Annotated in this window: 56 protein-coding genes (2 of these 56 only partly in view); 26 read left to right on the top strand and 30 right to left on the bottom strand. The window is 73.0% G+C overall.

Going from position 1 to position 55394, the window contains the following annotated elements; all coding sequences use genetic code 11:
* From ABZ806_RS05730 to ABZ806_RS05765, 8 genes are all read right to left on the bottom strand, one after another.
* Positions 1 to 1329: the 5' portion of an MFS transporter gene (locus ABZ806_RS05730; RefSeq protein WP_500215665.1), read on the bottom strand. 27 nt of this gene lie to the left of the window's left edge; the window shows 1329 of its 1356 coding nt (coding positions 1-1329); the start codon lies at positions 1327 to 1329; its stop codon lies off the left edge, out of view.
* Complete coding sequence (locus tag ABZ806_RS05735; protein WP_500215666.1) at positions 1316 to 1678, bottom strand: Rieske (2Fe-2S) protein; 363 nt, start codon at positions 1676 to 1678, stop codon at positions 1316 to 1318. Before ABZ806_RS05735 ends, ABZ806_RS05730 begins: the two co-directional genes overlap by 14 nt.
* A 3-nt stretch (positions 1679 to 1681) precedes the next feature.
* Positions 1682 to 2905 carry an NAD(P)/FAD-dependent oxidoreductase gene (locus ABZ806_RS05740; protein ID WP_500215735.1) on the bottom strand — a complete coding sequence of 408 codons (1224 nt, stop codon included), beginning with the start codon at positions 2903 to 2905 and terminating at the stop codon, positions 1682 to 1684.
* A 70-nt stretch (positions 2906 to 2975) separates the two neighbouring features.
* A complete protein-coding gene (locus ABZ806_RS05745; RefSeq protein WP_500215667.1) occupies positions 2976 to 3320 on the bottom strand; it encodes a Rieske (2Fe-2S) protein in 345 nt (114 codons plus the stop codon).
* 68 nt (positions 3321 to 3388) lie between these two features.
* Positions 3389 to 4102 (bottom strand): iron-containing redox enzyme family protein, encoded by a 714-nt coding sequence (locus ABZ806_RS05750; RefSeq protein ID WP_500215668.1) that lies wholly within the window; start codon positions 4100 to 4102, stop codon positions 3389 to 3391.
* Between the two features lie 35 nt (positions 4103 to 4137).
* Entirely contained in the window at positions 4138 to 5580 is a 1443-nt protein-coding gene (locus ABZ806_RS05755; RefSeq protein ID WP_500215669.1) for an aldehyde dehydrogenase family protein, read from the bottom strand.
* Complete coding sequence (locus tag ABZ806_RS05760; protein WP_500215670.1) at positions 5577 to 6056, bottom strand: RidA family protein; 480 nt, start codon at positions 6054 to 6056, stop codon at positions 5577 to 5579. The genes ABZ806_RS05755 and ABZ806_RS05760 overlap by 4 nt, the downstream gene beginning before the upstream one ends.
* Entirely contained in the window at positions 6049 to 7683 is a 1635-nt protein-coding gene (locus tag ABZ806_RS05765) for a gamma-glutamyltransferase (RefSeq protein WP_500215671.1), read from the bottom strand. The genes ABZ806_RS05760 and ABZ806_RS05765 overlap by 8 nt, the downstream gene beginning before the upstream one ends.
* Positions 7684 to 7992: 309 nt before the next feature.
* On the opposite strand from ABZ806_RS05765, the gene ABZ806_RS05770 reads away from it, so the two are divergent.
* Both ABZ806_RS05770 and ABZ806_RS05775 read left to right on the top strand, forming a co-directional pair.
* Positions 7993 to 9564 (top strand): hypothetical protein, encoded by a 1572-nt coding sequence (locus ABZ806_RS05770; protein WP_500215672.1) that lies wholly within the window; start codon positions 7993 to 7995, stop codon positions 9562 to 9564.
* 8 nt (positions 9565 to 9572) lie between these two features.
* Complete coding sequence (locus ABZ806_RS05775; protein ID WP_500215673.1) at positions 9573 to 10304, top strand: YoaK family protein; 732 nt, start codon at positions 9573 to 9575, stop codon at positions 10302 to 10304.
* Between the two features lie 161 nt (positions 10305 to 10465).
* On the opposite strand, the gene ABZ806_RS05780 is transcribed toward ABZ806_RS05775, so the two are convergent.
* From ABZ806_RS05780 to ABZ806_RS05805, 6 genes are all read right to left on the bottom strand, one after another.
* Positions 10466 to 10774 (bottom strand): MGMT family protein, encoded by a 309-nt coding sequence (locus tag ABZ806_RS05780; RefSeq protein WP_500215674.1) that lies wholly within the window; start codon positions 10772 to 10774, stop codon positions 10466 to 10468.
* A complete protein-coding gene (locus tag ABZ806_RS05785; protein WP_500215675.1) occupies positions 10758 to 11966 on the bottom strand; it encodes a S8 family serine peptidase in 1209 nt (402 codons plus the stop codon). The genes ABZ806_RS05780 and ABZ806_RS05785 overlap by 17 nt, the downstream gene beginning before the upstream one ends.
* The gene (locus tag ABZ806_RS05790) at positions 11960 to 12727 is read right to left on the bottom strand and encodes a hypothetical protein (RefSeq protein WP_500215676.1); all 768 of its coding nucleotides are present in this window, start codon (positions 12725 to 12727) and stop codon (positions 11960 to 11962) included. Before ABZ806_RS05790 ends, ABZ806_RS05785 begins: the two co-directional genes overlap by 7 nt.
* Before the next feature lie 25 nt (positions 12728 to 12752).
* Complete coding sequence (locus ABZ806_RS05795; RefSeq protein WP_500215677.1) at positions 12753 to 14123, bottom strand: S8 family peptidase; 1371 nt, start codon at positions 14121 to 14123, stop codon at positions 12753 to 12755.
* Positions 14111 to 14890, bottom strand: coding sequence for a hypothetical protein (locus ABZ806_RS05800; RefSeq protein WP_500215678.1), 780 nt, complete (start codon positions 14888 to 14890; stop codon positions 14111 to 14113). The genes ABZ806_RS05795 and ABZ806_RS05800 overlap by 13 nt, the downstream gene beginning before the upstream one ends.
* A 205-nt stretch (positions 14891 to 15095) precedes the next feature.
* Complete coding sequence (locus tag ABZ806_RS05805) at positions 15096 to 15296, bottom strand: CsbD family protein (protein WP_500215679.1); 201 nt, start codon at positions 15294 to 15296, stop codon at positions 15096 to 15098.
* A gap of 210 nt (positions 15297 to 15506) precedes the next feature.
* On the opposite strand from ABZ806_RS05805, the gene moeZ reads away from it, so the two are divergent.
* Positions 15507 to 16688: an adenylyltransferase/sulfurtransferase MoeZ gene (moeZ, locus tag ABZ806_RS05810; RefSeq protein WP_500215680.1), complete on the top strand. Its 1182-nt coding sequence runs from the start codon at positions 15507 to 15509 to the stop codon at positions 16686 to 16688.
* Positions 16689 to 16740: 52 nt separating this feature from the next.
* Here the strand turns inward: moeZ and ABZ806_RS05815 are convergent, their stop codons facing one another.
* The gene (locus ABZ806_RS05815; RefSeq protein WP_500215681.1) at positions 16741 to 17028 is read right to left on the bottom strand and encodes a hypothetical protein; all 288 of its coding nucleotides are present in this window, start codon (positions 17026 to 17028) and stop codon (positions 16741 to 16743) included.
* A gap of 207 nt (positions 17029 to 17235) precedes the next feature.
* Between ABZ806_RS05815 and ABZ806_RS05820 the strand changes: the two genes are divergently transcribed.
* Together ABZ806_RS05820 and ABZ806_RS05825 are read left to right on the top strand one after the other, a co-directional pair.
* Positions 17236 to 18093 carry a helix-turn-helix domain-containing protein gene (locus ABZ806_RS05820; RefSeq protein ID WP_500215682.1) on the top strand — a complete coding sequence of 286 codons (858 nt, stop codon included), beginning with the start codon at positions 17236 to 17238 and terminating at the stop codon, positions 18091 to 18093.
* Positions 18090 to 18341, top strand: a complete 252-nt coding sequence (locus tag ABZ806_RS05825) for a DUF397 domain-containing protein (protein ID WP_500215683.1) — start codon at positions 18090 to 18092, stop codon at positions 18339 to 18341. The genes ABZ806_RS05820 and ABZ806_RS05825 overlap by 4 nt, the downstream gene beginning before the upstream one ends.
* A 22-nt stretch (positions 18342 to 18363) precedes the next feature.
* Here the strand turns inward: ABZ806_RS05825 and ABZ806_RS05830 are convergent, their stop codons facing one another.
* A complete protein-coding gene (locus ABZ806_RS05830) occupies positions 18364 to 19776 on the bottom strand; it encodes an MFS transporter (protein WP_500215684.1) in 1413 nt (470 codons plus the stop codon).
* A gap of 142 nt (positions 19777 to 19918) precedes the next feature.
* On the opposite strand from ABZ806_RS05830, the gene ABZ806_RS05835 reads away from it, so the two are divergent.
* Positions 19919 to 20122: a hypothetical protein gene (locus ABZ806_RS05835; protein ID WP_500215685.1), complete on the top strand. Its 204-nt coding sequence runs from the start codon at positions 19919 to 19921 to the stop codon at positions 20120 to 20122.
* A gap of 592 nt (positions 20123 to 20714) precedes the next feature.
* Here the strand turns inward: ABZ806_RS05835 and ABZ806_RS05840 are convergent.
* Together ABZ806_RS05840 and ABZ806_RS05845 are read right to left on the bottom strand one after the other, a co-directional pair.
* Positions 20715 to 21917 (bottom strand): HNH endonuclease signature motif containing protein, encoded by a 1203-nt coding sequence (locus ABZ806_RS05840; protein WP_500215686.1) that lies wholly within the window; start codon positions 21915 to 21917, stop codon positions 20715 to 20717.
* Positions 21918 to 22173: 256 nt separating this feature from the next.
* Positions 22174 to 22896 carry a TetR/AcrR family transcriptional regulator gene (locus ABZ806_RS05845; protein WP_500215687.1) on the bottom strand — a complete coding sequence of 241 codons (723 nt, stop codon included), beginning with the start codon at positions 22894 to 22896 and terminating at the stop codon, positions 22174 to 22176.
* Positions 22897 to 23047: 151 nt separating this feature from the next.
* On the opposite strand from ABZ806_RS05845, the gene ABZ806_RS05850 reads away from it, so the two are divergent.
* The 3 genes from ABZ806_RS05850 to ABZ806_RS05860 all read left to right on the top strand — a co-directional run bounded on the left by ABZ806_RS05850 (position 23048) and on the right by ABZ806_RS05860 (position 27951).
* Positions 23048 to 25195: an MMPL family transporter gene (locus tag ABZ806_RS05850; RefSeq protein ID WP_500215688.1), complete on the top strand. Its 2148-nt coding sequence runs from the start codon at positions 23048 to 23050 to the stop codon at positions 25193 to 25195.
* A gap of 186 nt (positions 25196 to 25381) precedes the next feature.
* Positions 25382 to 27652: an MMPL family transporter gene (locus ABZ806_RS05855; RefSeq protein WP_500215689.1), complete on the top strand. Its 2271-nt coding sequence runs from the start codon at positions 25382 to 25384 to the stop codon at positions 27650 to 27652.
* The gene (locus ABZ806_RS05860; RefSeq protein ID WP_500215690.1) at positions 27649 to 27951 is read left to right on the top strand and encodes a hypothetical protein; all 303 of its coding nucleotides are present in this window, start codon (positions 27649 to 27651) and stop codon (positions 27949 to 27951) included. The genes ABZ806_RS05855 and ABZ806_RS05860 overlap by 4 nt, the downstream gene beginning before the upstream one ends.
* A gap of 24 nt (positions 27952 to 27975) precedes the next feature.
* Here ABZ806_RS05860 and ku read toward each other — a convergent pair whose 3' ends face one another.
* Entirely contained in the window at positions 27976 to 28869 is an 894-nt protein-coding gene (gene ku, locus ABZ806_RS05865) for a non-homologous end joining protein Ku (RefSeq protein WP_500215691.1), read from the bottom strand.
* A gap of 113 nt (positions 28870 to 28982) precedes the next feature.
* On the opposite strand from ku, the gene ligD (ABZ806_RS05870) reads away from it, so the two are divergent.
* The 7 genes from ligD (ABZ806_RS05870) (at position 28983) to ABZ806_RS05900 (ending at position 34374) form a co-directional block, all read left to right on the top strand.
* Positions 28983 to 29957 carry a non-homologous end-joining DNA ligase gene (ligD, locus tag ABZ806_RS05870; RefSeq protein ID WP_500215692.1) on the top strand — a complete coding sequence of 325 codons (975 nt, stop codon included), beginning with the start codon at positions 28983 to 28985 and terminating at the stop codon, positions 29955 to 29957.
* A 30-nt stretch (positions 29958 to 29987) separates the two neighbouring features.
* The gene (ligD, locus tag ABZ806_RS05875) at positions 29988 to 30896 is read left to right on the top strand and encodes a non-homologous end-joining DNA ligase (RefSeq protein WP_500215693.1); all 909 of its coding nucleotides are present in this window, start codon (positions 29988 to 29990) and stop codon (positions 30894 to 30896) included.
* Between the two features lie 107 nt (positions 30897 to 31003).
* Complete coding sequence (locus tag ABZ806_RS05880) at positions 31004 to 32356, top strand: dihydrolipoyl dehydrogenase family protein (protein WP_500215694.1); 1353 nt, start codon at positions 31004 to 31006, stop codon at positions 32354 to 32356.
* On the top strand, positions 32353 to 32628 hold the full coding sequence (locus ABZ806_RS05885) for a hypothetical protein (protein ID WP_500215695.1): 276 nt from the start codon (positions 32353 to 32355) through the stop codon (positions 32626 to 32628). The genes ABZ806_RS05880 and ABZ806_RS05885 overlap by 4 nt, the downstream gene beginning before the upstream one ends.
* A 245-nt stretch (positions 32629 to 32873) precedes the next feature.
* Positions 32874 to 33503, top strand: a complete 630-nt coding sequence (locus tag ABZ806_RS05890; RefSeq protein ID WP_500215696.1) for a TetR/AcrR family transcriptional regulator — start codon at positions 32874 to 32876, stop codon at positions 33501 to 33503.
* 188 nt (positions 33504 to 33691) lie between these two features.
* Positions 33692 to 33925, top strand: a complete 234-nt coding sequence (locus ABZ806_RS05895; protein ID WP_500215697.1) for a DUF3107 domain-containing protein — start codon at positions 33692 to 33694, stop codon at positions 33923 to 33925.
* Positions 33926 to 34074: 149 nt separating this feature from the next.
* The gene (locus ABZ806_RS05900) at positions 34075 to 34374 is read left to right on the top strand and encodes a GlsB/YeaQ/YmgE family stress response membrane protein (RefSeq protein WP_500215698.1); all 300 of its coding nucleotides are present in this window, start codon (positions 34075 to 34077) and stop codon (positions 34372 to 34374) included.
* A gap of 181 nt (positions 34375 to 34555) precedes the next feature.
* Here the strand turns inward: ABZ806_RS05900 and ABZ806_RS05905 are convergent, their stop codons facing one another.
* Positions 34556 to 36421: a serine/threonine-protein kinase gene (locus ABZ806_RS05905; protein WP_500215699.1), complete on the bottom strand. Its 1866-nt coding sequence runs from the start codon at positions 36419 to 36421 to the stop codon at positions 34556 to 34558.
* A 488-nt stretch (positions 36422 to 36909) separates the two neighbouring features.
* Here ABZ806_RS05905 and ABZ806_RS05910 point away from each other — a divergent pair, with 488 nt between their 5' ends.
* On the top strand, positions 36910 to 38412 hold the full coding sequence (locus ABZ806_RS05910) for a DEAD/DEAH box helicase (protein ID WP_500215700.1): 1503 nt from the start codon (positions 36910 to 36912) through the stop codon (positions 38410 to 38412).
* 204 nt (positions 38413 to 38616) lie between these two features.
* On the opposite strand, the gene ABZ806_RS05915 is transcribed toward ABZ806_RS05910, so the two are convergent.
* Entirely contained in the window at positions 38617 to 39339 is a 723-nt protein-coding gene (locus tag ABZ806_RS05915; RefSeq protein ID WP_500215701.1) for a glycerophosphodiester phosphodiesterase, read from the bottom strand.
* A 59-nt stretch (positions 39340 to 39398) separates the two neighbouring features.
* Between ABZ806_RS05915 and ABZ806_RS05920 the strand changes: the two genes are divergently transcribed.
* Entirely contained in the window at positions 39399 to 40274 is an 876-nt protein-coding gene (locus ABZ806_RS05920) for an alpha/beta fold hydrolase (protein WP_500215702.1), read from the top strand.
* 106 nt (positions 40275 to 40380) lie between these two features.
* Here the strand turns inward: ABZ806_RS05920 and ABZ806_RS05925 are convergent, their stop codons facing one another.
* Positions 40381 to 41307: an SDR family oxidoreductase gene (locus tag ABZ806_RS05925; RefSeq protein ID WP_500215703.1), complete on the bottom strand. Its 927-nt coding sequence runs from the start codon at positions 41305 to 41307 to the stop codon at positions 40381 to 40383.
* A gap of 85 nt (positions 41308 to 41392) precedes the next feature.
* On the opposite strand from ABZ806_RS05925, the gene ABZ806_RS05930 reads away from it, so the two are divergent.
* A complete protein-coding gene (locus ABZ806_RS05930; RefSeq protein ID WP_500215704.1) occupies positions 41393 to 41959 on the top strand; it encodes a TetR/AcrR family transcriptional regulator in 567 nt (188 codons plus the stop codon).
* Positions 41960 to 42007: 48 nt separating this feature from the next.
* Here ABZ806_RS05930 and ABZ806_RS05935 read toward each other — a convergent pair whose 3' ends face one another.
* Positions 42008 to 42574, bottom strand: a complete 567-nt coding sequence (locus tag ABZ806_RS05935; RefSeq protein WP_500215705.1) for a TetR/AcrR family transcriptional regulator — start codon at positions 42572 to 42574, stop codon at positions 42008 to 42010.
* 133 nt (positions 42575 to 42707) lie between these two features.
* Here ABZ806_RS05935 and ABZ806_RS05940 point away from each other — a divergent pair, with 133 nt between their 5' ends.
* The gene (locus ABZ806_RS05940; protein ID WP_500215706.1) at positions 42708 to 43937 is read left to right on the top strand and encodes a trypsin-like serine peptidase; all 1230 of its coding nucleotides are present in this window, start codon (positions 42708 to 42710) and stop codon (positions 43935 to 43937) included.
* Between the two features lie 184 nt (positions 43938 to 44121).
* Here ABZ806_RS05940 and ABZ806_RS05945 read toward each other — a convergent pair whose 3' ends face one another.
* Complete coding sequence (locus ABZ806_RS05945) at positions 44122 to 44736, bottom strand: TetR/AcrR family transcriptional regulator (protein ID WP_500215707.1); 615 nt, start codon at positions 44734 to 44736, stop codon at positions 44122 to 44124.
* 92 nt (positions 44737 to 44828) lie between these two features.
* Between ABZ806_RS05945 and ABZ806_RS05950 the strand changes: the two genes are divergently transcribed.
* Positions 44829 to 46052, top strand: a complete 1224-nt coding sequence (locus ABZ806_RS05950; protein WP_500215708.1) for an alpha/beta hydrolase family protein — start codon at positions 44829 to 44831, stop codon at positions 46050 to 46052.
* Positions 46053 to 46067: 15 nt separating this feature from the next.
* On the opposite strand, the gene ABZ806_RS05955 is transcribed toward ABZ806_RS05950, so the two are convergent.
* Positions 46068 to 47396, bottom strand: a complete 1329-nt coding sequence (locus tag ABZ806_RS05955; RefSeq protein WP_500215709.1) for a metal-dependent hydrolase family protein — start codon at positions 47394 to 47396, stop codon at positions 46068 to 46070.
* Between the two features lie 188 nt (positions 47397 to 47584).
* Between ABZ806_RS05955 and ABZ806_RS05960 the strand changes: the two genes are divergently transcribed.
* The gene (locus tag ABZ806_RS05960) at positions 47585 to 48100 is read left to right on the top strand and encodes a GNAT family N-acetyltransferase (protein WP_500215710.1); all 516 of its coding nucleotides are present in this window, start codon (positions 47585 to 47587) and stop codon (positions 48098 to 48100) included.
* On the opposite strand, the gene ABZ806_RS05965 is transcribed toward ABZ806_RS05960, so the two are convergent.
* Positions 48091 to 48477 carry a hypothetical protein gene (locus tag ABZ806_RS05965; RefSeq protein ID WP_500215711.1) on the bottom strand — a complete coding sequence of 129 codons (387 nt, stop codon included), beginning with the start codon at positions 48475 to 48477 and terminating at the stop codon, positions 48091 to 48093. The two genes, ABZ806_RS05960 and ABZ806_RS05965, sit on opposite strands and share 10 nt — an antisense overlap.
* A gap of 2 nt (positions 48478 to 48479) precedes the next feature.
* On the bottom strand, positions 48480 to 50054 hold the full coding sequence (locus ABZ806_RS05970; RefSeq protein ID WP_500215712.1) for an FAD-binding oxidoreductase: 1575 nt from the start codon (positions 50052 to 50054) through the stop codon (positions 48480 to 48482).
* A gap of 71 nt (positions 50055 to 50125) precedes the next feature.
* Between ABZ806_RS05970 and ABZ806_RS05975 the strand changes: the two genes are divergently transcribed.
* The 4 genes from ABZ806_RS05975 (at position 50126) to ABZ806_RS05990 (ending at position 53202) form a co-directional block, all read left to right on the top strand.
* Entirely contained in the window at positions 50126 to 51001 is an 876-nt protein-coding gene (locus tag ABZ806_RS05975; RefSeq protein WP_500215713.1) for an oxidoreductase, read from the top strand.
* Between the two features lie 124 nt (positions 51002 to 51125).
* Positions 51126 to 51317: a DUF1059 domain-containing protein gene (locus ABZ806_RS05980; RefSeq protein ID WP_500215714.1), complete on the top strand. Its 192-nt coding sequence runs from the start codon at positions 51126 to 51128 to the stop codon at positions 51315 to 51317.
* A gap of 64 nt (positions 51318 to 51381) precedes the next feature.
* A complete protein-coding gene (locus ABZ806_RS05985) occupies positions 51382 to 52215 on the top strand; it encodes an alpha/beta fold hydrolase (RefSeq protein WP_500215715.1) in 834 nt (277 codons plus the stop codon).
* 78 nt (positions 52216 to 52293) lie between these two features.
* Positions 52294 to 53202, top strand: a complete 909-nt coding sequence (locus ABZ806_RS05990) for an oxygenase MpaB family protein (RefSeq protein WP_500215716.1) — start codon at positions 52294 to 52296, stop codon at positions 53200 to 53202.
* A gap of 44 nt (positions 53203 to 53246) precedes the next feature.
* Here ABZ806_RS05990 and ABZ806_RS05995 read toward each other — a convergent pair whose 3' ends face one another.
* The 3 genes in view from ABZ806_RS05995 to ABZ806_RS06005 are tightly spaced (at most 10 nt apart) and all read right to left on the bottom strand, a layout consistent with a single transcriptional unit that may run on beyond the window.
* A complete protein-coding gene (locus ABZ806_RS05995) occupies positions 53247 to 54083 on the bottom strand; it encodes a RecB family exonuclease (RefSeq protein ID WP_500215717.1) in 837 nt (278 codons plus the stop codon).
* A 2-nt stretch (positions 54084 to 54085) separates the two neighbouring features.
* Positions 54086 to 54790: an MBL fold metallo-hydrolase gene (locus ABZ806_RS06000; RefSeq protein WP_500215718.1), complete on the bottom strand. Its 705-nt coding sequence runs from the start codon at positions 54788 to 54790 to the stop codon at positions 54086 to 54088.
* A gap of 10 nt (positions 54791 to 54800) precedes the next feature.
* On the bottom strand, positions 54801 to 55394 hold the 3' portion of the coding sequence (locus ABZ806_RS06005; protein ID WP_500215719.1) for a PHP domain-containing protein. It continues 273 nt past the right edge of the window; the window shows 594 of its 867 coding nt (coding positions 274-867); its start codon lies beyond the right edge, outside the window; its stop codon occupies positions 54801 to 54803.

The raw sequence follows: 55394 nt of genomic DNA on the forward strand, positions 1-55394 counted from the left end.
GGACAGGAGGCCGAGGGCGGCCGTCGCGGCGCAGACGGCGAACACGACGCCGAAGGCGGGGGCCTGGTCGAGGACGGCGCCGACCCAGGCGGCGCCGAGCGCGGAGCCGCCGAAGCGGAGCAGGTTGAACAGGCCGAGGCCGGCGCCGCGGCGTCCGGCGCCGGAGCGGGTGGCGCCGGTCGCGGCGGGCGTCTGCACGAACGCCACGCCGGCGCCGGTCAGGGCGAGCGCGGCGAGCAGCCACGGCACCGTCCCGGACGCGGCGAGGACGGCGGCGACGAGCACCTGCCCGGCGATGAGGAGGACGAGGCCGCCGCGCAGCACGGCGCGCGGGGACAGCCGTTCCATGAGGACGCCGGTGACCGGCCCCAGCACCGCCATCATGACGGGCAGGCTCAGCAGGACCATCCCCGCGTACAGGGCGCCGGTGTGCCGTTCGGTGGTGAGGTAGACGGGGACGGCGAGCAGCGTGGCGCCCAGGCAGAACATCTGCGCGAAGGCGCTGAGGCAGGAGCGCAGGTAGCGGGCCTCCAGCAGGAGCCGCGGCGGGAGGAACGCGTCCGGGCGCCCGCGCGCGGACGCGACATAGGCCGCGGCGGCGAGGAGTCCCGCGAGGGAGCCGGCCCAGACGACCGGTGACGTCGCGCCGAGGGTCGCGGCGGCGGACGTGGCGCCGAGACCGAGCCCGGCGGCGATCGTGAGCAGGGCGGCGCCGCGCCAGTCGAGCGGGACGTGCCGCGGGCGCCCGGCCGGGACCAGCCGGACGGCCAGCGCGGCGGCGGCGACGCCCAGCGGCACGACCGGCCAGAACACCGCGTGCCAGCCGAACCAGGTGGCCAGGCCGCCGCCGAGCGTGGGCCCGGCGGCCTGGCCGACGCCGTTGGCCGCCGCCCACAGCCCGAGCGCCCGGCCGCGCCGCCCGCCGCCGAACAGCCGCGCGATCAGCGCCATGACGGCGGGCAGCATCGCGGCGGTCGCGACGCCCTGCACCGCGCGCATCGCGACGAGGGTGGCGAGGTCGCCGGCGAGTCCGGCGCCCGCCGAGGCGAGCGCGAGCAGCAGCATCGCCGCGACGAACACCCGGCGCGGGCCGCAGCGGTCGCCGAGCCACCCCGACACCGGCAGCAGGACGGCGAACGGGAGCGCGAACCCGATGACGATCAGGGTCCCGGCGGAGATCGAGGCGTCCAGGTCCCGCAGGATCAGGGTCAGCGGGACGTTGACGATCGTGTTGGCGACGGTCCCGGTGAACGTGCCGAGCAGCAGCGGGACGAGCGCCGCCCACGGGCCCCGCCCGGCCCCGCGCGGCGGCGGGTCAGGCTCGCCCAACGGGCCTCCGCCGCCGGGGCCCGGCGTCCGCGGCGTCCTCCGGGGGGAGGCGCACGTAGATCTGCCCGTCCTCCTCCTTCGCCGGATACACCTTGATCGGCTTGGTGGCGGGCGGGGTGATCGGTTCGCCGGTCGCGAAGTCGAACACGCTGCCGTGGCAGGAGCACAGCAGCCCGTCCTCGGTGGCCCGGCCGGACGACAGCAGGCAGTCGAGGTGCGTGCAGTAGTTGGACATGGCGTGCACCTCGCCGTCCCAGCGGGCGACGGCCACCTCGGCCTCGCCCACGAAGAAGCGGCGGACGACGCCCTCGGGCACCTGGCCCGAGCGGGCCACGCGCTGGTACTCCATCGGTCACTCCCCGGTGAGGCGGTCGAACAGGTCGGTGAGGTCGGCGTCCTCGTCGCGCAGGACGTCGGGGTCCAGGACGGCGTCGCAGGCGATGAGCTGCCGCGCGACCGCCAGGTCGGCGCCGCGGTCGATGGTGAACGCGCCGCGCAGCACGCCGCCCGCGAGGTAGAAGGCGATGAAGTCGAAGTCCTCGACGCGGCCCCGGACGACGAGGCGGTCGGCGCCGTCGCCGAAGCCCGCGTGCTGGACGGCATGGCCGAACTGGTCCGACCAGAACCACGGCGGCGCGGTGTGCGGGGACCTGCCGCCGAGCATGTTCTTCGCCGCCGCCATGCCCTGCGTGCTGGCGTTGTCGAAGTGCTCGGCGCGGACGTGCCGGCCCAGCGCCGGGCGCCACTGGCAGGCCACGTCGCCGGCCGCGTAGACGCCGTCCAGGCCCGTCCGGCAGTACTCGTCGACGGGGACGCCGCCGGCGGTCTCGATGCCGGCTCCGGTGACGGGCTCGACGTTCGGGACCATTCCGGCGCCGACGACGACCACGTCCGCCTCCAGGGACGTCCCGCCGCTGGTGGTGACGATGCCCGCCGACGGGGTCTCCTCGTAGCGCTCGACCTTCTCGCCGGTGCGCAGGTCGGCGCCGCTCGTGCGGAGCATCGCCGCCATCACGTCGCCCATCAGGTCACCGAGGACGTGCCCGAACGGCCGCGCCGCCTGCTCGACGATCGTGACGTGCGCGCCGAGGTCGAGCGCCGTCGAGGCGACCTCGCAGCCGATGAACCCGGCGCCGATCACCACGAGCCGGGTGCCCGGCCGCAGCTCGGCGCGGAGCCGGTCGGCGTCGGCGACCGTCCGCAGGTACCGGACGCGGTCGCCGTCCACACCGGGCAGCCGGCGGGGGCGCCCGCCGGTCGCGATGAGCACCGCGTCGCCGCGCAGCGCCGACCCGTCCGCCAGTTCGAGCGACCGCTCGGCCGGGCGGATCGCCGTGACCTCGGTGCCGAGCCGGAGCTCCACGTCGTTCGCCGCGCACCAGTCCGGGGTGAGCACGCACAGCTCGTCGCGGTCCTGCTCCCCCGCCAGGTACTCCTTCGACAGCGGCGGACGCTGGTAGGGCGCGTCGTGCTCGGCGCCGACCAGCGTGACCCGGCCGCCGAAGCCGCGGCGGCGCAGCGTCCGGGCCGCGACGGCGGCGGTCTGCCCCGCCCCCGCCACCACAACCGATTCCATCACGGCCTCTCCTCGCTCACGGCTGCCTGCCTGCTCACGGCTGCTCCCCTGCTCACGGCTGCCTGCCTGCTCATGGCTGCTCCCCGGACAGGACGCGGGGCCTCGGGTCGACGTAGACGACGTCCCCGTCGACGCGCACCGCGTGGCTCGGCTGGCACTCGTCGCGGTCCTCGACCCGGCCGGTCGCCGGGTCGAACACCCACTGGTGCCCGGGGCAGATCACCCGCCCGTTGAGCACGACCCCCTTCGACAGCGACCGCTGCTTGTGGATGCACACGTCGGCCAGCGCGTACACGTCGTCCCCGACGAGGAACAGCGCGATCTGCCGTCCCTCCACGGTCACGGCGAGACGTTTGCGCCGGCGCACCTCCGCGAGCGTCGCCGCCGCCACCCACTCGCCCGTCTGCTGGTCCACGGGCGTCCCTCCTCACATGCGGTCCGGCGGCGGGACGGGGCGCGCCCGCCCCGCCGGCCGGAATCGGATCAGGCGCCGACCAGGTCGGGCTTCACGTAGGAGTCGTAGAGGCCCTGCGTGTAGGAGAACCGCATCTCCGCGCCCCACCGGCACATCCGCAGGCAGCGCTGCTGCAGCTCCGGGGTGTCGGCGTGGTCGAGGACGATCTGGTAGCCGCGCTCGCCGTGCACCACGTCCGAGGTGATGTGCAGGTCGAAGAACTCGATCTCGTCCTCGGTGAATCCGTAGCTCTCGCGCAGCGGCACGATCTGCTTCTTGTAGATGCTCGGGACCTGCGACTCCAGGCCGACGACGAGCGCCGCCGTCGCGACGACGAAGTGCTCGCGCATCGAGACCGCGTAGCACCAGGCCTGGAGGCCGCGGGTGATGGCGTTCATGTTGGACGGGTCCTCGACCCGCTCCCGGGTGGTGCCGCACGCCTCGGCGAACCGGATGAGCAGGTCCGTGTGCCGGATGTCGGCGAGTTCCTCCTCGTACATGTTCTGGAGCGTGAAGTCCTTCGCGCCGGTGAACTCGTCCGGCGTGTTGGCGTAGACGTAGGCGAGGTAGTCGGCGAACGGGCCCACGTAGTGGTAGTGGTTCTCCGCCCAGCGGGCGAAGTGCTCCCGCTTCAACTGGCCGTCGGCCCACGCCTGGCTGAACGAGGCGTCCTTCGCCTCACGCCCCTTCATGGCGTTCTGCAGCTCGGCACGGAACGCGTCCTTGGACAGCAGCTCTGCCATTTCCCTTACTCCTTCCGGGCCCTTTCTCGGGTCCATTACCGGGGTGAGATGTAGACGCTCTTCTCCTGCGTGTAGAAGAGCATCATCGAAGGTCCGGCCTGCTCCTTGAACGTCTGCGTGCTCGATTGCCCGAGCCCGCCGAACGGTACGGTCATCGCCATTCCGGACGTCGGCTGGTTGACCTTGACGAGCCCGCTCTCGGACCGGCGCGCGAACTCCAGCGCCCGGTCCAGGTCGCGGGTGACGATCCCGGCGGACAGCCCGTACTCGGTCGCGTTCGCCAGTTCGATCGCCTCGCCGAGCCCGGACGCGCGCTGGAACGCGAGCACCGGCCCGAAGATCTCCTCCCGCGCGATCCGCATCCGCGGGGTGACGCCGTCGAAGACCGCCGGCCGCACGAAGTAGCCGCCGCCCTCCAGGCGCCGCCCGCCGGTGACGAGCTCGGCGCCCTCCTCCTCGCCGATCCGCACGTAGTCGAGGAACTTCTCCAGCTGGAAGCCGGCGGCGAGCGGCCCCATGTCGACGCCTGCCTCCAGCCCGTTCCCGACCGTCCTCGCGTCCGCCGCGCGGGCCACGCGTTCGAGCAGCTCGTCGTGGACGGCGTCGTGCGCGATGACGCGGCTCGTCCCCGTGCACGCCTGCCCGGACAGCCCGAACGCGCCCTTGGCGATGATCTGCGCGGCGCGTTCCAGGTCGGCGTCCTCCAGGACCACCACCGGGTTCTTGCCGCCCATCTCCAGCTGGCAGCGCCGCGACGGCCCCATCGCCGCGTGGACGGCGCGGCCGGCCGCGGTGGAGCCGGTGAACGTCACGGCCCCGACCCGCTCGTCGGCGGCGAGCGCCGCACCGGCCCCGGCGCCGCCGTGTACCAGCGCGATGGCCTGCGGCGGGAGCCCGCCCGCCAGCAGCGCCTCGACGAGCCGCTGCGCCAGCAGGGGCGTCACCGGGCTCGGCTTGAACACCACCGCGTTGCCCGCCGCCAGCGCGGGCCCGATCTTCCTGGACGGGATGTTCAGCGGGAAGTTCCACGGCGTGATGGCCCCGACGACACCGACCGGCTCGCGCCGCGTGTAGACGATGCCGCCGTCGGCGGCGGGGTAGCTCCGCCCTTCGATCCGGTGCGCCTCGGCCGCGTAGAACCGCAGGTTCCGGGGCGTCCGGGAGATCTCCATCGCCGCCTCGGCGCGCGTCTTCCCCTCCTCGCGCACCAATTCGACGACCAGATCGTCCGCCCGCTCCTCAAGCCACCGCGCCGCCGCCTCCAGCACGTCGGCCCGCTTCTCGGCGGGCGCGGCGCCCCACAGGGCGGCCCCTTCGACGGCCCCGGAAACGGCCGCTGCCACATCGCCGGCCGACGACTCGGGGAACTCTCCGACGAGGTCGCCGGGATCGGCGGGGTTGTGCCGCCGGAACGTCGCCCCCGACGAACCCGGCGTCCATTCCCCGCCGGCGAAGTTCAGGCCCTTGTGCACGGTCACTCGTCCTCCACGTTCATGTCGCGGGCGATGGCGTTCGTGTCGCGGGCGATGGCGGTGAGCTCGACCTCGACCGGGGCGCCGCCGGGCAGGGCGCGGACGCCGACGGCGCTGCGGGCGGGACGCCCGAGGCGCGGCGTCAGCCCGTCCAGGACGGCCGAGGCCGCGTCCGCCACCGCGGACAACTCGGTGAACCCGTCGGCGCACGCGATGTAGACGGTCATCCGCATCCAGCGCCGCACGCAGCCCAGGTCCCCGACCGTGATGGCGGCGACCGCGTTGCGGGCGGCGAGGGCGGCGGCCTCGCCCGCCTGCCGGACGTCCAGGTCGCGGCCCACCAGCCCCGTCGCGGTCAGCCGGCCGTCCACGCGCGGGGTCATGCCGGCGCTGGTGACCAGCAGGTCGCCCGCGCGGAGCGGCTCGGCGGCCGCCGGGACGTAGGCGCCCCGGGGGCGCGGGGCCGGGGGCAGGTCAGACACCGAGGCTCACCCCGTCCTGGCGGGGGTCGGAGGCGCCGAGGAGGGCGTCGCCGGTGACGGAGACGAGCTGGGCGCCGCCGCCCCCGCCCCAGGCGTCCTGCACGGTCACGTCGTGGCCGCACGCGCGGAGCGCCTCGATCCGCGCGGCGCCGAGGCGGGACTCGACGCTCAGTCCGGGCGGGCCGCCCAGCACGTCGGCGTCGCTGCCGGGGTGGACGGTGAAGCGGGGCGCGGCGACGGCGGTCGCGGGGTCGTGGCCGTGGTCGAGGAGGTGCGAGATGAGCTGGGTGTTCCACTGGACCTGGCCGTCCCCGCCCGGGGTGTTGCCGACGTGGAGAAGGCGCCCGCCGGTGCCGGTCACGAGCCACGCGTTCAGCGTGTGCAGCGGACGGCGCCGGGGCCGCACCTCGTTCGGGTGGCCGTCGATCAGGTAGGCGCCGCGGCCGAGGCGGTTGTTCAGGACGATGCCGGTCCCGGGAACCGTGATCCGGGCGCCGAAGGTGAAGGCGAGGGAGTGGATGAGGTTCACTGCGCGTCCCTCGGCGTCCACCGCGACCATCGAGGTGGTGTCACCGGCGACGGGGACGGGCGAGGCGACGGTGCCCTGGAGTTCGCCGGCGTCCAGGCGGGCGCGGGCGTCCGCCAGCGCGTCCGGGGCGAGCAGCGTGCGCCAGTGGTCGCTGTCGGCGCCGCAGCCGGCGAGGCGGTCGGCGAACGCCACGCGGGCGGCGGACGCCATCCGGTGCACGGCCTCGGCCGACAGCCACGGCAGCTCCGCCAGGACGCCGTCGCAGAGGCCGGCCTGCTGCGCGACCATCCAGCCGGGCGTGGGCGGCGGCGTCAGATGGACGGTCGCCCCGCGGTAGGTGCAGGTCAGGGCGGGTTCCGGGGCCGAGCGGCCGCTCGCCATCCAGTCGTAGCCCGAGAACGGCGCGCCCGCGTCCACCAGCGCGTCCACGGACCGTTCGGCGAGGGCGCCCGCGTAGAGGTCGCCGGGGTCGGCGGCCAGCCGGCGCAGCGTGGCGCCGAGGGCGCGCTGGACGATCGGCTCGCCGGTGCGCGGGACGCGGCCGCCGGGCAGGAAGACCTCGGCCGTGCCCGGGTCGCGGGCGAGCGCGCCGCGGCGTTCGACGATGTCGCCGCGCGTCTTGGCGGTACAGGGCAGGCCGTCCTCGGCGGCGGTGATCGCGGGCGCCCACAGTTCGGGCAGGCCCCGCGACGCGGAGTCGGCGTGCAGCGCGGCGAGGGCGGCGACCGCGCCCGGCGCGGCGACGGCGAGGGCGCCCTCCAGCGGGAGGGCGCGCAGGCCGCGGTCCCGGTAGAAGGCGGGCTCGCCGCCGTCCGGGCCGAAGCCGCTGCCGCCGAACGCGGCGACGGAGCCGTCCGGGCGGCGCAGCAGCACGAACGCGTCGCCGCCGACCCCGCACTGGCCGGGCAGCGCGAGCCACGACAGGGCGGCCATGGCGAGGGCGGCGTCCACGGCGTTCCCGCCGTCCGCGAGCACGCGGGCGCCGGCGAGGCTCACCGCCGGATGGCTCGACGCGACCATGCCGCCGGACCCGGTGGCGGACCCGGTGGCGGACGCGACGGCGGGGCCGCGCCCGGGCAGTCCGAACTCTGCTGACATGCCGCCAGTGTCGGCGCGGCCAGATCAGCGCCGATACGGACCGAGTGCCGAGAATCCGGCGGATTCCTTGGGCACCGTGCACACACCCGGTGCCCGCCGCGCCTTCAGCGGCCCGGGGCCCGGCATCGTGCACAAAATGACTAAGCCCGCCGTGTGCACGTTCCTCATTGTTCACCTCTCGCCAATCGAGCAGATTCTCTGCAACCGTTGCGCCCATCGCTCCAGCCAGAGGCGCGTACAGGGAGGGGGGTTCCTTTGGGAGCCGCTCACTGGATCTATCTGTCCGGAATCGTCCTCATCATCGCCGTCATGATCGCTCGCAAGAACGTCGTCATCCCCGCGGTCGCGGCGACGTTCCTCACCGCCTGGGTCTTCACCGGGAACTTCGTCACCGGGCTGGAGTCGATCTTCAACGCCAGCCTGACCGCGGCGACCGAGCTGTTCAGCATCTTCCTGATCATCGCGCTGGTGACCGCGCTGCTCGGGTCGCTGCGCGCGCTCGGCGCCGACCGCCGCATGGTGGAGCCGTTCCGCGTCGTCATGCGGTCCGGCCACTCCGCCTTCTGGGTGCTCGCGCTCGTCACCTACGTGATCAGCCTGTTCTTCTGGCCGACGCCGGCGGTGCCGCTGATGGGCGCGATCCTGCTGCCCGCCGCGATCGCCGCCGGGCTGCCGCCGATCAGCGCGGGCATCGCGATCGCCATCGCCGGGCAGGGCATGGCGCTGTCCAGCGACTACGTCATCCAGGTCGCGCCCGGCCTGTCGGCGAAGGCGGCGGGGGTGGACACCGGCGCGGTCGCCGACCGCGCCATGGTGCTGTCGCTGATCACCGGCGGGGTCGCGCTCGCCCTCGGCTACCTGATGACCCGCGCGGAGTTCCGCAAGCCGGACGCCGCGCTGCTGGAGCGCTGGGAGGCCGGCGAGTCGGAGGCCGACGCGGCGGCGCCGCGGCGGTCGCTCATCCGGGTGCTGCCGCGGCGCCGCGCCGTGCGGACCGGGGCCGCCGCCGGTGCGGGCTCCGTGGCCGTACTCGACTCGGGGCCCGGATCGGGCGGCGGGTCCGGTGCGTCCGGCGGGGCGGGTGCGTCCGGCGGCGGGGCGGACGCCGGCGACGTCATGGCCCGCGAGGCGCTGTCGTCCCTGAACGGCGGCGACGTACCGGGCGCCGACTGCCCGCGCCGGTCCAAGGCGTTCGCCACGATCGTCCCGCTGGCCCTCATCGGGCTCGTCTGCTACATGATGCTGGGCAAGTTCACCGGCCTCGTCCCCGAGGTCGTCGGCGGGGACGCGGCCGCGCTCGTCGGCGGCGTCGCCACCGCGCTGCTGCTGTCCGCCACGATCTCCAAGGACGGCCGCGGCAGCCTGGAGCGGTGCGCCGACCACATCGTGGACGGCCTCGTCTTCGCGATGAAGGCGATGGGCATCGTCATCCCCATCGCCGGGTTCTTCTTCATCGGCAACGCCGACTTCGCCGGGAAGATCATGGGCCTGGGCGAGGGGGCGAAGGCGCCGGCGTTCCTGTTCGACATCGTCGTCCGGATCCAGGACGCCATCCCCGACAGCCAGTACGTCGTCGGCTTCGGCGTCCTGATCATCGGCATGCTCACCGGGCTGGACGGCTCCGGCTTCTCCGGGCTGCCGCTCACCGGGTCGCTGGCCGGGTCGCTCGGCCCCGCGTCCGGCGTCGACCCGGCGCTGCTCGCCGCGATCGGGCAGATGGGCTGCATCTGGGCCGGCGGCGGCGTGCTGGTCGCCTGGTCCTCGCTGATCGCCGTGGCGGGGTTCGCGCGGGTGCCCGTCCTCGACCTCGTGCGCCGCGCGTTCCTGCCCGTCGTCGCCGGCCTGGTCGTGGCCACCGTCGTCGGGCTGATCATCTACTAGGGAGCGTTGTGACCGCCTCGTCCGACCTGTCCCCCGCCGCCGCGGCCACCGCGGCGGCGGGGGCCCGTCCCGGCGGCCCGCTCCGGCTGCGCGCCGCGCTGCTGGTGCTGCTCACCTTCGGGTCCGGGACGACCGACATCGTCGGGTTCCTCGGCATGGAGAAGGTCTTCACGGCCAACATGACCGGCAACATCGTGCTGTTCGGCCTCGCCGCCGGGGAGGCGAACGGCGCCGACCTGGCCCGCTGCGGCGCCGCGACGCTCGCGTTCGCGGTCGGCCTGCTCGCCGGTTTCCGCATCGCCGGGCGCCACGACCCCGGCCGCGTCTGGCCGCCGCGCATCACCGCCGTCCTCGCCGCCGTCCTCGCGCTGCAGACCGCCTTCCTCGCGGGCTGGACGCTCACGGACGCCGAACCGCGCGGCGGCGAACTGCTCGTCCTCATCGCGCTGTCGTCCACCGCGATGGGCGCGCAGACGGCGGCGGCCCGCAGCCTGGCCGCCGACGGCATCACCACCACGTTCGTCACCGGGACGCTCACGTCCATGATGGGCGGCCTGGCGGTCGGTCAGGGCGGCGCCGCCGGCCTGCGCACCGCCGTGATCCTCAGCCTCGCCGCGGGCGCCGCCGTCGCCGGCGCGCTGATGACGAGCGCCCCCGTCCTCGCCGCCGCACTCAGCCCCCTGGTCCTGGCCACCGTGATCGCCGGCGCCTTCCGCCTCCACCCCGCAACAACCCCCTGACCGCCGGCACCACCCGGCGGCGGCGCCCCCAGACCCTTCAGGAGGCCCTGACCACCGCACACGCGTCATGCCGACGCGGCGGCGGTGCCCTGGACGCCTCAAGATGGGCTCGACCAGCGCGCACGCGTCATGCCGACGCGGCGGCCGTGTCGCTGTACGCCTCAGGTGGGGCCTGACCAGCGGGCGCGGGGCATGTCGACGCGGCGGCCGTCGGGGCGTAGGGGGGTGCCCTCGGCGCGGTAGTGCTCGTGGGCGCGGCCCTCGTGGCACTGCGGCGGGCTCCCGTCGGCGCGGATCACCCGCCACCACGGGACGGCGCCGCCGTACAGCGACATGACCCGGCCGACCTGCCGCGGGCCGCCGCGTCCGACCAGTTCGGCGACGTCGCCGTAGGACAGGACCCGGCCCGGCGGGATGCGCTCCACCGCGTCCAGCACCGACTCGGCGTACTCGTCAGGTTCGGACCACATCCGTCGATTCTCCCGGATCGCGCGGGGCGCCGCGCACGGCCACGGCAGCGCCCGCCAGGCCGAACAGTGCCAGCGCGCACACCAGCAGGTAGGTGACGACCAGCCCGCCCGAGCGGTGCACGACCTGCGCGGGCCGGGCGGGGCCGTCCGCGAACCGGCGGTCCGCGGAGAGGCCGGCGCCGCTCATGCGGGCGCCCGCCAGGGCGTCGGACGCGATCAGCGCGGCGGCGGCGTCGACCCGCCCGAACCCGACCGCGCGGTCGTAGCCGCGGTCCGGGCGGTTCCGGGTGCCCGCCACGATCGCCTGCGTGACCAGCGCGGGCGCGAGGCCCGGGTGCCGCGACCTGATGAGCGCGGCGATGCCGGAGACGAACGCGGTCGCGGGGCTCGTGCCGTCCCCGATCCAGTAGCCGCCGTCCGGCCCGGCGCCGATGATCTGCACGCCGGGCGCGGACACGACGACGCCCGAGTTGCGGTTGGAGAACCCGGCGTGCCGGCCGGCGGCGTCCACGGCGGCGACGGAGATGACGCCGGGGAACGACGCCGGGTAGGAGTACTTGGTGTGCCCGCCGCGCTTCGCCGTCCGGTCGGCGCCGCCGTTGCCGGCGGCCGCCACCACGACCACGTTGCGGCGGATCGCGTAGGCGACGGCCTCGCGTTCGCGCGGCGTCGGGTACGAGCGGCCGAGCGACAGGTTGATCACGTCGGCGCCGTGGTCGACCGCGTAGCGGATGCCCTCCGCGATCGTCCCGGCGAAGCGCTCCGCGCCGGTGAACGCCGCGAAGCCCGGTTCGTCCCGTTCCAGGATGACCCGCAGCGACAGCAGCCGCGCCTCGGGCGCGACGCCGATCATCCCCAGCGCGCCGCCGGGGCCGTGCCCGTGCCCGGCGATGATGGACGCCATGTTGGTGCCGTGCAGCCGTTTCGGCCGGACGCCCGCAGGCCCTGCGCCGCGCGTGAGGTCGGGGCCCACGGTGACCGACCCCGCCAGGTCGGCCTGATCGGGGTCCACGCCCGAGTCGAGGACGGCGACGGTCACGCCGGCGCCCTTCGCCATCGTCCACGCGCGGGGCACGCTCAACGATTCGAGGACGGGCATCGCGGCGTCCCGCACCTGGTCCGCGCGGGCCGGGGCGGCGGGCATCGCGACGAGCGCCACGGCGGCCAGCGCGGCGGCGAGGCGTCTCAGCACCGCCACTCCCGGTCGCCGCAGCGGACCTTCGCCGGCGCCGCCAGCGGCCGGAGCACGCCCCGCACCAGCTGCGGCACGAGTTCGGCCAGGTCGGCGAGCGTCCCGCGCAGCGTGGGGCGCCCGTCGGCGTACCCGGCGGTCGCCGCGACCACGTAGGGCCCGCGCTGCGCGGCGGCGGACGTCTGCCGGGCCGCGTCGCCGAACCGCGCGGCGACCGAGCCGGGGAACGGCAGCGCCCGCAGCCCGGGGGCGGGCCCGTCGTCGGGGAACCAGGCGACCGCCTCGCGCGCGGACCGCTCATCCGGGAACACCACCACGCCGACCGTCACCGCGACGCCCTGCGCCTGGTCGAGGTAGGTGGCGCGGAGCACGGCGCGGCACCCCCGGGACGTCAGGGACCGGACGAGCGCGTCATCGGCGGCGGTCTCGCAGCGGGTGTCGGTGCCGATGCCGACCCGGCGGGCCTTCTCCGGGGCCGCCTGGCCGAGCGTGTACGGGATCTCGGCGGGGAAGATCCGCCCGGCCGGCCAGCTGCGGTAGCGGCCGGCCAGTTCCGCCGCGGTCGCCGCGGCGCGCTCGCCGGCCGTCGGGCCGCGGGTCAGCTCCGCCGACAGCCGGACCCCGGCGACGACGAGCACCGTCGCGCACGCGGACGCGGCCACCAGCGCGGCCGTCCGGCGCGACACCCGCCGACCGCCGTACGGCCCGCCCGATCGCGGTTCCGGCTCGGTGCCCGGGGCGGTGATCTCGGCGCGCGCCACGCAGCGGAGCGTAGCCGAAGCGGGGTCAGGACGGGGGCACCATCGTGGGCCCGCCGGGCGCGCTGCGCGGCGGGGGCGGCGCCGGGTGGCGCGGCGCGATGTAGGGCGGGCGCGGCGGCGGCGGGCCGTACGGGCCGCGGCCCTGCGGCCGGCCGGGCGGCGGGCCGCCGGCCGGCCCGTCCGCGGACCTCGGGTGGCGGCGCCAGAACGCGAGCCCGATCGCGCCGCCCCCGGCCGCCCCGCCGACGCCGAGCACCAGGACCGCGATGATCATCCACGTCACCCAGGCGGGATGGTCGATGACCTGCACCGGTCCCGGCTCGGCCGCGCCGAACCGCTCCCGGGCGGGCTTGCTCCCGTCCCCGCCCGAGGGCGTCGACGCGATGGTCGCCGCCGCCGCCAGCGCGCGGGCCGCGTGCACCTCGCCGAACCCGACCTCCGGGTCGTAGCCGTCCTTCGGCCGGTGCCGGGTGCTCTGCACCAGCGCCTGCGACACCAGCGCCGGCGCCATCTTCGGATACTTCGCGCGGATCAGCGCGGCGATCCCGGAGACGAACGCGCTGGCCTGGCTCGTCCCGCCGCCGATGAGGTAGTCGGTGCCGGGACCCGCCGAGACCACGGCGTCGCCCGGCGCGGACACGAGCACCGAGTAGTTGCGGTTGGAGAACGGCGCGCGGTCGTGGTCGGGTTCGGCGGCCGCGACCGCGATGACGCCGGGGAAGGACGCCGGGTAGGAGTAGGGGGCGAAGCCGTCCTCGTCCAGCAGGCGCTTCTTGTCGCCGTTGTTGCCGGCCGCCGCGACCACCACGATGCCCTTGCCGATGGCGTAGGCCACGGACTCCCGCTCGTCCAGCGACTCCCCTTCATTGCCGAGCGAGAGGTTGATGACGTCGGCGCCGTGGTCGGCGGCGTAGCGGATGCCGCGCGCGACCGAGCTCTTGGCCTCCCGCGACCCGCGGTAGCGGCGGTAGCTCTCGTCCTCCTCCTCGCTGATGGCCCGGACGGCGAGGATGCTCGCCCGCGGGGCCACCCCGATGATCCCGGAGCGGCCGCCCGGTCCGTGGCCGTGCCCGGCGATCAGCGACGCCATCGCCGTGCCGTGCAGCCGCTTGGGCGTGGTGCCGCGGTCGACCTCGGCGATCATGTTGGGCCCGGTGGTGACCTTGCCGCGCAGGTCCGCCTGGTTCGGGTCGACGCCGGAGTCGACGACCCCGACCGTCACCCCCTGCCCCTTGGTGATCTTCCAGGCGGCGTCCATGCCGAGGGTCCGCAGGACGGGCGCCTGCCGGTCGCGGATCTCGTCCGCGTGCGCGGGGACGGGCGCCAGCCAGCTCCCGGCCAGCGCCCCCGCCAGCAGCCCGGCGGCGGCCCGCCCCCGCCGGGTCAGCACTGCCACTCCGGGTCGTCGCAGTCGGGCAGCGCCTTGGCGGCGAGCGACCGCGCGACCGCGTGGCCGAGCTGCGGCGCCACCGCGAACGGCTCGCCCGGCCGCGCCTTCCTGATCTCGGACGCGGGACGGCCGTCCGCCTGCCCCGACGTCGTCAGCACCACGTACGGGCCGCCGCGGTCGCTCGTCCGGTCCTGCCGTGCCTCGTCGGTGAACTTCGCGGACGCGGTGCCCGGGAACGCGGCGGCGTGCAGCGCGGGCGCGGCCGACCCCTTCCCGGCGTCCGGGCCCTGCGAACGGGGCAGCTCCCTGAACGCGCGGTCGGCCTTCCACGGGTCGGCGAACACGACGACGCCGACGGTGACGACGATGCCCTGCAGCTGGTCGGCGTACGTGGCGCGCAGCACGGCGAGGCAGCCGTGCTTGGCGAGCGTGGGTGCGATCTCCTCGTTGACGGCCTGGGCGCAGCCGGTCGCGGCGACGATGCCCGTCCGGGTCGCGTACTCGGTGTGGTCGCCGACCGGACGGTACGGGATCCGCCGCGGGAAGATGCGGGTCGCGGGCCACGCCTGCCAGCGCCGCGCGACCTCCTTGTTCGCCGCCACCTGCAGCTCGGCGCTGGTCGGCTCGCGGTGGAAGGTCGTCCACGCGCCGGTCATCGCGACGGCGGTGGTGAGCAGGTAGCAGCAGCCGACGGCGAGGGCCACGACCATCCACTGCCGTCCGGTCAGCCCCAGCACGGTCAGCGGGTCGCGCACCTCGGGCGGCGGGCCCATCGGCCGCGGCGGACCCGCGTACGGAGGCCCCGGCGGCGACGGAGGCCGCGGCCGGGGCGGTTGCTGAGACGGGGGCGGGAATGCCACAACAGCCAAGATTAACTGTGCTTCGCGACATTCCGCCCTGCCCTTGCGGGGAGGGCGCCGTCCCCCGGCCCGGAACAGCGGGAAGCCCCTCCGCGGAGGGGCTTCCCGGCGGTGGGGGCTAGGACCCGGTGCCGAAGGTCCTGCGCGCCTCCTGCGCGGCGTCCTTGGCCTTCTCGCCGACCTGCTTGGCGCCGCCGGACGCCTGGTCCTTGCGGCCCTCGGCCTCCAGGGAGGAGTCGCCGGACCGCCGCCCGGCCTCCTCCTTGCCCTGGCCCATGGCCTGCTGCGCCTTGTTCTTCAGCTTGTCGAGGATGCTCACTGCTCCTCCTTCGGGTACGGAAAGTCGTACGCCCTCCACCCGTGCCCGCTGAGTTCCGGCCTATGCAGCGCCCCGTCCCGCACCCTCGGCACCGCACGGCGGGCACGCCCGGCTACGGGGAATGCCGCGGCACGTGGCAAGGTTGTGCGGGAAGAGGACAGTGACGTCCGCCCTCACTCACAGCCGAGCGTCAGCACAGGAGCACCCACCGTGTCGTTGCCACCTCTGGTCGAGCCAGCAGCGGAGCTCACCCGCGACGAGGTCAACCGCTACTCGCGGCACCTGATCATCCCCGACGTGGGCATGTCCGGGCAGAAGCGCCTCAAGAACTCCAAGGTTCTGATCGTGGGCGCCGGCGGGCTCGGCTCCCCCGCCCTCCTCTACCTCGCCGCCGCCGGCGTGGGCACCCTCGGCGTCGTGGACTTCGACGTCGTGGACGAGTCCAACCTGCAGCGGCAGGTCATCCACCGCCAGTCGTCCCTCGGCAAGCCGAAGGTCGAGTCGGCGGCCGAGACGGTCCGTGAGATCAACCCGCTGATCGACGTCGTCGTGCACAACATGGCGCTCGACCGCGACAACATCATGGACATCTTCTCCCAGTACGACCTCATCCTGGACGGCACCGACAACTTCGCCACCCGCTACATGGTGAACGACGCGGCCGTCCTGCTCGGCAAGCCGTACGTGTGGGGCTCGATCTACCGCTTCGACGGGCAGGCGTCGGTCTTCTGGGCCGAGTACGGCCCGTGCTACCGCTGCCTCTACCCCGAGCCGCCGCCACCCGGCATGGTCCCGTCCTGCGCCGAGGGCGGCGTCCTCGGCGTGCTGTGCTCCTCCATCGGGTCCATCCAGGTGAACGAGGGGATCAAGCTCCTCACCGGCATCGGCGAGCCCCTCGTCGGCCGGCTGATGATCTACGACGCCCTGGAGATGACCTACCGCTCGGTCAAGGTCCGCAAGGACCCGGAGTGCCCGCTCTGCGGCAAGAACCCGACGCAGACCGAGCTCCTGGAGGACTACGAGGCGTTCTGCGGCGCGGTCTCCGAGGAGGCCACCGAGGCCGCCAAGGACTCCACGATCAGCGTCCGCGACCTCAAGGCCATGCAGGACAACGGGGACGACATCTTCCTCGTGGACGTCCGCGAGCCCAACGAGTACGAGATCGTCTCGATCCCGGGCGCGACGCTGATCCCGAAGGGCGAGTTCCTGAACGGCTCCGCCCTCGAGCGGCTGCCGCAGGACAAGAAGATCGTCCTGCACTGCAAGTCGGGCGTCCGCTCCGCCGAGGCCCTGGCCGTCGTCAAGAACGCCGGCTTCGGCGACGCCGTCCACGTCGGCGGCGGCGTCCTGGCCTGGGTCAACCAGATCGACCCCAGCCAGCCCAGCTACTGACGCTCACATCGGAAGGCCCCCGGAGACCATCCGGGGGCCTTCTGCCATTGCGCTACGCGGGCGACAGCCAGACCAGCTCCGACCGCGTCCGCCGCGACGCGCTCTCCGCCGTGAGCCACCGCCCGAGCCCACGCCCGCTGATCGGAACAGTCGCAGCGGACCCGTCCGGCATGACGATCCCGTACGCGACGATCTCGTCCACCACCGCGTCACCCTCGCCGGGGTCCTCCCGGACGAGCACGAACAGCCTGGGCGCCACACCCCCGCCCAGCTGAACCGCCCACTCCGCCACGTCGGCGTGGTAGACAGGCAGCTGTTCGGACTCGTGGACGTCATCCATCCGGATACTCCCTTCCGAGCACCCGGGCCGGGACAGACGCAGCCGCCAAGCATCGCTCCGTCCCGGCCCGTCGGCTTCAAGAGATCTTTGCGACTCTCCGCACCAGACCTTGCACTCTGCGTATACTGACATCACGTCCGGGGCCAGGCAAGTTGCCTAAAGCATTTTGCTCATGATCTTTTGAGCGAAAGGGAGAGGACACGCGAGATGGCGGCTGCACCACGAGCGGGGACCCTGCGATCCCAATGGTTGGGGCAACAACTTCGGGAGTTGCGCGACGCCAAGGGGGTCCTGCTCAAGGACGCCGCCGAATATCTCCAGCGCGACACCGGGACCGTCAGCCGGTACGAGACGGGGTTCTATCCCATCCGCCGTCCCGACCTCCTCGCACTGCTCGACCTCTACGGTGTCTCCGACCCCGCACTTCGTGAGCAACTACTCAACCTCAGCAAGGACGTATGGCAGAAGGGTTGGTGGGACGGCTACGCGGGTGACGTGGTCGGATCTCTGATCGACTACATATGGCTGGAGTCGCGTGCGGTCCACATCCGGTCCTACGCATCGGTGGTCATACCGGGCCTGTTGCAGACTCCCGAGTATGCCGAGCGAGCGATCCGCTTGGACGAGCCCAACGCCACTCTCGAACAGGTTGAGCGCTGGCACGAGGTTCGAATGATCCGTCAGGAAATTCTCAACAAGGACGAACCGCCCTGCCTATCCGCCATCCTCGACGAATCGGTGCTGCGCCGCAGAATCGGAGCACGAACCGTCATGCAGGAGCAACTCCGTCACCTCGCAGACTTGGCCGCCTTGCCCACCGTGGACATCCGAGTACTTCCGCTGAAGGCCGGGGCGCTGGCAAGCGTCTTCGGAGCCTTCGAGATCTTCCGCATGCCAGACCCCTTTCCCGAGGTGGCGTACACCGAGACGCTGGCAGGCGCCATCTACACCGAGGCGCCCGACATAAGCCAATTCATCCACGCTTACAATGGCCACCAAGCACTGGCTCTCGGGCCGGCCGAATCCATCGAGATGATCTCGGCGATCGCGGAGGACGAGTCTTGAACACGCCCGAACCCCCCAGCACCCTCGGACACGAAGAGCGGTCCCGCATCACCTGGCACATCAGCAGCTTCAGCCCAAACGGCGGCGGCAACTGCGTGGAGGCGGGCCCTCTCGCGGACGGGACGGACCGGGTGGCCGTCCGCCACAGCCGCCGTCCCGACGCCGAAGCCATCATCTACACCCGCGCCGAATGGGAGGCCTTCCTCGCCGGCGTCCGCAACAACGAATTCGACTTCTTCGCCGAGTAGGACGGATCCCCTCTGCCGGGTTTCATTTCGCCGGGTCGTGCGGGTCCGGACCTTCTGCGCCGCCGGTGGGGGCGCGGGCGGTGAGGGCGCGGGCGGCGTCGGCGTCGTAGTGGCGCCGGCCGCCGAAGGTGACCAGGGTTCCGGCCAGCAGCGGGAGCAGCAGCACCGTGAAGGCGCCGCGCAGTGACCCGGTCAGGTCGGACGCCGCGCCCACCAGCAGCGGCCCGGCCGCCCCGCCGAGCGTGATCAGGAATTGCAGCACCGCGAATCCCAGCCCGCGGCGGTCCGCGCTGACGATGTCCGCGTTGGCCGCCGTGAGGGTGGGGATGGCGATCGAGAACCCGATGTTGGCGAGGCAGTAGAACGCGATCTGCGCGGGCAGCGCCGGGATCAGGACCGCGCCCGCCAGCCCCGTCGTCCCGACCGCTAGGCCGATCGCGCCGAAGTGGACGCGCCAGCCGGGAGAGCGTCCGTGCCGCCGGTCCCCGTACCGGCTTCCGATGAGGGTGCCGATGACCATCCCGGCCAGCCCCACGCCCCCGGCGATGGCCGCCGCCGGGCCTTCGGCGAGGTCGTAGGTGCGCTGGTAGTAGCTGGGCATCCAGAAGAAGAGGCCGCCGAGGCCGAAGAAGAGGATCGTCAGCCCCAGGACCACCGAGCGCAGCGTCCGGATCGCCAGCAGGGAGCGCAACTGGACGGCCAGGGGCTCCCGGGGTGCCGCGGCCGCGGGGGCGTCGCTCGCCGCGTCGGCGCCGGGCCCGCCGGAGCGCATGGCCTCGATGCGGTCGCCCAGGCCCCGTACGGGCTCGCGGACGGTGAGGCAGAGCAGCGCGATGACCACGCCCGGGACGGCGACCAGGAAGAACATCGTCCGCCAGCCGAACGCCTGGGCCAGCGCGCCGCCCGCCATGATCCCCAGCGGGAGCCCGGAGTAGTAGGCGAAGCGCTCCAGCCCGAACGCGCAGGCGCGTCCGGAGCCGGGGTAGTAGTCGGCGATCAGGCTGGAGCCGGACGGGTTGTAGAGCAGCCCCGCGCCGCCGAGGAAGACGCGGACGGCGAGCAGTGTCGCGTACGACTGCGCCAGGCCGCTGCCGACCGTCAGCACGGACCAGACCGCGACCACGGCGGCGATCGTCCAGGTCCGCCGGGTGCGGTCGGCGAGCCGTCCGGCCGGGATCAGCAGCACCACCCCGGCCAGGGCCGCGGCGGTGGCGATGGCGCCGCCGGCGGTGTCGGAGAAGCCGAACTCCTCCTGGATCCGGGGCAGCGCCCCGGCCATCAGGTTGGCCTCGACCCGGTCGATCAGCGCCACCAGGGCGATGCAGATCGCGGGCCACCAGCCGAACGGGGCGGCGCGCGCGGGGTCGAAGGGAACCGGCGGACGCCCGGGGAACGCGACGATCCGGGTGGACGGGGTCGGTGGAGCTGCGCTCATCGTGGTCCGTTCTCTCGTGCCGCAGCGCGGACACAGGCCTGCCGTTTCTCTGAGAGAAACAGTGTTTCCAGAGCGGATCCCTAATTAAGCACGTCCACGGGCATGGTGGCAATGGGCATACCGGCCCAGATGGACGAGCACGGTGACGTCGAACGGGACGCGGTGCGCGACATTGGCGCATCTCGCGCTGCGGCGCGGCGCGGCGCACTGTCCGCATCTACCGGCCGACCTGGTGCGAGTTCCCGCACCGGTCGACGACTTCCTGGTGCGGCTGTTCCTGACCGAGAATCATCCGGATCGGCCTGGCGAACTGCTGCTCCGGACGGTCCTGGAGTTCGAGGGGTGAGGCCAAGATGCTGAGGCACCCGAACTTCCCGCGCGAGGGTCTGCGCCGCTTCGCCGACTCGTCCGTCGCACGCGAGCGCGCATTGGTGACCATGGACCCCAGCACCACGGCACCACGGCACCACGGCACCACGGCCGAGATGGTCGAGAAAATCAGCCACGACCCCGATCCGGGCGTGCCGGGGTACGGCCGCGGCCGACGCCCGGCTCCCCACTCCGCGCCTCCTCGCGCTGCTGGCCGGCGATGAGACCGCCGAGGCCGCCGCGACCAATCCGCCCCTACCAGTCGAGGTCATGGGCCAGATCCTCAGCGATGACGTTCGGCGCCGCTCCCCCGATCACGGCGGGTCAGCGAGCGCGGTCCTGGTTAGAGACCTACAGGTCCCCCAGCGGATCTCCGGGCCGACGCGATGGTGCCGGCACATCCGGCCGAACGCGCAGGTGGCCAGGGAAGTGGGTCACTCGCGCGACACTGTGGGCCTGCGGCCAAGGCGGAGAAATCCGGGCGACCGGGCTCGGGCACGCCGAACCGGCCCGGCCACGGCACTAGTAACCGAGCTCGGGGTTGCGGACACGTCAGACGCGGGCGATGGTCACGCGGCTTGCAACCAGGGTGGCGGACGACCGGATCCGGAGGCCGCTCTGCCTCCCGGCGGATGGAGGCGGTAGGTGTAGCGGCCGTCGGGCCCCCGGGTGATGTGGATCTTTGTGGGATTGGCGGCCTTCCAGCGGTTGTGCCATCCGCAGCACAGGGCGAGTCTGTCGATGTTGGTGGGTGAACCGAGTGCCCAGCCGTCCACATGGTCGACTTCGGCGAGAGTGCCGGGGACTTCGCAGCCCTGGACGGCGCAGGTGGGGTAGAGGGTTTCTAGGGCGCGGCGTTGGCCGGGGCTGGCGAACCGTTCGGTGCGGCCCAGGTAGAGGGGGATGTTGCCGCGTCCGAGCAGGAGGGGGGAGACTCCGGCCGCCAGGGCGATGCGGCGGGCCTGTTCGGCGGGGATGGGTGTGCCGTCGGGTAGCCGGGCGGGGGTGGTGCCGCCGGTGAGGGTGTCCAGGTCGCAGATGACCGTCACTTTGGTGGCCTTGTGCCCGCCCGACAGCACCGAGGTGAGCGCGGCCGCCGTCCGTTCCGACAGGTCGCGGCGGTCGTCGGTCCCGGTGGGTTTGGCCAGCGGGCCGAGTGTCCCGTCCCAGATCGCGGCGTCTTCGGCGTTGAGCCAGCCCTTGATGTAGCGGCCGCCGTCCAGTGACCGCGTCGAGTCGATCCAGGACCGCTCGTACTCGTGCCGAGCGTCCTGGGGAACCGGTTCGGTGCCGTTCCGTTCGGCGATGACATCGCGGATGCGGCGGCCGAACGAGGCGACCTTCCCCGTCGAGAATCCGTCCTGGACCATGCCCAGCAGGATCTCTTCGGCGGCGGCGCAGTCGGCGTCGTCCAGCCGGGTGACCGCACCGGCGATGGTGGCGGCGTACCCGGCGGACAGGTCACCGGCGGCCCAGCGGCTCGACACCTCCGCAAGGCGGCGCCGCTGCCGCGCCAGCGTCAGCCGTTCTTTGGCACGGGCCTCGCGCATCCCGAGCCGGGAGCGCAGCCAGGAGCGAGTAGAGGGAAAGCCCCACCGCTGCACTTCCCTGCCGTTATCGACCACGCCGACGAATCCGGCGAGCGCGGCCTCCTGCATGTCACCGGCCGCAGCGAGTGTTTCCGCGAGCTCCATGCACGCCGCCGCCGATTCGGGCGCGGCGCGGCGGGCGAGTTCGGCAGCGATCGCGGACGCGGCATTCACCAATTCCATGGTGGACGCCCCATCAAGATCGACCGTAACTAAACCCATATTCCAATATTACCCAACCAACACCATCTTTACGCTTCCGAGCCCAAAATACTAGCGCGAATCCCATTCCCCACGCGACCCTTTTTCCTATTACTGAACAATGTCCGACTTGGACATCCCTGGAAGCGGCTGACAACGCCTTTAGGCAGCGGATCGGTAACGGGAGCGTGTGGCCGGCGAACATGCGGAATGAACGCTCTTGGACCGATGGCGGTGGTCAGGTGTTGTGGGGCGGCGGGGTGTAGGTGAGGTCGAGGTCGGTGGAGATTTCCGCCAGCATCAGCTCGAACATGGGGGCGGCGTCGTCCAGGGCGAAGGCCAGGTGGCCGAAGACCTCCAGGCTGACGCTGCCCTGCAGCCGGATCCAGCACTTCAGGAACTGCTGGATGACGCCGAGCGGCAGCTCGATGCCGAGGACGCCGTCGCGGTAGCGGCGCAGCTGGTCGCGCAGGACGGGGTCGATCTCGTCGTCGGACGGGATCCGGAACGGCCCCCTCCTCCACAGTTCGAGGAAGAGCGCCATGAACGTCCAGCCGAACTCGCGGGCGCAGTCCTCGGCGAAGTCGATCTGCTCCTGCTCGGCGGCGCCGCGGACGGGGGCGCCGAACAGCAGGGCGTACTCGCGGGGGTGCGCGAGGGACCAGGCGCGGAACTGCCGGGAGACGGTCAGGAACTTGCCGCTCATGTCGTCCTGCGGCACCTGCTTCAGGGCCGTGTGCAGCTCGCCGGTCAGCTCGGTGAACAGGTCGCCGACCAGGTGCCGCAGCAGCTCGCCGTGGCTGCCGAAGTAGCGGTAGAGGGCCGGGGCGGTCATGCCCATCTCGCGGGCGATCGCGCGGAGCGTCGCCGCTTCGGGGCCCTGCTCGACGAGGATCCGCCGGGCGGTCTCGGAGATCTCCCGGACCGTCGCCGCGCGCACCCGGTCACGCCGTGTTTCCACTCCGCCGCCCTCTTCTCCCCGCCCTTCGGCCGTCCCCGCATGATTCCCCAGAAACACCCTTGACGGAAGCTAACACCGTATGCGAAGTTAACGCTGTTCGCAGTTTACAGCATTCACTTCCATGATGGGCGTTCGCAGAGGGGAACGGGTCATGTTCGAGCGATGGGGACGGTGGGTCCACCGGCGCAGGCGGTGGGTCCTCGCGGTGGCCGGGGCGGCGCTGGTCTTCGCCGGCGTCTGGGGGACGGGCGTCTTCGGCGCGCTGACCTCCGCCGGCGGGTTCGACACGCCGGGCAGCGAGAGCGCGCAGGCGGCGCAGATCGCCGAGCGGGACCTCGGCCGGGACGAGGCGGACGTCGTGGTCCTGTATCAGGGGCGGACCACGGTGGACGACCCGTCCTACCGGGCCTCGGTCGAGCGGGCACTCGCCGCGCTGCCGCAGGACAGGATCGCCTCGACCGCCACGTACTGGACGACCGGCGCACCGCAGTTCGTCAGCCAGGACCGCAGGTCCACGTACGCGGTGCTGCGGCTCCAGGGCGCCGACGAGGGCACGCGGAGCGACAACTACACGGCGATGCGGGACGAGTTGACCGAGGTCGGCGGCGGGCTCACCGCGGCGGTCGGCGGGTCGGTCGGCACCGAGACCGCGATCAACGAGCAGGTCTCGTCCGACATCGGGCGGGCCGAGGGCATGGCCATGCCGATCCTGCTGGTGCTGCTCGTGCTGATCTTCGGGGGCCTGGTGTCGGCGAGCCTGCCGATGCTCATCGGCGGCATCGCGATCCTCGGCTCGTTCACCGCGCTGCACGCGCTGTCCTATGTCACCGATGTGTCGATCTTCGCGGTGAACATCACCACGTTCCTCGGCCTCGGCCTCGCGATCGACTACGGGCTGTTCATGGTCAGCCGGTTCCGCGAGCAGATCGGCGAAGGGTCGTCCGTCGAGGACGCCCTGGCCGCGACGATGGCGACGGCCGGACGCACGGTCGCCGTCTCCGGGGTCACGGTCGCGGTGTCGCTGTCCGGACTGCTGCTGTTCGACCAGAACTTCCTGGTCTCGATGGGCTACGGCGGCATCGCGACCGTGTTCGTGTGCATGGTCGCCGCGCTGACCGTGCTGCCGGCGCTGCTCGCCGTCCTCGGGCCGAAGGTCAACGCATTGTCGATCCGGCGCCGGGCCAGGACGTCCCGCGGCTGGTGGGGGCGGCTCGCGCACAGCGTCATGCGCCGCCCGGTGGTCTACGTGGTGGCGACGGTGGCGCTGCTCCTCGCGCTCGGCGCGCCTTTCCTGCACATCAACTGGGGCGGCGTCGACGCCAGGGCCATGCCGGAGGGCGCCGAGGCGCGGGTCGTCGCGGAGGCGCTGGAGACCCGGTTCCCGCGCAACGCCACCAGCCCGATCGAGGCCGTGGTGACCGGGACGTCCGACCGGGCCGCGATCCAGGCGTACGGGGACCGCCTCGCGGCCGTGCCGGGCGTGACGGGCGCGGCGGTGACCGGCGCCGAGGGCACGACGACGCGGATCGCGGTGACCTACCCGGCCGAGCCGAACTCCGGTGCGGCGCGCGACCTCGTCCAGAAGGTCCGGGACGTCCCGGCACCGCCGGACGCGCACGTCCACGTCGGGGGCATGACGGCCGAGGTCGTCGACCAGCTCGACAGCATCGGCGCGACGCTGCCCTGGCTGGCGCTGCTGGTGGGCGGGGCGACGTTCGTCCTGCTGTTCCTGGCGTTCGGGTCGGTGGTGCTGCCGCTGAAGGCGATCGTGGTGAACATGCTGTCGCTGTCGGCCACCTTCGGCGCGGTCGTGCTGATCTTCCAGGACGGGCACCTGTCCGGCCTGCTGAACTTCACCGCGACCGGCGCGATCGACCCGGCGATGCCGATCCTGATGCTGGCGATGCTGTTCGGCATCTCGATGGACTACGAGGTGTTTCTGCTGTCGCGGGTCCGCGAGCAGTACGACCTGACCGGCTCCAACACGGCGGCCGTCGCCGCCGGGATGCAGCGCACGGGCTCGATCATCACGAGCGCCGCGCTGCTGTTCATCGTCGTGATCGGCGCGTTCGCGACGTCCGGGATCACGTTCATCAAGATGACGGGCGTCGGGATGGCGATCGCGATCCTGATGGACGCGACGATCGTCCGGGCGCTGCTCGTCCCGGCGGCGATGCGGCTGATGGGACGCGCCAACTGGTGGGCGCCGGGCCCGCTGGCCCGGATCTACGGCAGGTACGGGATCCACGAGGGCGACTCCCCCGCCCCGTCGGAGTCCCGCCTGGAGCCCGTCGGCTGAGCCGGTTCCCCGAGAAGGACGTCCGGTGGCCGGCGCCCCCTACCGCCGGCCACCACCACCGTCACCACCGCCGTCACCCCCCCTCGTCCCACCGCCGTCACCTGCGGAATTAGGTCAAACCAGTACAAAGCTCCGCTTACCCTGCTCGATGACACCGGAGGTCGCGGGGCGGGCGGGGGACGACGGATGTTCGATCGATGGGGCCGCTGGGTCCACCGGCGGCGCCGGTGGGTCCTCGCCGCCGCCGGCGTGCTGCTCGTCTTCGCCGGCGTCTGGGGGACGGGCGTCTTCGGCGCGCTGAGCTCGTCCGGCGGCTTCGAGACGCCCGGCAGCGAGAGCACGAAGGCCAGGCAGATCACCGAGCAGGCCCTCGGCCGGGACGCCTCCGACGTCGTGATCCTGTACGAGGGCGGGACCACGGTCGACGACCCGTCCTACCGGGCCTCCGTCGAGCGGGCACTCGCCGCGCTGCCCCAGGACAAGGTCGTCGAGACCGCCACGTACTGGACGACCGGCGCGCCGCAGTTCGTCAGCACGGACCGCACGTCCACCTACGCCGCCCTCGAACTCGCCGGCGCCGACGAGACCGCCCGGGACGCCTCCTACCAGGCGATCAAGGCCGGACTGGACGACGTGGGCGGCGGCCTCACCGCCACGGTCGGCGGGTCGGTCGCCACCTCCGCCGCCATCAACGACCGCGTCGCCTCGGACCTCCCCCGCGCCGAGGCCGTCGCCATGCCGATCCTGCTCGTCCTGCTCGTGCTGATCTTCGGCGGGCTGGTCGCGGCGAGCCTGCCGCTGCTGGTCGGCGGCATCGCGGTCCTCGGCTCGTTCACCGCCCTGCACATCGTCGCCCAGCTCACCGACGTGTCGATCTTCGCGGTGAACATCAGCACGTTCCTCGGCCTCGGCCTCGCGATCGACTACGGCCTGTTCATGGTCAGCCGCTTCCGCGAGGAACTCCGGCGGGACGGCACGTCCGTCGAGGACGCCCTGGCCACGACCATGAACACGGCCGGACGCACGGTCGCCGTCTCCGGCGTCACGGTCGCGGTGGCCCTGTCCGGGCTGCTGCTGTTCGACCAGAACTTCCTGGTCTCGATGGGCTACGGCGGCATCGCCACGGTGTTCGTGTGCATGCTCGGGGCGCTGACCGTGCTGCCCGCGCTGCTCTCCGTCCTCGGCCCGAAGGTCGACGCGCTGCCGATCCGGCGGCGGAACCGGCGCAGGGCGCCCCGCGGCTGGTGGGGACGGGTCGCGCGCAGCGTCATGCGCCGCCCGGTCGTCTACGTGGTCGCGACGGTGGCGCTGCTCCTCACGCTCGGCGGCCCGTTCCTCCGCATCAACTGGGGCGGCATCGACGCCAACGCGCTGCCGGAGGGCAACGGCGCGCGGGCCGTCGCCGAGGCGCTGGAGACGCGGTTCCAGCACAACTCCACCAGCCCGATCACTGCGGTCGTGACGGGGACGTCCGACCGGGCCGCGATCGACGCGTTCAGCGAGCGCCTGGCCGCGCTCCCCGGCGCCGCCGACGCGGCCGTCACCGGCTCCAGCGGCACGACCACGCAGATCTCGGTGGGCTACGACGCCGACCCGTACGCCGACACCACGCGCGATCTCGTCCAGGAGGTCCGGGACGCCCCCGCGCCGGCCGGGGCGCAGGTGCACGTCGGCGGTTCGACGGCCGATGTCGTGGACGAGCTGGCCGGCCTCGGCGGCACGCTGCCGTGGCTGGCGCTGCTCGTCGGGGGCGCGACGTTCGTGCTGCTGTTCCTGGCGTTCGGCTCGGTGGTGCTGCCGCTGAAGGCGATCCTGATGAACATGCTGTCGCTGTCGGCGACGTTCGGCCTGGTCGTGCTGATCTTCCAGGAAGGCCACCTGTCCGGCCTGCTGAACTTCACGGCCATCGGCGCGATCGCGCCCGCGATGCCGATCCTGATGCTGGTCCTGCTGTTCGGCATCTCGATGGACTACGAGGTGTTCCTGCTGTCGCGGATCCGCGAGGAGTACGACCGGACCGGCTCCAACACCACGGCCGTCGCGGCGGGGGTCGAGCGCACCGGCTCGATCATCACCAGCGCGGCGCTGCTGTTCATCGTCGTGATCGGCGCGTTCGCGACGTCCGGGATCACGTTCATCAAGATGGTCGGCGTCGGGATGGCCGTGGCGATCCTGATGGACGCGACGATCATCCGCGGGCTGCTCGTGCCCGCGATGATGCGGCTGATGGGCCGGGCGAACTGGTGGGCGCCCGGACCCCTCGCCCGCCTCTACCGCAGGTACGGAATTCGTGAAACCCCGGCCACCAATACACGGAAACCGCTTGTGATCTCCCTCACCCGGCGCGAGACTGAACGTCATTCCACCGGCACCACCTCGCGTGACGCGTACCGCGACGGACCGCGTCCGGTGGACATCCACACCACATCGCGGGACGTTCCTTTGGAGGCACCATGACCACGCAGGTGATCATCGACGACGAGACGGCGCTCACGCACCTGGAGCGGCTCACCGACACGCTGCGGGCCGCCGGCTGGGCGGTCGAGGTGGCCGCGCCCGGCGACCGCCGCCCGTCCGCGCTCGTCGCCGACCCGCACATGCGGCGGATCAACGAGAGCGTCATCGCGGCCCCGGAGGGCTCCGGCGGCGCCTGGTCCTACTGCTACGGCTGGGGCGAGCGGATCGCGCCGTGCACCGACCCGTCCGGCGCCGCCACCGCGCTCGGCCGCGTCCTCACCGCCCGCCGCGACAACTGACCCATCCCCTCGGCGGCGAGGGGCTCAGGCCGACTTGCGGCCGCGGCTCTTCGCGGGTTCCTTCTTCGCGGTGGACTTCGCGGGCGACTTGCGCGCCGGCTTCTTCCCCGCCGAGGACGACGACGCGGCCTTGCCGTCGCGCTCGCCGCGGCTCTTCTTGGCGGCCTCGACGCTGGCGCGCAGCGCGCTGAGCAGGTCGGCGGCGGGCTCCTCCTCGGCCTCCTCGGGCCGGGTGACCTCGCGGCCCTCGACCTTGGCGTCGATCACCGCCTGGAGCGCCTCCCGGTAGGCGTCCTTGTACTCGGTCGGGTCGAACTCGCCCTCCATCGACTCGATCAGCGACGTCGCCATCGACAGCTCCTGCTTGCGGACCTCGATGTCCTCGTCCAGGAACGGGAAGTCGGGGGTGCGGACCTCGTCCGGCCACAGCATCGTCTCCAGCACGAAGATGCCGTCGCGGACCCGCAGCGTGGCGAGCGACTCGCGCTGCCGCAGCGCGACCTTCACGATGGCGACCTGCCCGGAGTTCTCCAGCGCGTCGCGGAGCAGCACGTAGGGTTTGGCGCCCTGCGCGTCCGGCTCCAGGTAGTAGGACTTCGCGAAGTAGATCGGGTCGACCTCCTCCCGCTCCACGAACTGCAGGACGTCGATCCGGCGGCTGGACGACAGCGGCAGCTCGGCGAAGTCCTCGTCGGTGAGGATGACCGTCTCCCCGGACGGCAGCTCGTAGCCCTTGGCGATGTCGGAGTAGGGCACCTCCTCGCCGTCGACCGTGCAGACCCGCTTGTACTTGATGCGCCCGCCGTCCTCCCGGTGCACCTGGTGGAAGCTGACGTCCCTCTGCTCGGTCGCCGAATAGAGCTTCACCGGTATCGTCACCAGCCCGAACGAGATCGCGCCCTTCCAGATACTCCGCATGATCCGTCCTTACCCCGCGCGTTCCGGCTCCTAGCGTCGCAACCCCGCGTGATTTGCGCCAGAACGGCGCCTTGATCCTTTTCTGCGGGGCGGGGGCCGGGTAAGACGGCGGTATGACCATGCCGTGGCCCGTTGAGCCGATGATGGCCGCCACCGGGGACCTCCCCTCCGACGGCGCGCAGTGGGGCCTGGAGCTGAAGTGGGACGGCGTCCGCGTGCTGGCGCACGTGTCCGCGGACGGCGTCCGGGCCGCGGGGCGGCGCGGCGGCGACGTCGCGGGCCGCTACCCTGAGCTGTCCGCGCTGGCGGACCTGCTGCCGGACAACGACGTCGTCCTGGACGGCGAGGTCGTCGCCTTCGACGAGGGGCGCCCCAGCTTCGAGCGCCTCCAGCGCCGGATGCACGTCGAGCATCCGGACCCGCGGCTGATCCGGCTCGTCCCGGTCAGGTACGTGGTGTTCGACGTCCTGTTCCTGGACGGGCACCTGCTCTACGACCTGCCCTACGCCGACCGCCGCTCGCTGCTGGCCGAACTCGACCTGGCCGGATCCGGCCCCGTGGAGGTCCCCCCGTACCTGCACGGCGGCGACGACTCGCAGGTGCGGGAGCTGCTCGCCTTCACCCGTGAGCAGCGTCTGGAGGGCGTCCTCGCCAAGCGGCTCGACTCGCCGTACCGCCCGGGGCGCCGCGTCGACTTCTGGCGCAAGGTGAAGAACTTCATGACGCGCGAGGTCGTCGTCTGCGGCTGGAAGCCGGGCAAGGGGCGGCGCGAGGGCGGCGTCGGCTCGCTCCTCCTGGGCGAGTACGACGTGAAGGGCATGCTGGGCTTCGTCGGCCACGTCGGCACGGGCTTCACCGACCGCGCCCTCGACGAGCTGTACGAGACGCTGTGGCCGCTGCGCCGTCCGACGAGCCCCTACGACGAGGCCGTCCCGCGCGAGTTCGCCAAGGACGCCCAATGGGTTGAGCCGCACCTCGTCGGGGAGGTCGCCTACAGCGCCCGCACCAGGGACGGCCGGCTGCGCTTCCCGTCCTGGCGCGGCCTGCGTGACGACAAGGACCCCCTGGAGGTCACGAGTGAGCATTAGCCCAGTGAGCACACCGAGGCGACGGCCGGCGTGAGCGGCGCGAAGACGACCGTCGAGGTGGACGGGCAGCAGCTCGCGCTGTCCAACCTCGACAAGGACCTCTACCCGGACTTCACCAAGGGCGAGGTGATCGACTACTACGCGCGCATCGCCCCCGTGATGCTGCCGCACCTGAAGGACCGGGCCGCGACCCGCATCCGCTGGCCGGACGGCGTCGACGGCGGCAAGTTCTTCGAGAAGAACGCCCCGTCCCACACGCCGGACTGGGTCCGCACCGCGACCGTGCCGAGCCCCGGCAGCACGCGGGGCCGCGAGACGCTCGACTACGTCGTGGTCGACGACCTGCCCACGCTCGTGTGGTGCGCGAACCTCGCGGCGCTGGAGCTGCACGTCCCGCAGTGGCGGCTCGGGCCGCGCGGCAAGGTCCACGCCCCCGACCTGCTCGTCTTCGACCTGGACCCGGGCGCGCCCGCCACGATCACGGAGGCGTGCGAGGTGGCGCGGCTGCTGCGCGGCCTGCTCGCCGAGGACGGCCTGGAGTCCTACCCGAAGACGAGCGGCAAGAAGGGCCTGCACCTGTACGTCCCGATCACCGAGCCCGCGGAGGCCGAGCGGACGTCGGAGTACGCCAAGTCCATCGCGCAGCGGCTGGCCGAGGCGCATCCCCGGCTGGTCGTCGCGAAGATGGAGAAGCGGCTGCGCAAGGGCAGGATCTTCGTCGACTGGAGCCAGAACAACCCGGCGAAGACGACGGTCGCGCCGTACTCGCTGCGCGCGGCGAGCCGCCCGTCGGTGTCGACCCCCGTCACCTGGGACGAGATCGAGTCCTGCGAGGACGCCGCCGACCTGCTGTTCGGCCCCGGCGACGTGCTGGCCCGGGTGGACGAGCACGGCGACCTTCTCCGGCCGCTCCTGGAGGACCACCGCCCCCTTCCCTGACCCGCCACCGGAATCCGCGTGCCCTATGTGTTCGAACCGGCACTCTCCGGGACCGGATTCCGCCACCATGGACGCGGGGACACCGATGCGGGGCGGAAGGAAGAGCAGTGTCGCAGAACCACTACGACGCCGTGGTGCTGGGCGGGGGGACGGCGGGGGAACGCGTCGCGACCGGCCTCGCCCGCGCCGGCCGGGACGTCGCGCTCGTGGAGGACCGCCTGGTCGGCGGGGAGTCGCCGTACTTCGCGTGCGTGCCGTCCAAGTCGCTGCTGCTGTCGGCGCGGCGCGGCGAGACCTGGGAGATGGCCCTCACCCGGCGCGACGCGCTGGCCGGGCACCGGGGCGACGACCCGTCCGTCGCGCGGATGGCCGAAGAGGGCGTCACCGTGCTGCGCGGCCGGGGCCGGGTCCTCGAACCCGGGCGCGTCGAGGTGGACGGGGCCGTGCACGGCTACGGCGACCTCGTCGTCTGCACCGGAAGCGAGCCGGTGATCCCGCCCGTCGAGGGGCTCGCCGACGTCCCGCTGTGGACGAGCGCCGAGGCCCTGTCGGTGCCCGACCTGCCGCGCCGGCTGGTGATCCTCGGCGGCGGCCCGGTCGGCTGCGAGCTGGCGCAGGTGTACGCGGCGTTCGGATCGCAGGTCGCGGTCGTCGAGGCGTCCGGCCGGCTGCTGACCGCGGAGGCGCCGTTCGCCGGCGAGGTCCTCGCGGACGCGCTCCGCCGGATGGGCGTCGACCTGCGACTCGGCGCCGCCGTCGGCAACGTCGAGCGCAAGGACGTCGGGGTGCGGCTGTGGCTGTCGGACGGCGGGACGCTCGACGCCGACCGCGTCCTCGTCGCCGCCGGGCGCCGTCCCCGCGTGGAGGGCCTCGGGCTGGAGAACCTGGGCGTCACCGTCACGCCGGGCCGGGGGATCCCCGTGGACGAGACCTGCGCGGTGCCGTCGGCCACCGGGGGCGTGTGGGCGGCCGGTGACGTCACGGGCATCGCGCGCACGGCGCACGCGGCCCGCTACCAGGCCCGCGTCGCGCTGTCGAACCTGCTCGGGCGGCGCCGCGAGGCCGACTACCGGGCGATCCCGCGCGTCGTCTACACCTCCCCCACCGTCTACTCGGTCGGGATCTCGCCCATGCAGGCGGACGAACTTCGCATAGACCTCGTCACCGCCGGGTACGACCTCGCCGCGACGGCGCGGGCCGCCGTGGAGGCCGACGAACGCGGCCGGGTGGAGCTGTACGCCGACCGCTCCCGCGGCCTCCTGGTCGGCGCCGCCGCGGCCGGACTGCACGCCGAGGAGTGGATGAGCGAGATCGCCCTGGCCATCCGCGCGGAGACGCCGCTGAGCCTGCTCGCCGACGTCGTCCACGCGTTCCCGACCTACGGCGAGGCCGTCGAGGCGCCGCTGCGCGAACTGGCGGGCGGCCCGGCCGGCGGCACCGCGGAGGAGGAGCCGAGATGAGCGAGACCGAGGACCTGGGCCGGGCGGCGCCGGACGGCGCCGCCGAGGCCGACGCCGCCGAGCGGCGCGCCGCCCTGGACGAGTACGGCGACCGGGCCGAGGACACCCCCATGCCGGACGAGGCGAACGACGCCGACGCCGCCGAGCAGCGCGCCGCGCTCGACGAGGAGGACGAGCGCGCCGGCGCGGCGCCCATGCCGGACGAGGCGAACGACGCCGACGTGGCCGAGCAGCGGCGCGAGGTCCGGCTGGACGAGGACGAGTACCGGTGACCCGGCCGGCGCCGGCTCGCCCCGCGGCGGCCGAGCGGTTGGGCCCGGCCACAGCTAACAAGGTTTTCGAAAACGATCGGCGCGGGGTGGTACCGGTCCAGGCGGGAATACACTGACCTGCGCGAAGGAACGACGCCGGTGCTTGTGTGTGACCGACGGAGTTACCGGCGCGTAGGATGATGTGATTGTCAACACGCGACGGAAACCCCCCTCCCGTCGCGACGATTCGGTGATCGGAGAGTGTGGTGACCGCGACCCCGGACGCCCGCCCCCGCGGCACGAGACTGCCGCGGCTGGCGCGCCGCAGGCAGCTGCTCGGCGCGGCCCAGGAGGTGTTCGTCGCGCAGGGGTACCACGCTGCGGCGATGGACGAGATCGCCGAGCGCGCAGGCGTCAGCAAGCCCGTGCTCTACCAGCACTTCCCGGGCAAGCTGGAGCTGTACCTGGCCCTGCTGGACGAGCACGCCGAGAACCTGGTGCGGATCGTCCGGGAGGCGCTGGAGTCCACCACGGACAACAAGCTGCGCGTCCAGGCGAGCATGCAGGCCTTCTACGACTTCGTGGCGGGCGACGGCGAGGCGTACCGGCTCGTGTTCGAGTCGGACCTGCGCAACGTGGCGCCCGTCCGGGCCCGCGTCGACCGTGCGAACCAGCAGTGCGCCGAGATGATCGCGCAGGTGATCGCCGAGGACACCGGCGCCGCCGCCGAGGAGGCGCACCTGCTCGGCATGGGCCTGGTCGGCATGGCGGAGGTCAGCGCCCGGTTCTGGCTGTCCCAGCACCGCGCGATCCCGAAGGAGACCGCCGAGAAGATCATCGCCCGGCTGGCCTGGCGCGGCATCTCCGGCTTCCCCCGCACGGCCGACCAGCCCTGACCCGCGGCGGCGACCGGCCGCCCCCTGGTGAACGTCCCCGCGAACGTCCCGTCCGCGGGTGTCCCGCGCGCCGGGCGTTCACCCTCGGCTCAACCGTGTGACGACGCATCCGGTGATCTCCGTGCGACGATCGGGGTTACGGTCCCGCCGGTGGTCGGCGGGACGTGACGGACGACGGGAGCAGCGCGTTGCAGGTTCGCATCGGGGTGCAGAACGTTCCCAAGGAACTGGTGGTGGACACGGCCCAGTCGGCCGACGAGGTGACGGACGCGCTGTCCGACGCGCTCGCCGAGCCGAGCGGGGTGCTGGTCCTCAAGGACAGGCGCGCCGGGCGGATCGTGATCCCGGCCGGCCGCGTCGGCTACCTGGAGATCTCCGAGGAGGAGCAGCGCAGCGTGGGCTTCGGCACGCAGTACGCGTGACGGCCGCCGGGCGCGGGCGGTGTGCGGCGCGCAGGACGGTTTGCCGCGGTTCGACCGGCCGTTGACCTGCGCTTTGTTTCATCCCTGCGGTACGGGCATATCGATCTCCGTGCACGGGCCATCCGGCCCGGCCCACGGAAAAGGAATGGATGATCGACATGCTCACGACGATCCTCTGGTTCATCGTCGTCGGTGCCGTCATCGGAGCCCTCGCCCGGCTGCTCGTCCCGGGCCGCAACCCGATCGGCATTCTGCTGACGCTCCTCATCGGGATCGCCGGCGCCATCCTCGGAGGCGTGGTGGCGGACGCGCTCGGCGCGGGCACCGTCATCGCCTTCGTGTTCGCGGTCGTGATCGCCGCACTCGGCGTCGCCGCGCTCACCGGCCTGAACACGCGCGGCCGCGGCGGCCGCAAGAACAACTGGCGCACGCGCCGCGGCACGTTCTGACCGCGCCGCCCGACCCCCAGGTGAAGGCCCCCGCCCCCCAGGCGGGGGCCTTCCCCGTCCCTCAAGCCGAGTAAAGGCCCCCGGCCCTCAGGTGGGGCCCTCCCCGTCCCATGACCGGGTAGAGGTCCCCGGCCCTGGCGAGGCGACGACCTTCCCGGGCCTGACGCGGTCGTACCGCCGCTCACGGCGAGGCCGTGGGCGAGGGGACCGGGGCGCCGGCCGCGCGGAAGATCTCCGGCCGGACGAACGTCCCGAGCCGCTTGTAGGGGACGCGGAACGCATGGTCCGCGCGTCCGCAGATCATGGGGTAGCCGAGGCTCGGCAGCGGGAGGTAGAAGTCGATCCCCTTGCGCGTCGGGATGAGGATGACGCCGTCGTCGAGGTCCTCCGGTGTGAGGTCCTCGGGCCCCAGCACAGGCTCGTACTTGCACAGCGAGCCGCCGTTGGGCCCGTACTCGGTGAGCAGCCGGGTGAGAGCGCTCGCGCCCGTCCGCGTACGTGCAGCCGGTCTGAAGAAGTCCCGGTTGGCCAGTGCCCGCCCGGTGGTGAGGTCGACGGTGACCGTCCCCAGCGGCGAGGTGTTCCTCGACATGACCGTCCCGGTGAGGGTGTAGCGGACGGAGAAGAGCTTCGGGCCGCCGAGTCCCACGTCATAGGCGATGTGGCCCGTGTAGGGGTGCGCCGGGTCGTCCTTCGTGGTGAAGGAGGCCAGGCCCGGACCGGCGTACTGCACCCAGTCGTCGACCGGCTTCCGGATGAGCGCGTTGACCTTGCTCTGCAACCCGGCGGGGAGACCGGTCAGCCGGGGCACCCGGCCCGTGTAGCGGACGGCGGGGCCGCTCGCCGTCCGGGTGAACGCCACCGGCCGCACCTGGAGGACGGGGCGGCTGCTCGCGCGCTCCGCATCGTCCCCGGAACTCGCCGCGTAGACGCCCGCGCCGCCGGCGGCGACCGCGGTGGCCGCGATCACCGCGCCCACCGCCTTCGCGGTGACCGCCGCGGACACCCCTCCCCCGGCCGCGCCGCCCGCCGCACCGCCCGCTGCGCCCCCCGTGCCCGCCGCACCACCGGCCGCGCCGCCACTCGCCGCGCCACCGGCCGCGGTGCCGGCGGCGGCTGTGCCGGTGATGGCGCCGGCGGGGGCCAGTCCGGCGGCGACCAGTGGAAAGACGGCGGCGAGGGCGACGGCCGCGCCGGCCATCGCCCGCACGCCGCGCCGCTCCCAGTCCGTCCCGTACACCGAGGACGCGACGGCGTCGAGTTCGGCGACGAAGCCGGCGGCACCGTCCGGGCGGTCCCCGGCCGACTTGGCCATGCCGCGCGCGACCAGATCCCGCAACGCGCGCGGGACGTCGTCCACCGGGACGGGCCCGCGCAGGTGGGCGCCAGCGAGCCCGGCGAGATCCCCGCCGTAGGGGCGGTGTCCGGTGACGCACTCGAAGAACACGCAGGTCGCCGCGTACACGTCCGTCGCCGGGGACGCGGGCCGCTGCTCCCACTGCTCCGGCGCCATGTAGGCGGGCGTGCCGGCGCCGCCGCCCTCCCCGGCGAACGCGGCGACGCCGAAGTCGATCAGCTTGCTCAGCCCGTCCGCCCGGACGACGACGTTCGCGGGCTTGTAGTCGCGGTGCACCACGCCGGCGTCGTGCGCGGCGGCGAGCCCGAGCAGGGACCCCTTGAGGACGGTCAGCGCCGCCTCCGGCTCCAGGGCGCCGTGCTCGGCGAGGATCCGCTTCAGCGAGACCCCGTTCACCGCCTCCATCACGAGCGCGACGCCCCGCTCGGCGCTGACGAAGCGGTACAGCCGGACGACGTGCGGGTCGTCCACCCGCCCGAGCATCACCGCCTCGTCCCGCAGCGCCTCGATCGCGCGCTCGTCGCCGTCCCGCCGAGCCAGGTACTTGATCGCGACCGGGGCGTCGGAGCCGGTGTGCCGGGCCAGTACCACCCGGCCCTGCGCCCCCGCCCCGAGCTCCCGCACCTCGGTGAAGCCCTCGACCCGCCAGGGCGGCGGGGCCCGGTCGGCGGAGGACGCTGCGGCGCTCATGATCCAACTCTGCGCGACCGGCGGGGCGGGCGTTGATCGCCGGGGCGCGGACTGTCCGGATGTGGCCGTCCGGGCGTGCCGTCGCGGGGCGCCTCGGGGAGGCGCGGGCCCCGCCGGGTAATGCCTGGAGGAACGGGCATGGAATAGACGAAACCATGGAAACGTTGAGTCCTGTGATCGGCTATTGGTGTATACAACGGCCGGTCGGTACACTGCGTCGCGGAGTGTGACCGCACGCAGCCACGGTGAGTGACTGCTTTCAACCCCTGACTGCGGTCGCCGAGAGATTTGAGCAACGGCTGGTCCCTCCCGCGCGAGCGCGCGGCCATACGTACGACGGACCCGTCCGCGAGGACGGCGCCGCGCCGGCGAGCCGCGCCGCACCCGGGAGTGGAGACCCCGCTTATTGGAGGCTGAAAGCCCTGACTACCTTTCGTGAACTCGGGGTCGTACCCGAGATAGCAGACGCCCTTGAAGCCGAGGGCATCGTGGAAGCGTTCCCCATCCAGGAACTCGCCCTGCCGATCGCGCTGGGCGGGCACGACATCATCGGCCAGGCCCGCACGGGCACCGGCAAGACCCTCGCGTTCGGCGCGGCGCTGCTGCAGCGCATCGAGCACGGCGGCAAAGAGCCGCGCGCGCTCGTCGTCGCGCCGACCCGCGAACTGGCCCTCCAGGTGACCGACGATCTGCTCGTCGCCGGCGGCAAGCTCGGCAGCCGCGTCCTGTCCGTCTACGGCGGACGCGCGTACGAGCCGCAGATCAACGCCCTCCGCGACGGCGTCGACGTGGTCGTCGGCACCCCGGGGCGGCTCCTGGACCTCGTGAAGCAGAAGCACCTCGACCTGTCCAAGGTCGAGATCCTGGTGCTGGACGAGGCCGACCGCATGCTCGACCTCGGCTTCCTGCCCGACATCGAGCGGATCATCAAGCGGATCCCGGCGCAGCGCCAGACGATGATGTTCTCGGCGACCATGCCGGGCGAGATCGTCTCGCTGTCGCGGCAGTACCTGACCCGGCCCACCAACGTCCGGGCCGAGTCGCACAGCGAGTCGGACGCGACGCCGCAGGTCGTCCAGCACGTCTTCCAGGCCCACCAGATGGACAAGCCGGAGATGCTGGCCCGCCTCCTGCAGGCCGAGAGCCGCGGCCTGACGATGATCTTCTGCCAGACCAAGCGGGCCTGCGACCGGGTGGCCGCCGACCTCGCGCAGCGCGGCTTCGACGCCGCCGCCGTGCACGGCGACCTCGGGCAGAGCCAGCGCGAGCGGGCGCTGCGCGCGTTCCGCAACGGCAAGATCGGCGTGCTGGTGGCCACCGACGTGGCGGCCCGCGGCCTCGACGTCGACGACGTCACCCATGTCGTCAACTACGAGTGCCCCGACAGCGCCGACACCTACGTGCACCGCATCGGCCGGACCGGCCGCGCGGGCAAGGAGGGCGTCGCGGTCACGCTGATCGACTGGTCCGACCTCACCCGGTGGAAGCTGATCAACGGGCAGCTCGGCCTGCCGTTCGCCGAGCCGCAGGAGACCTACTCGACGTCCCCGCACTTCTTCGAGACCCTCGGCATCCCCGCGGGCACGAAGGGGAAGCTGCCGAAGGAGCAGCGGCACGGGCGCGCCGGGCTGGACGCCGAGGAGCTGGAGGACATCGGCGAGACCGGCAAGATCCGCAGCCACTCGCGCGGTGACCGCACCGACCGCGGCGACCGCGCCGAGGAGGAGCGGCCCCGGCCGCGCCGCCGCAAGCGCAGCCGGACCCGCACCCGCGCCGGCAGGCCCGTCGAGGCGACCGCGGCGGAGGCCGAGACCGCCGCGGAGAGCACCGCCGTCGCCGACACCGCCGCCGACACCGTGGCCGACACCGTGGTGGACGCGGTCGCGACCGAGCGCAAGCGCGGCCGCACCCGCCGCCGCACCCGCGCCGGCAAGCCGGCCGCCGCGGCGGCCGCCGCGACCGAGAGCGCGGAGGCGCCGCAGACGGCCTGATCCGCACGGGTGACCTGGTAACGACCGCGAGACCTTCCCTCGGTCTCGCGGTTGTGCTGTTTCCAGGCCCCGTGCTGTTTCCGGACCGGGCGCCGTTTCCGGCCCGCCCGGTGCCTTTTGGGGGCCGCCCCGTACCGTTTCCGGGTGCCGTGCCGTTTCCGGGTGCCGTGCCGTTTCCGGGTGCCGTGCCGTTTCCGGCCGGGGCTACGTGTGGGCTCGTCCGTTCCGGCGGCTCGGATCCCCGCGGTCGTCGTCCCGCAGTTTCAGGGCGGTGCCAGGGTGGTCGGTCACCAGGACGGCGACGCGCGGGTCGCCGAGGAAGCGCCGCATCACGGGCTCGGCGTTGACCGTCCAGATCATGGCCGGGATCCCGGCGCGGCCGCACTGCCGCAGCACGCCGACGCGGGCGAGCCGGTGGTTGAGCGCGACCATGTCGGCGCCCGCCCGGCGGACGAGGCGCAGCGGCGCGAAGTCGTGCGCGGCGCCGCGCTCCCACAGGTTGCGCCCGACCGACAGGGCCGTCCGCACGCCGGGGAAGCTCTTCTTGATCTCGTGCAGCGAGGTGACCTCGCGGGTGGTGACGACGAAGCCGTCCCGCCCGAACGCCTCCATGGCGAGGGCGACGGTCTCGTGCTCGCAGCCGCGCTCCTTGAGGTCGAGATGACCCTTGGCGCGGCCGGCGATGATCTCCATGGCCTCGCTGACCAGCGGCACGGGCCGGGTCGCGAGGTCCTGGACCCGCGCGTAGCTCAGCCGGCCGATGCGGAGCCCGCCGACCTCCGGGTCGTGGTGGACGACGAGCCGCCCGTCGCCCGTCCGCCTGATGTCGATCTCCACGTACTCGGCGCCGGATCCAGCGGCCTCGCCGAGCCCGGTGAGCCCCGCCTCGTCACGGCGGTGCGCGGAGATGGCCGGCTTGGATGGCACGCTCGTGACGCTACCACCGAAACTTTTTCACCGACCTTCATTGACTAGGCTGGTACCCCGTGAGTACGCCCCGGTTCCTGACCCTGCCCCCCGGCGTGAGCCGTTCGACCGTCGAGACGTCGCGCGGCCCGCTCGCCGCGCTGGAGGCGCTGCCGGGCTCGGGTGTCCCCGAACGCCTCCCCGCGCTGCTCGTCCCGGGCCTGACCGGCAGCAAGGAGGACTTCCTCGCCGTCCTGCAGACGCTCGCCGCGTCCGGCCGCCGGGTCATCGCCATCGACATGCGCGGCCAGTACGAGTCGATCGGGCCCGACGACGCGTCCGCGTACACCCGCGCCGCCCTGGGCGAGGACGTCGCGGCCCTGCTGGACGTCCTCGGGCCCGATCCCGTCCACCTGGTCGGCCACTCGTTCGGCGGGCTCGTGTGCCGGGAGACCGTCCTGTCCGGGGCGCTGCCGGCGTCGCTGACGCTGATGAGCTCGGGGCCGTCCGCGGTCGGCGGCCAGGCCGCCGCCAAGGCCCGCGCCCTGCGCGACGCCATCCCCGAACTCGGCATGGAGCAGATCTGGGCGCTCAGCCTCGAACCGGACTATGTGGGGCGCGGCATCCACCGGGAGGTCGTCGCCTTCCTCAGGGCCCGGACGCTCGGCAACTCCGAGCTGGGCCTCGCGTCCATGGCCGGCGAGATCCTCTCCGCGCCCGACCGCGTCGACGAACTCGCCAAGAACTGCACCGACTCGGGGCTGCGCACCCTCGTCCTCTACGGCGAGGACGACGACGTGTGGTCGCCCGCCACCCAGGCCGCGATGGCGGAGCACCTGAACGCCGCCAAGGTCGTCATCCCGGGCGCCGCCCACTCGCCCGCCTGGGAGGCCCCGGAGACCACCGCCGCCGCACTCAGCGCCTTCTGGAGCGAAACGGAACACATTCTGAAGTAACGGTCGGCGACGAGGACTTCGCTTACCGGGCCCCGGACATCGCAGGCCGAGCCGCCCTGGACGAGGTGCGGCGCCGGGGACGGTCCCGTCCCCGGCACCCCGCCCGTCAGGCGAAGTAGTGGCCCTCGTCGAGGTCGTCGAGGAGCCCCGGCCGGGCCGGCCGCCAGCCGAGCAGCTCACGGGTCAGCGCGCTCGACGCCCGGCTATCGACGCCGACCATCCGGGCGAGCCACCCGAAGTGCTCGGCCGCATCGGCCGGGGCGATCGGCGCCACCGGAAGGCCGAGCCGGCGTCCGATCACCTCGGCGACGGCGCGGAGCGGCACGCCCTCATCGGCGGCGGCGTGCAGCACCGACCGCGCCGGTGCCTTCTCCAGCGCGAGCCGGAACAGGTTCGCGGCGTCCAGGACGTGCACGGCGGGCCAGCGGCCGGCCCCGTCCCCGTCCCCGTCTTCGACGTAACCGGCGAGGCCCTTGCCGCGGGCGATGCCGACCAGGCCCGCCGTGAAGCCCTTGTCGCCGTCGCCGTGCACGGTCGGGGGGAGCCGCACGATGGACGACCGGACACCGCGGGAGGCGAGGGAGAGGGTGAGCCTGGCGGTGGCCTGCCGGGCCGCCGGCCCCTCGCCCCCCTCGGCGACGTCGTCGTCGTCCCGTTCGGTCGCCAGGCGTCCCGGCGCGAGGCCGAGCAGCCCGGAGGCGAGCACGAACGGCCGGTCGGTGCCGGCGAGCGCGTCGGCGAACGTCTCGACCGCCCGCCGGTCGGCGTTGGCGGCGTCCAGGAACCGGCCCTCCCCGAAGGCGACGTCGTGCTTGAACGCGAGGTGGATCACTCCGTCCGACGCGGCCGCCGCGTCCCGCAGGACGTCGAGATCGTCCAGCGTGCCGCGCCGGACCTCGGCCCCGACCTTGTCGAGGGCGGCGGCCGAGGAGTCCGAACGGGCGAGCCCGACGACCTGGTGGCCGGCGCCGATGAGCTCGGGGACGACGGCGGACCCGATCCACCCGGACGCCCCGGTGACGAAAACGCGCATGAGAAACCTCCAGACAACTGATGTCAGTGACTGTCATCAGAGTAGCACCTCGATGTCAGTGACTGTCATCGACTAGGATCCCCGCATGGGGCGATGGGAGCCGAACGCGCGCGGCCGGCTCGAGAGGGCGGCACTGGACCTCTACGGCGAACGCGGATTCGAGAAGACGACCGTGGCGGAGATCGCGGCCCGCGCGGGCGTCACCGAGCGGACGTACTTCCGGCATTTCACCGACAAGCGCGAGGTGCTCTTCAGTGGCACGGTCGATCTCCAGGCCATGCTCACGGGCGCCGTGGCCGCCGCACCCGCTTCCGCGACCCCGCTGGAGGCGACGGCCACCGGCCTGGAGACCATCGGCGGCGTCTTCCTGGGCGCCCGCGCCCGCTCCCGCCGCCGCCAGGCGGTCATCCAGGCGAACCCGGAACTCCGCGAACGCGAACTGATCAAGATGGCGGCCTTCGCCAAAGCCCTGGCCGAGACCCTGCGCGAACGGGGCGTCCGGGACCCGGCCGCCGCCCTCACCGCCGAGACCGGCATCGCCGTCTTCAAGATCGCCTTCGAACGCTGGCTCGACGGCTCCGCCGACAGGGAACTCCCCGACTTCATCCGGGAGTCGCTCGCCGCCCTGAAGGCGCTGACGTCGGGCGCGTGACCCCGCGCGCGACCACGCCGGGGCCGGACATGCGCCGGTCCCCCGGCGTCACTCTCCCCGGCCGAGGGTCCCGGGCTCGCGGAGGACGAGTCGCAGGAGGGCGTCGCGCAGGTCGTCGCGGGGATGGCCGTCGAAGAGTTCTTCGAGGCTGACGTCGCCGACCATGGTCACCATCATCCGGGCGACGGCCTCGGGCCGGTCCCAGCCGGCCGCGGCGAGGTCGTCGACGACCAGGGCCGCGATGTGGTCGTTGCGGGCGCGCATCTCGTCGAAGAGGTCGGCGTCGGTGCGGGCCTGGACCAGCATGGCCCGGGTCGCGCGGGTCTCCAGGCACAGGTCCAGATGGACGGTGATGCCCCGGATCAGCCGGTCCCGGCCCGGGGCGAGGTCGCCGACGGCGTCCAGGAGCCGCTGCTCGATCTCATCGTGGTAGACGCGGTGCAGCGCGCGGAGGAAGTCCCTGCGGTCGGTGAAGTGCTGGTAGAAGTTGCCCTTCGACATTCCGGCCGCCTCGACGACCGCGTTCACCGACATCCCGGTCAGCCCGCGCTCCTGCGCGACGCGGAGTCCCGCGTCCAGCAGCGCTTCGCGTCCCGGCCCCGCGGGCCGCGCCATGCTCGTCCCCCTCGCGCCGGCCGCCCGGCCCTGTGATGCCACCCACACACCCTTGACGGCGGGGCGGCCCGGCAACAGTCTATGACCGCCATATAAACGACCGACCGGTCGGTCAAAGATGGGAGCCTTTCGCATGGCATCGACAGTCGCGCGGCTCGGCACGACGCTCGTGCTCGCCGCGAGCGCGGTCACCGGTCTCGCCCCGGTGGCGCACGCCGATACCGCCCCGTACGAAATGCCCCGCCTGGTGCCGTCCGGGGCGGGCTACGACGCCGCCCTGCGCGCCGCGGCCGACATCTGGACCACCGGCCGGATCGCGGCGGCGGCCCTCAACGACGACACCGGCGGGGCCGTCGGACGCGGCTCGGACTCCGTCCCCCCGGCGGACGGCTGGAACGACCTGGCGGAACCCGTCACGGGGCAGGGCCCGGTCACCACGACCACGGGGAAGCTCCTCATGAGGCTCAACAACGCGGCGACCGGCGAATACAGCCACCTGTCCGCCTGCACCGCCTCGGTGGTGCAGAGCGCGAACCGCAGCGTCGTGGTCACCGCCGGGCACTGCTTCAGGGAGCAACTGGCCAGCACGTGGCCGGTCCTCGGGACCAACTACACCACGGCCGCCGCCGTGTTCATCCCCGGCTTCGACGGCTCGAGCCTGACCCGCGTCCCCGGCGACCTCAGCGGCCAGGCCATCAACGACTGGGTCGCGAACACCCCGCTGCCGGGCCCCGACGTCGCCCCCTACGGCGTCTGGCCCGTCACCCGGACGTGGCTCACCTACACCTGGGCGCGAGAGAAGAACAACTTCCACGGCAACGACATGGCCGCGTTCCTGGTCGACAGCCCGGATGTCGCCGCCCCCATCCAGGACGTCACGGGCGGGCAGGCGATCGCGTTCGACCGTCCGCGCGGCGAGCCGGTGAACATGTTCGGCTACCCGACCGCCAACCGCACGAAGTACGGGACGGGACAGTGGTACGCGCCGCAGTACGACGGGTCGACTCCGCTGTTCGGCCAGCCCGGCGCCAACGGCGTCCCCGCGGGCCAGGTCCGCACCTATGACGGCCGGTCGCTGTTCGTCTCGCGAGGCGGCACGACCCTCGACGCCGGCGACAACTACGACGACATCCTGCCCATGGCGCAGGCCCAGGGTTCCAGCGGCGGTCCCTGGTTCCAGGACTTCGACGCGGCCACCGGCCAGGGCACCCTCGTCGGTGTCACGTCCCACTTCGTAGGCAGCACGTCCGGAGGCTTCGAGGCCAGCCAGGGCTGGAACCCCGCCCGCCTCTACATGGCCGGCACGCACTTCGCCGCCCAGGAACAGGCCGCCTACCAGGCAGCCGCCACCGCAACCCCGTAACCCCCCAGAGGCGGCCCGCCCCACAACGGGCCACCCCGCCACCCTCAGGGCCGTCCCCCTGCACCCCGTCGCCGGCACCTGTTCCGACAGGCATGATCTTCGTTCATAGTGCTAATCCGAGTGGGGCGGAGACCGTGGTTCGGGTGTTGCGGCGGTGGGGGTATCGGGTTCGGCGCGCGGCCGTTTAGGGGCGGTCGCGGGTGTGGATCAAGGGTAGGAAGAGGTCGTCGACGATCGACTCGATGCGGGCCGGGTCCAGGGGTTCCAGGTTCATGAGCAGGTCGTGGCGCACCAGGTCGAAGGGCAGGGCGAGCACCGCGGCGGGGGTCCGGTCCAGGTCGAGTTCGCCGCGGTCGTGGGCGCGCCGGTAGATCGTCTGGACGCGCGTGAGCCGCTGCTCGCCCATGATCCGGTCGCGCACCTCGGCGGGGGTGAGCCCGGTGTCGGTCAGCAGGCCCGAGTAGGCGGTCGTCGCGAGCGTGACGAAGAAGGCGGCGCGGGTCTCGCCCATGCCGGTCAGCGCGGCGACGAGGTCGCCGCGCAGGGTGCCGGTGTCGGGCATGTCGGCCGGGTGGCTGTTGCGGTAGTGCTCCAGCGCGGCGAGGACGAGCTGGTCCTTGTTGGCCCAGCGGCGGTACAGCACGGCGATGCCGGTGCCGGCGCGGGCGGCGACCGACTCCATGGTCAGTTTCGCGAAGCCGGCCTCGACCAGTTCGTCCCAGGCGGCGTCCAGCAGTGCGGCCTCGAGCTCGGCCCCGCGCCGGCGCCGGCGGGCGGGCTCCGCGTCAGATGTGGTCACGACTCCACTATAAGGGAGGTTTGCATTCCTTATTGGAGCGTCGTACTCTCGTAAGAGATGGATTCCACTCTTATCTGGACGGGGCGATGAGCATGGCCACCGCGACTGCGACGGGCACGCGTTCCACCTTCTTCACCGACGCGGGGATGAACTCCATGACCCGGGCGATGCTCGGCCGGGTGTACACCGGCGCGGCGGACACCGGGGAGGCGCTGACCACGATCGACCGCATCACCGACGGCGACTACGCCTCATGGGCGCGCGAGTGGGAGGCGACGGCCGACCGCGTCGCCGCGATCGGCGACGACTGCCTGCTCCGGGGCCACCGGGTGAGCGGCCGCAACGCCCTGCTGCGCGCCGCGACGTACTACATGGCGTGCGTCGTGGCGGCCGACGGCGCCGACGACCCGGAGACCGTGATCGCGCGGACGTTCGCCGCGTACCGCCGGTGCTGGGAGCAGTACCTCGGCCTGCTGGACGAGCCTCCCGAGCCGCTCGACATCCCCTACGAGGGCACGACGATGCCCGGCTGGTTCTTTCCCGCCGCCGGCGACGGCCCCAAGCCGACGCTGGTGGCGGTGAACGGCGCCGACGGTGCGCTGAGCTACCTGTGGCCCGGTCACGGGTCCGAGGCCACGGCGCGCGGCTACAACGTCGTGCTGTTCGACGGGCCCGGCCAGCAGCGCATGCTGTTCGAGCGGGGCGTCCCGTTCCGTCCCGACTGGGAGAACGTCCTCGGGCCGGTCGTCGACGCGGTGCTGCGCCGCCCGGACGTCGACCCGGCGCGGCTCGCGCTCTACGCCGTCAGCCAGGGCGGCTACTGGGGCCCGCGCGCGCTGGCGTTCGAGCACCGCTTCGCCGCCGCGGTGATCGACGGCGGGGTGGTCGACGTGTCCGCGGCGTGGAAGGACGCACTGCCGCCCGAGTTGACGGCGATGCTCGACGCCGGCGAGCGCGACGGGTTCAACGAGGCGATCGCCCGCGTCCCGGCGAACGCCAAAAGGATCTTCGCCTGGCGGGGCAAGCCGTTCGGCCACCCGAGCCTGTTCGACACCTTCCTGGACGTCCGGAAGTACCGGATCACGCCGGAACTGGCCGCGCGGATCACGACCCCGATGCTGATCGCCGACCCGGACGACGAGCGGTACTTCGCCGGGCAGCCCAAGCGCCTCTACGACATGCTTCCGGGCGAGAAGGAGCTCGTCCGCTTCACCGAGGCCGAAGGGGCCGCCGGGCACTGCCAGCCGATGGCCCGCGCCCTCGCCGCCCAGCGGTTCTTCGACTTCCTGGACGACCACGTCGGCCTCACCGCCTGAACCGCCCGCGAGCGGTCAGCCGGCCAGGGTGTTCTTGTAGATGCGGCCGTCCTTGATGATGACCTTCAGGTTGGCGGCGGGATCCGCCAGCGGCTCCAGGCCGCCGGTGGGGTCGCCGTCGACCACGAGGAGGTCGGCCCACGCGCCTTCGGCGATGACGCCCAGGTGCGCGACATGCGGCCCGGTGCCGTAGGCGGCCACGTCCGCGGGGGTCGGAACCTGGTACGGATCGCGGGGGCCGGACATCCGGAACAGCTCGGCATTGCCGGACGTCGCGACCCGCAACCCGGCCATGGGGCCGCCCGCCAGAGCGGCCATGCGGGTCAGCATCTCGCTCTGCTTGACGCTCGCGGCCGGATTCAGCATCAGGTCGGTGCCGAACGCGAGCGGCACGTCGTGCTTCACCGCCCACCCGAAGACCCGTTCCACTCCCTCGCACACCCGACGGTTCTTCTCCGCCGACGCCGGGTTCGCATAGGAGTGGTCGCTCTCGGCGAACGGCTGGATGCACAGCCGGACGTCGTGGTCGGCCATGAACCTGACGTCGTCCTCCCCCGCGAGATGCCCGTGCTCGATCACCCGGACGCCCGCCTCGACCGCCCGGCGGATGCCGGCCCCGGTGTAGACGTGGACCGCCACGTACGTGCCCCAGTCGGACGCCGCCCGCACCCCGGCGCGCAGCTCGTCCGGCGTGTACTGCAGGACGTCCAGATGGTCGTAGGCCGAGGCGACCCCGCCGCCGGCCATCATCTTGATCTGAGAGGCGCCCTTCTTCAACTGCTCGCGGACGCCGGCGAGTACCTGCGCCGGGCCGTCGGCGATCCGCATGAGCCCAAGCTGCTCGGCGCGCGTCGCGGCCCCGCCCAGGGCGGTCGGCACGTCGTAGACCATGCCGAAGTCGCCGTGCCCGCCGGTCTGGGACAGGCCGGCCTGGCTGGGGTAGATCCGGGGGCCGGGCAGCGCGCCCACGTCGATCATGCGCTTCAGGTCACCGGTGTCCCCGGCCATGTCGCGGACGGTCGTGAACCCGCGCATCAGCATCGCCTCGGCCTCGGCCGCGCCCTTGAGGTACCCGAGGCCCGCGCCGCCGAGCATCAGTTCGGCCTGCGTGGCACCGGCCAGGATGAGATGGACGTGCGCGTCGCTGAGCCCGGGGATGAGCGTCCCCCCGCGCCCGTCGATGACCGCGGCCGCCGCGACCCCGGCGGGCGGGTCCCCGTCGCCCACGGCCTTGATCTTGGTGCCTTCGATCACCACATGTCCGGCCCGGACGCGCTCGCTCACCCCGTCGAAGATCCGCACATCGCGGATCACGGTCGTCCCGGCGGGCCGCTGTTCGCTCACGTCCGACTCGTGCCCGCTGCACCCGGGGCGAGCAGGCGATCGCCGAGGATTTGCGGAGGCTTGCCTTCCGCGTGACCCGATGCCCGGCCTCCGCTGTAGGATCCCCGTGTCCAGTCAGAGCCTGCGGGTCGGTGAGAAACCGACCGGCAGGCTCTTCGTCGTTTCGGGGAGAGTTTGCGAGGAGTCTCGTGGTCGAACTGTCCGTTCATCGCGCCGGTACCGGTGACCGTCCAGTGCTGGAGCGTTTGTGGCTGATGTTCCAGCACGACATGTCAGAGTTCTGGGAACTGCTTCCCTATCCAGACGGGACGTTCCGGAGCACGCGCCTCCAGGCCGCGTTCTCCGATGACGATTCGGTCGCCTACCTGTTCACGAGTACCGATCGGCCGGTGGGTTTCGCCGTGGTGCGGGGGCTCACCGGAGAGAAGCGGGTGCTGACCTCGTTCTTCGTCGTGCGGGGGATCCGGAGAAGCGGCATCGGCCTGCGCGCCGTTCGGGAGGTGGTGAATCGGCATCCCGGCCGGTGGGAGGTCGCCTTTCAGGACGGCAATCCCGGCGCGGTGCGATTCTGGCACCGCGTGGCCGACGCGATCGCTCCAGACGCCTGGACGCAGGACCGCAGGCCGGTGCCGACCCGCCCCGATCTGCCGCCCGACGTCTGGATATCGTTCGCCGGTTCAGGTCCCGGCGGTGGCTACAGCTGAGCAGGAAGCTCGCGCAGGGCGATCGCCTGGCTCGTGGCGAAGAGCGCAACGTCAATGGCCACGGTCACGACCGCCGCAACGATGAGCACTGTCGCGGCGGCGACCGAGGCGAATCCCACGGCGATCGCCGCGACCACATTGGCGGTCATCACCAGACGAAGGACGAGCCGCAGCGGCAGCCGGGCGAGCATCCACACGATGCCTCCGGCCCACACCACTACGGCGATGCCGACGGCCGCGATCAGAAGCGGCGAGAACGCCATCCTCTGAGCGATCTGCTCTGCGAACAGTGCCACCGCAGTGCCGAGCACCGCACAGTAAACGGCGTCGAGGCGAAGACTCCACCGCCCGACCTTTTCACCGTAGATCCGTTGCACAGTCACCTGTCTATCATGTCCAGGAGTACGCCCGGATTGAGAATGGCGGCCGGGTCCAAGGTGGATTTGACGGCCTGGAGGGCGGCGGCGAACGGGGCGGGGCGCTGGCGGTCGTACCAGGGGCGGTGGTCGCGGCCGACGGCATGGTGGTGGGTGATCGTGGCGCCGTGGGCCGACAGCACCTCGGAAACGGCCGTTTTGATCTCGTCCCATTGCGCCACGGTGGAGCCCCACCGGCCGGCGGCGTAGACACCGAAATAGGGGGCGGGGCCGTCGGGATAGACGTGGGTGAAGCGGCACGTCACCACGCCTTCGGCGCCGACCGCGCGCATCGCGTCCCGCGCCGCCGCCAGGACGGCTTCGCGCAGGGCGGGGAAGCCGCCCCAGGTGCAGGCGGTCTCGAACGTCTCCACGATCATGCCGTGCGCGGCCAGGGCGTCGCGCTGGTAGGGCATGCGCAAGAACGCGGAACGCCATGTATCGGACGCGTCGCGGGCGCCCGAACGCGGCTGCGGGCGTCCGCCATGGTCGCCGCACAGTTCCAGGGCCCGCTCCAAGGCCGCCTCGACCGGATGGTCGGCGGATTCGAAGCCGAGCACGAGGACCCCGCCGGGTGAGTCGGTGCCGGCGTTCAGCAGCGCTTCCATGGGGTCGAGCAGGCGGCAGTTGGCCGGGTTCAGCCCCGACTGCGCCAGCGCCCTGGTCGCGGCGACGGCGTCGTCGTAGCGGGTGAACAGAACCGAGGCCCCGGCACGCCACCTGGGGCGCTCCTGCAGGCGCATCCACGCCTCGGTGATGACGCCGAGGGTGCCCTCCGAACCTAGGAACAGCCGGTCCGGGGACGGGCCCGCGCCTGAGCCGGGCAGCCGCAGCGACTCGCCCGCCCCCACCGGTGTCACCACCCGCAGGGACTCCACCAGATCGTCGATATGGGTGAGCACGGTCGCGTAGTGGCCGCCCGCGCGCGTCGCCAGCCATCCGCCGAGTGTGGAGAACTCGAACGACTGCGGGAAGTGCCGCAGCGTCAGCCCGTGCGGCCGCAGGCGGTCCTCCAGGGCGGGGCCGTAGATGCCCGCCTGGATCCGGGCGGCCCTGGCGGCGGTGTCGATCTCGACCACGTCGGCGAGGACGCCCAGATCGAGGCTGACCGCGGGTCCGAGGCCGCGGGGCTCGACGCCTCCGACGACCGAACTGCCGCCGCCGTAGGGCACGACGGCGATCTGGGCGCCGGTGCACCAGTCCAGGACGTCGACCACGTCCCGCTCGTCGCGCGGCCGCACCACCAGGTCCGGGACGTCGCCCACGTCGCCCATCAGGTTGCGGACCACGTCGCGGAACGCCTTGCCGCGCGCATGCCCGAGCCGGTCGGCGGCGTCGTCCGAGCAAAGGGCGGCAAGGGACGGCGGCGGCGCGATCCGCGGCGCCGGCACGTCCAGTTCATCGACCGGCGGAGGTTGGTGGCCGACCAGTTCGGCGCCGGGCAGCAGCCCGGCCACGCGCCCGATCAGCGCCGCCCGTTCCGCGCCCGTGACCGCGGCCTCCAGGTCGCCCCAGCCCCACCATGATCGCGTCGTCATCACCCCACGATGATGCCGGTCCCCGCCCGCTCCGGTCGAGACGACCCCGCGCGGACCTAGAGTGGCTGATCATGACATCGGAACGGTGGGCCCTGGGCGGAGATCTGAGCGTCGCGCGGATCGGCTACGGCGCGATGAAGCTGACCGGCTGGCCGAGGGGCGACCGCCCCGGCCGCGCGACGGCCCTGGCCGTCCTGCGCCGGGCCGTGGAACTCGGCGTGAACCACATCGACACCTCGCACTACTACGCGCGGGACGGGGTCGCGGCGAACGGGCTGATCCGGGAGGCGCTGCACCCGTATCCGGACGGCCTGGTGATCGTGACGAAGGTGGGGGCGCTGGTCGAGGGCTCCGACATCGCCCTGCCCGCGGCGGAGAAGACCGGCCTCACCCCCGGCGGGCTGCGCCGCGGCGTCGAGGCCAACCTGCGCTCCCTCGACCTGGACCGGCTGGACGTGGTGAACCTGCGGATGGGCGACCTCGACCGCGCCGGGACGCCCATGGCCGGCCCGCTGGAGACGCTGCTCGCGCTGCGCGACGAGGGGCTGATCCGCCACCTCGGCATCTCCAACGTCACCGCCGCCGAGTTCGCCGAGGCGCGCTCGATCGCGCCGGACATCGCCTGCGTCCAGAACCTCTACAACGTGTCGTCGCGCGGCGACGACCCGCTCGTCGACGCCTGCGCCGAAGCCGGTGTCGCCTACGTCCCCTTCTTCCCGGTCGGCGGTTTCCGGCCCATCACGGCCGGACGGCTGGAGGCCGTCGCCGCCCGCCACGGCGCGACCGTGCCGCAGGTGGCTCTGGCCTGGCTGCTGGCCCGGTCGCCGAACATCCTCCCCATCCCCGGCACCGGGTCGCCGGACCACCTGGAGGAGAACATCGCCGCCGGCGCGCTGACGCTCAGCGCCGACGACCGCGCCGAACTGGACTCCCTGGGAGAGGTGTGAACGCACGCGCGACGCGCTGGTGACATCGCACCTCCGACGTCTGCGTGCATCTTCACTCTGACCTGGGCGTGTGCCAGGCTGGAACGTGTGGGGGTGGCGGTGCGGCGGGCCGCGAGGAGGAGTCATGCGCAAGGTCGCCGACTGCCGGGACATGCCGAGCGAGTCCGGCTGCACGCTCACCATCAGCGGCGAGGAGGACGAGGTCGTCCGCGCCGCCGCCGAGCACGCCGCGTCGGTGCACGGGCACACCGATACCCCGGAACTGCGGGACGAGGTCCGCCGCAGTCTCAAGGACGAGGAGATGAGCGGCCGGTAGCCCGATGAGTTCCGGGCGTCGCCGGGGTCTCCCTCTCCACACACCCGGCAGACCGGAGGACCCGATGACGTCCGTTTCGTCCCAGCCCGTCACTGGAACCCTGCGCGTGCCCGACGGGCGGCTGTACTACGAGCTGCGCGGGTCGGGGCCGCTCGTGGTGCTCGCGGGCGCGCCCATGGACGCCGACGCCTTCGCGCCGGCGGCCGATCTGCTCGCCGACGGGTTCACGGTGCTGACCACCGACCCGCGCGGCATCAACCGGAGCCCGCTGGACGATCCCGAGCAGGAGTCCACGCCGCCGCTGCGGGGCGATGACCTGGCTCGGCTGATCGAGCATGCCGGCGCCGGGCCCGCGGCCGTGTTCGGGTCCAGTGGCGGGGCCTGCAGCGTGCTGGCGCTGGCGCAGGCGCGCCCCGATCTCGTGCGCGTGGTGGTCGCCCACGAGCCGCCGCTGGACGAACTGCTGGCCGACCGGGACGAACTCCACGCCGCCACCGAGGAGATGATCGCGCTCTACCTGGGCGGCGACATCGTCGGAGCATGGCGCAAGTTCATGCGCACGGCGAACATCATGATCCCGGACCCGGTGCTGGAGCAGATGTTCGGCCCCGGCCGGCCCGCCCGGCAGCTCGCGGACGAGCGCCGCTGGTTCGCGCACGAGCTGCGCGGGACGACGCACTGGAAGCCCGATGTCGACACGCTGCGGCACGCCGGGGACAAGGTCGTGATCGGCATCGGGGAGGACTCGGACGGGCAGCTCTGCGACCGGGCCTCGCGGGCGCTCGGCGAGGCCATCGGCGTCGAGCCGGCGCTGTTCCCCGGCGGCCATACCGGCTTCGCCGACGATCCGGGGTCGTTCGCCGGGCGCCTTCGCGGCGTCCTCGCCGGGGCGGCCTGAAGCGTTCGCCCGGGGGCGGTGTCGCGGGTGGGAGCCGATAATGACACACTTACTTGAGTTTGTCTCATGGAGGTGTTCATGTCGGCGACCATCCAGCCGCCCGAGAGCGTCACCTGGCGCGTCCATCTCGACCGGTCCATGTGGATCGGCGGGGTGCGGAGCCTGATGCTGCAGGCTCTGCACCCCATGGCGATGTGGGGCGTGTGGCAGAACTCGAACTTCCGCGAGGACCCGTTCGGGCGGCTGCAGCGGACGTCCGACTTCGTCGGGCTCGGCACGTTCGGCAGCCCGGAGGAGGTCGAGAAGGCCGCCTACCGGGTGCGGGAGATCCACCGGAGCCTGCGCATCCTCAACCACGACACCGGCAGGAAGGAGCGGCTCGACCAGCCCGAGCTGCTCCTGTGGGTGCACTGCGCCGAGGTCTACTCCTACCTGGAGGTCGCGCGGCGGGCCGGGCAGCCGCTGACCGGCGCCATGGCCGACCGGTACCTGGACGAGCAGCGGAAGTCGGCCACGCTCGTCGGGCTGCACGCCGAGGACGTCCCCGGCAGCGTCGCCGAGATGGAGGCGTTCTTCGCCGAGATGCGGCCCCGGCTGCGCGTCACCGAGGAGGCGGCGGAGACCGTCCGGTTCCTCATGTGGCCGACGCTGCCGGACAACCTCAAGTTCCTCTCGCCCGGAAAGCCGGGCTACTTCCCGTTCGGGGCGCTCTGCTACTACTCCCTGCCGGACTGGGCGCGCGCGATGTACGGGGCGCTGCCGGAGGTGCCGCAGCCGGCGGTGACGGCGGCGCTGCGGTCGTTCCGGCTGGCGATGAACTCGGTGCCCGAGCGCGTCCACGACTACGCGTTCGCGAAGAACACCCGCGACATGCTCGAACGGACCCGGCAGCGGCTCGCCGCCGAGGGCTACGACGTCAGCAGGGGCCTCTACGGGCTCCGCGACCCGCGCCGCTGGCCCGACCAGCGAGCTCTCACACCGGCCTAGCCGGGTCCAGCCGGCCCAGCCGGGTCTGGCCGGGTCTGGCCGGTCTAGTCGGTCCGGAGGGCCGCCCACGGCTCCTTGCGCGGGGCGGCCTCCCGCCCCTCCGGGCAGTGGCGGGCGAAGTCGCACCATCCGCACAGCGTGCCGGGACGCGGCGGGAACACCTCGTCGTCCGCCCGGCCGTGCGAGCGGTACGCCTCGTCGGCCGCGGCGGCCTCGGCCGCGATCTGCTCGGCGCGGCGCATGTGCCGGGCGAGGGACTCGTCGGTGTGCTCCCACACGGCGACCTCGCCGGACGGTAGATGGTGCAGCTCGACGCGGCGGCAGGGGCGGCGAAGGACGCGGGACGCCGCCACCGCGTAGATCGCCAGGGCGAGGGAGCCGCGGGCGTCGTCGGAGGTCAGGACGTGCCGGCCCGTCTTGTAGTCGACGACGACGAGTTCGGGGCCGCGCGCGTCGAGGCGGTCGATGCGGCCGGAGACGGCGATCCGGTCGGTGCGGGTCGCGACCGTGCGCTCGACGCCGAGCGGCTCGTCGGACGGGTCGAGCCCCGCGACGTACCGTTCGGTCATCTCCCGGGCCCGCTCACGCCACTGCGCCGACTGCGCCTCGTCCCGGAAGCCGTCGGTCAGCCAGCCGCGCACGAGCAGCCGCCCGGCGGCCTCGGGCGTGCGTTCCGCCAGGGGCAGCCGCCACCAGCCGGCCAGCGCGTTGTGCACGCTCGCGCCGACGCTGTTGTGCCCCCACGGCGGGCCCTTCGGCGGCATCGGACGATCGAGGTAGGTCATCCGGTACCGGCGCGGGCAGTCCAGCCAGGTGTTCAGCCGCGACGGCGTGCACGTGTACAGCCGCTGGGGCATCCCGTCGAAGCCCAGCTGCTCCACCGCTAGTCGTCTTCGTTCGCGAGCGAACCCCAGGTCTCCCAGCGGGCGTCCTCGTCGCCGACCGTGGTCTCCTCGCCCTGCGCGGGCAGGACCTTCAGCTCCTTCGGCAGCGGGGTCAGCAGCGCGCCGATCGAGTTGAGCTGCTTGCGCAGGTCGTCGTACACGCCGCCGATCGAGCCGGGCCGGCCGCGGTGCAGCGTGTCGCCGGAGAACAGCGTGCCGAGCTGCTCGCTGATCACGCAGACGCTGCCGGGGGTATTGCCCGGGGTGTGCACGATCTCCAGCTGCGCGTCGCCGATCTCGAAGACGCCGCCGTCCTCCAGCCAGATGTCGGGTTCGAGGGAGCGGAGCGCCTTGGCGTCGTCCTCGTCCTCCTCTTCCTTGGCGAGGCGGCCGAAGTAGTCGCGCCACAGCAGCCGGTCGGCGCGGTGCATCGCGATCGGGGCCCAGTCGTCCTCGTCCTCCTCGCCGGCGGCGGCGACCTCCAGCACCACGCTGAGGTGGTGCTCGTTGCCGTCGGTCAGGATGACGGCCATGACCTCGCGGTCGCCGACCTCCTTGAGGATGGCCTCGGCGTCGTACGCCGGGTCGATCACGATGACCTCGTCGTCGTCGCCGACGAGGTAGGTGTTGTTCTCGACGTCGTACTCGGTGTCGTCCAGGGTGATCTTCCCCGACGTCACCACCTGTTCGATGCGCGCGTCCACGCAAGGCACCCTACCGTGCTTCGCGCCCCCGATCCGGCACACCGAGATCACTACCGGACGCGGCCTCCGCGAGCCGCTCGAACGCGTCCGGCGCGGTGGTCTCGGCGCCGAGCCGGTCGCCGGTCAGCGCACCATGGTCGTCGCTGGACCCGGTCGCGGCGAGCCCGAACGCGGCCGCGAGTTCGTGCAGGCGGGCGCGGTCCTCGGGGACGTGGTCGGGGTGGTCGGCCTCGATCCCGGCGAGCCCGGCGGCGGCGAGGCGCTCGATCACCTCGTCCTCGAACACGTAGCCGCGGCGGCGCGCCCGCGGATGCGCCAGCACGCACACTCCCCCGGCCGCGCGGACGAGGCCGATCGCGCGCTCGGGCTCCAGCGCGTACCGCTCGACGTAGGCGCGGCCGCCCTGCGCGATCCACTGGGACGTGAACGCCTCGTCCGCCGTCCCGATCACGCCGGCCTCGACCATGGCGCGCGCGATGTGCGGGCGGCCGACCGCCTCGCCGCGCGCGAGCGCCCGGACCATGCCCCACGTGACGTCCGCGCCGAGCTCGCGGAGCCGGTCCACCATGCCCTGGGCCCTGATCACCCGGTCGTCGCAGATCCT

Origin of the sequence: Spirillospora sp. NPDC047418 (assembly GCF_040643275.1) — a bacterium.
In the GTDB taxonomy this organism is placed as follows: domain Bacteria; phylum Actinomycetota; class Actinomycetes; order Streptosporangiales; family Streptosporangiaceae; genus Spirillospora.

Excerpts from the sequence above, each read along its gene's own strand:
- ABZ806_RS05735 (WP_500215666.1), bottom strand. The coding sequence starts at position 1,678 with ATGGAGTACCAGCGCGTGGCCCGCTCGGGCCAGGTGCCCGAGGGCGTC.
- ABZ806_RS05740 (WP_500215735.1), bottom strand. The coding sequence starts at position 2,905 with ATGGAATCGGTTGTGGTGGCGGGGGCGGGGCAGACCGCCGCCGTCGCG.
- ABZ806_RS05750 (WP_500215668.1), bottom strand. The coding sequence starts at position 4,102 with ATGGCAGAGCTGCTGTCCAAGGACGCGTTCCGTGCCGAGCTGCAGAAC.
- ABZ806_RS05765 (WP_500215671.1), bottom strand. The coding sequence starts at position 7,683 with ATGTCAGCAGAGTTCGGACTGCCCGGGCGCGGCCCCGCCGTCGCGTCC.
- ABZ806_RS05770 (WP_500215672.1), top strand. The coding sequence starts at position 7,993 with ATGATCGCTCGCAAGAACGTCGTCATCCCCGCGGTCGCGGCGACGTTC.
- ABZ806_RS05780 (WP_500215674.1), bottom strand. The coding sequence starts at position 10,774 with ATGTGGTCCGAACCTGACGAGTACGCCGAGTCGGTGCTGGACGCGGTG.
- ABZ806_RS05800 (WP_500215678.1), bottom strand. The coding sequence starts at position 14,890 with ATGGGCCCGCCGCCCGAGGTGCGCGACCCGCTGACCGTGCTGGGGCTG.
- ABZ806_RS05815 (WP_500215681.1), bottom strand. The coding sequence starts at position 17,028 with ATGGATGACGTCCACGAGTCCGAACAGCTGCCTGTCTACCACGCCGAC.
- ABZ806_RS05820 (WP_500215682.1), top strand. The coding sequence starts at position 17,236 with ATGGCGGCTGCACCACGAGCGGGGACCCTGCGATCCCAATGGTTGGGG.
- ABZ806_RS05830 (WP_500215684.1), bottom strand. The coding sequence starts at position 19,776 with ATGAGCGCAGCTCCACCGACCCCGTCCACCCGGATCGTCGCGTTCCCC.
- ABZ806_RS05840 (WP_500215686.1), bottom strand. The coding sequence starts at position 21,917 with ATGGAATTGGTGAATGCCGCGTCCGCGATCGCTGCCGAACTCGCCCGC.
- ABZ806_RS05850 (WP_500215688.1), top strand. The coding sequence starts at position 23,048 with ATGTTCGAGCGATGGGGACGGTGGGTCCACCGGCGCAGGCGGTGGGTC.
- ABZ806_RS05855 (WP_500215689.1), top strand. The coding sequence starts at position 25,382 with ATGTTCGATCGATGGGGCCGCTGGGTCCACCGGCGGCGCCGGTGGGTC.
- ABZ806_RS05860 (WP_500215690.1), top strand. The coding sequence starts at position 27,649 with ATGACCACGCAGGTGATCATCGACGACGAGACGGCGCTCACGCACCTG.
- ku (WP_500215691.1), bottom strand. The coding sequence starts at position 28,869 with ATGCGGAGTATCTGGAAGGGCGCGATCTCGTTCGGGCTGGTGACGATA.
- ligD (WP_500215692.1), top strand. The coding sequence starts at position 28,983 with ATGACCATGCCGTGGCCCGTTGAGCCGATGATGGCCGCCACCGGGGAC.
- ABZ806_RS05885 (WP_500215695.1), top strand. The coding sequence starts at position 32,353 with ATGAGCGAGACCGAGGACCTGGGCCGGGCGGCGCCGGACGGCGCCGCC.
- ABZ806_RS05900 (WP_500215698.1), top strand. The coding sequence starts at position 34,075 with ATGATCGACATGCTCACGACGATCCTCTGGTTCATCGTCGTCGGTGCC.
- ABZ806_RS05905 (WP_500215699.1), bottom strand. The coding sequence starts at position 36,421 with ATGAGCGCCGCAGCGTCCTCCGCCGACCGGGCCCCGCCGCCCTGGCGG.
- ABZ806_RS05925 (WP_500215703.1), bottom strand. The coding sequence starts at position 41,307 with ATGCGCGTTTTCGTCACCGGGGCGTCCGGGTGGATCGGGTCCGCCGTC.
- ABZ806_RS05930 (WP_500215704.1), top strand. The coding sequence starts at position 41,393 with ATGGGGCGATGGGAGCCGAACGCGCGCGGCCGGCTCGAGAGGGCGGCA.
- ABZ806_RS05935 (WP_500215705.1), bottom strand. The coding sequence starts at position 42,574 with ATGGCGCGGCCCGCGGGGCCGGGACGCGAAGCGCTGCTGGACGCGGGA.
- ABZ806_RS05940 (WP_500215706.1), top strand. The coding sequence starts at position 42,708 with ATGGCATCGACAGTCGCGCGGCTCGGCACGACGCTCGTGCTCGCCGCG.
- ABZ806_RS05950 (WP_500215708.1), top strand. The coding sequence starts at position 44,829 with ATGGCCACCGCGACTGCGACGGGCACGCGTTCCACCTTCTTCACCGAC.
- ABZ806_RS05970 (WP_500215712.1), bottom strand. The coding sequence starts at position 50,054 with ATGACGACGCGATCATGGTGGGGCTGGGGCGACCTGGAGGCCGCGGTC.
- ABZ806_RS05975 (WP_500215713.1), top strand. The coding sequence starts at position 50,126 with ATGACATCGGAACGGTGGGCCCTGGGCGGAGATCTGAGCGTCGCGCGG.
- ABZ806_RS05980 (WP_500215714.1), top strand. The coding sequence starts at position 51,126 with ATGCGCAAGGTCGCCGACTGCCGGGACATGCCGAGCGAGTCCGGCTGC.
- ABZ806_RS05985 (WP_500215715.1), top strand. The coding sequence starts at position 51,382 with ATGACGTCCGTTTCGTCCCAGCCCGTCACTGGAACCCTGCGCGTGCCC.
- ABZ806_RS05990 (WP_500215716.1), top strand. The coding sequence starts at position 52,294 with ATGTCGGCGACCATCCAGCCGCCCGAGAGCGTCACCTGGCGCGTCCAT.